Source organism: Streptomyces sp. NPDC001544, assembly GCF_042894285.1.
In the GTDB taxonomy this organism is placed as follows: Bacteria; Actinomycetota; Actinomycetes; order Streptomycetales; family Streptomycetaceae; genus Streptomyces.
Window position 1 is genome coordinate 1 of the sequence record NZ_JBIAVN010000014.1, and the last position, 56,584, is coordinate 56,584.

Genomic DNA, 56,584 nt, shown 5'->3' on the forward strand with positions numbered 1-56,584 from the left:
ACCCGCTGGAACAGCTCCCACAACTCGTCCGGCACCAGCCGCTCAATGATCCCCACCACAGCCGACAGCCTACTCAGCCAAATGAGATGACCTCTTAGTAGTACCCCTTCACCTCGTCGAGCAGCTCCCGCACGATGTCCGCGTGTCCCGCATGCCGCCCAGTCTCCTCGACGAGGTGGATGAGCATCCAACGGAGGTTGGCACTGCCAGCGCGGAAGTCAGGGTGGCGGCCAACGTCTTCCAGGGAGGCCGCGGCCACGATCGTTGCTGCGGGCACACTGGGCCTCGTACTGCACGAGCAGCTGCTTCAGCGGAACGCCATCGGTCCGCCAGTCGGCGCCCTCGTCCGTCTCGTCAAAGGACGGGTTCTGTGTCTTGTCGCCGCCGAGGAAAACCACCTCCAACCAGGTGTGCTCGACCCACCGCATGTGGCTGATCAGCCCGGCCATCGTCATCGCCGGCGAGGTCGGGATTACGGAACGGTGCGCGTCGGCCTCGCTCAGACCATCGCACTTCCATCGCAGGATCTGCCGCTGGAGGTCCAGCCAGCCGATGAGCGCGGTGCGCTCATCGGCCTGCAAGGGGGGACGCTCAAGTGAAGGTGCCATGCCTGCACGTTACGCGGTCACAAGATCCGCCGGACAGACCCTAGTCCCCCTCGCATCCAAGACTCCCCGCACCTTGGATACCCCGCCTCAGCAGCAGATACAAGAACGGTCCCAGGTTTGCACCCAGGCGACCGACCACAGTTATCCATGTGATCGCCAGCCCCAACCCGAGAGGAAGGGCGCCGACCGCACTCTCGTCCTTTTCACCTTCTTTCGCAGAGGCCTCGGGACTGCTCCCTAAGAGCCAAGCCCCGGGAATCCGGTGAAAAAGTCCGACGTCCGACTTCAGTCGCAAAAGTACACAGCCAAGGAGTCGGAACGTGATCACTCTAGTCAACGATTCAGAGAAGAGAACGGAAGGTACGAAATGAGCCTCTCCCTCCGATTTTCGACGGCTGCGGCTGTCGGAGTCCTGGTCATGGCGTGTCCGGCGGCAGTCTCAGCTTCCGCAGCTCCAGCGCCGGCGACGTCACACGCCGTCGCGGCAGGCGGCACCGCGCCTGCCTGCATCGAAAGGAACGCGTACAATATTCCGGATGGTGGAACTCAGGTATATCTGAGGAACCTCTGCGGCAAGACCATGCGCGTGAAGGTGATTGTCAAGTACGGAGACGACAGCGGTTGTAAGACGATGAGGAAGAACACGGGATGGTTCTACGAATCGTGGTTCGGTCGCTATCAGCGCACCGTCGTCTGCTGACGCGATGACTGCGAGGACCGCCTGTTACAGCAGACGAACGGTGCGAACATGACTGCGTGACCGGTAGAGGACGGCGGCCTACCTGAACGGCTGGTTCGATGCCCGTCGAGGTCGCCGACCCGGACACCGAGCACCGCATGCGCCCCCACCACGCCCGCGCCGCGAGGGGCGGCCCTCTTTGCGGCATCTCGTGGTGCGGCGCAGGAAGACCATCGGGGCCGGTGAACCAGCGCACGCTGATTCACCGGCCGACGCCGGGCGCCGGCCGAGGAGTCAGTGGCGGTGCTCGCCGCGGTGCTCAGTGCCGCCTGTCCGCAGTTGCGGCCCTCTGGCGCAGCGCCGCAAGGGCACGCGGTGCGGGCCAGTGCGCGAGGGCGACTGGCGCGCACCGCATGAACGCGTCCCTGTTCAGATGACTCCGAGGAGTCCGTTGCCCCCAGGAGAGTGTTGCCCTTCTGCGTGAAGCCGACCGACGGGGCGGTGATCATGCGGCCCTTGGCGGTGGGGCCGGTAGTGCCGCCCGGGAGGCCCCAGACGGCGCCGGTGGCGCTGTTCTTCTCCGCGGCGCTGATGAAGAGTTCGGTTTGCCGTCCTTGTTGATGTCGCCGACGGCGACGGTGGTGCCGAATGAGTCCTCGCCCTCGCCGACTCCGGGGATGCCGATGGCGTCCTCATTCCAATCAAGGCTCCGCCCGCTGAACTTGACGTTGTGCCGCCCTGCAGCGGCGCCGGTGCGGGGAGTGGCCGTTGCCTTCCGAGGGGAGGCGACGCCGCCCCCGCACTGACGAAATCGCCACCTGCGCCAACCGCGTCAGGTAGCACCCAGCTACTCCGAAAGGCAAACTCATGCGACCGAACGTAAGGACGACAGCACACGTCAGCCGACGTATGGCTCTGCTCGCAGGAACCACTGCGGTGGCCGTCGGCGGGCTCACTGTCACGGCGCCGGCCGCCCAGGCATCTGGCACCTACCTCGGCGACGCGTACGTGGCGCAGGTGTCCGGCTGCAAGGCCTGGATGAACGGCCTCGACTGGACCTCCGCTTCCGGCGGTTACTACCAGAAGACCCAGGCGATGCTGGAGTCGTGGGGGCCCGACTGCCGGATGGACTACGTGCGTACTGGCCCCACGGCAGCAGACGGATTCGACGATAAGCGCTACCAGGACGGTCCCGGCACTCTGTCCACCAACCCCTACTGGGACGGCCCTGGGTACCGCACCTGGGTCTGCGTGGTCAATCTTGACCGAGGCACTTCGAACTGCGGCGAGAAGTACTGAATCGTCCGCCTCTTCCGCGACATGTCCGCCCGGTATCAACATGCTGATTTGATCTAGATGAGGCTGTTCGCGAGGAACGCGGTGATGTCGGCGGGCGTCCGGAATCTGGCTGTGGAGGGTGGAATGGTGTAGCCACGCTCGGCCAGGAGGGGCTGGACTTGGTGAACGGCCCTGGTGAGGGTGCTGGCGTTGACTCCGAAGAGCTGGGCGAGCAGGTCTCCGGTGCCGAGTTTGCGCTGGTAGAGCACGGTGACCAGGACTCTGTCGGCGGTGGTCAGCTTGTCCTTGGCCCCGGCGCCACGAGCACGGATGCGCTCGCCTCCTCGCTGCCGGAGCCGTCCTTGCTCGCGTAACTCGTCCAGATCCTGGGTCAGTTGGTTGATGAGTTCGTCCAGCGCCGGTTCGGGCATGCCGGTCAGCTCCGGGTTGCGCAGAGACCCGATGCAGGGCTGCGGGGACGTGCGGCCGGCCGAACCACTTCCGCTGCCGGGGAGACTTAGGGCACGTCGTTTGGATCACCCCGGCGTCGCAGCCTGGCACGCGCATCCGCGGCGTTGTCGTCGGTTTCCCCACCCTCGGCTTCGCTCGAGCGGAGAGGGCCCCATCGCTCCGGGTCGCCACCCTCCTCCGCCTTGCATCTGCACGCACCAAGTCCCGCCCGGTCGGCGACATGGCGCCGTAGGCCGGGCCCGACTGATCCGAACGACAGGCCCCAGGCGGAGACCCGCACCCACCGCGGCTCAGGCGCGGGTGTATCCGCCGTCGGCGAAGAGCTCGGCGCCGGTGACGAACGACGAGGCGTCCGAGGCCAGGAAGAGGGCGGCCTCGGCGATCTCCCCTGCGTCGGCCAGCCGCCCCAGGGGCACCACGGCCTCGGCGAACCGGTCGGCGTCCGGCCCCGCGGCGCGCAGCAGCGCAGGGGTCCGCGTGGGCCCCGGGCTGAGGACGTTGACCCGGAAGCGGCGCTCCCGTGACTGCCGGGCCCAGTTGTGCACGAGGTTGCTCAACGCCGCCTTCGATGCGCTGTAGACCTCGAGCTGTTCGTTGGGCCGCACGCTGTTGCTCGAGCCGATGACCAGGACGGAGGCGTTCTCGGCCAGCAGCGGGAGCGCCTTTTGCACGGTGAACAACGGGCCCTTGACGTTCACGGCGAGTGTCAGGTCTACGTTCGCCTCCGTGTGGGCGCCGAGCGCGGCGTCCGCGACGATCCCCGCGTTGGCCACCAGCACGTCGATCCGTCCGGCCTCCTCCCGCACGCGTGCGTACAGCGCGTCGAGGTCGGCCACGACCGAGACATCCGAGCGCACGCCGGTGGCCGCGGGGCCCAGCTCCCCGACCGCCGCGTCCAGGCGGTCGGCGTCCCGGCCGGTCACGAAGACCCGTGCGCCCTCCCGGACGAAGCGGTGGGCAATGGCCAGCCCGATGCCGCTGGTCCCTCCCGTGATCACGGCCACCTTCTCCTGCAGCACGCCTGCCATGGGAACCCCTTCGGTTGTGGAATGGATCGTCCACAACGTAGGCAGTAATGGACGATCGAGTCAAGAATGGCTAGGCTGAGCCCATGGCGAGACCACGCGCGTTCGACGAGCGCCACGTTCTGGAGCGGGCCAGGGAACAGTTCTGGGCGACCGGCTACGCGGGAACCCGGATGGACGACGTCTCCAGAGTGACCGGCCTGGGCAAGGGCAGCTTGTACGGCGCGTTCGGCGACAAGGCCGAGCTGTTCCACCGGGTGTTCGACGACTGGTGCACCGCGGTCGTCGAGGTGGCCCGGGAGCGGCTGACGGGAGGTCCGGACGCGGAGGCCCTGGACCGGCTGTCGGGATACGTGCACCTCATGGCGGAGAACACCGCCTCCGACACCGAGCGCCGCGGGTGCCTGCTGGCCAAGGGCGCGGCGGAACTGGCCCACCAGGACCCGACGGTCGCCGAACGGTCGGCCGAGGCCATGCAGGCGCTACTGAACCTGCTGCGCACGGAGATCAGCGCCGCCCAGCGCCACGGCGACATCGACCGCGACGCGGATCCGCAGCGGCTGGCGACACTATTGCTGACGGTGGTCCGCGGTGTCGAGGCGGTGGGCAAGGCCGGCCTGGCCCCGGAGACACTGCGGACCGTCGCGGACACCGCACTGGAGCTCCTGCCCCTGACCGGGAGGCGGCAACACCGCGCAACCGGGCGCGGTCCGAGCGACGAGAACTAGTGACCTGAAGCAGACCTAGTAGTGCTTCGTTACGTTGGGTGATCTCGGCTGGTGGTGGGCATTGTCCTGGTATGAGGCTGGGGGAGGTGGAACGGCTCCGGGGTGAGTTATCGGAGTTCGTTGCTGATGTGTTCGCTTCGGTGCCGCGGCGGGATCAGCGGCGGTGGGGTGAGTGTTATCTGCGGGGTCTGATGCTGGACGGCCGGCGCAAGTCGATCCAGCCGATGGCCGACCGGCTGCCGGACGGGAACATGCAGGCCCTGCAGCAGTTCGTGAACCAGTCGCCGTGGGATCCGCTGCCGGTGCGGCGGCGGATCGCCCAGCGGTTGTGCCAGGTTGTCCGGCCCGAGGTGTGGGTGGTCGACGATGTGTCGTTCCCCAAGTGCGGCACCGCCTCGGTGGGGGTGGCCCGCCAGTACTGCGGAGCGTTGGGCAAGCGGGCCAACTGCCAGGTCGCGGTCAGCGTGCACGCGGCCACCGACACCGCATCGTGCCCATTGGAGTGGGAGCTGTTCCTGCCCGAGGAATGGGCGCACGACAACCGGCGGCGGCAGCGGGCCGGGATACCCCAGGAGGTCGGGCATGCCTCCAAGACGCATCTGGCTCTGGGACTGCTGGACCGGCTGGCCGCACAGGGACTCAAGGTGCCGGTGATCGTGGCCGATGCCGGCTACGGCCGCGGCGTCTCCTTCCGGCTCGCGCTGGAAGAGCGCGGCTGGACCTACGTCATGGCCGTCGATCCCAAGGAGATCGCACGGCCGGTCACCGCCGAGCCGTATCAGCCCGCCTATGGCGGGCTCGGACCGCCCACCCTGCCCCGTTATCGCGAGGCACCCCGTTCGCTGCCCGGCCTCGTTGCCGAGGCCGCCGTCTTCGAGAGGGGCACCTGGCGTCAGGGCAGCAAGTCCGCGATGACCTCGAACTTCGCCGTGCTCCAGGTCAGGCCGTCAGGCAAGGAAGCCACCCGCACCGCCCAGGAACAGGCCGGAGGACCCCGTCGCTGGGACGGCGTGCTGCCGCCTCGGACCCTGCTGGTCGAACGGCCCGAAGAAGCCGACGAGCCGACCGGCTACTGGATGACCAACCTGCCCGCCGGCACCCCGATCGCCGACCTGGTGCGGTGGGCGAAGATGCGCTGGCGGAACGAGCACGACTACCGCGAGCTCAAGCACGGCCTGGGCCTGGACCACTTCGAGGGCCGCACCTGGCGCGGCTGGCACCACCACGTCACCCTCGTCACCGCCGCACAGGCCTTCCTCACCCTCCGGCGGCTCGACCCAAAAGCCCAAGCGCCGGCCTGACCCTCTACCAGGTCCTCGACGCCCTTCAGGACCTGCTGAGGTGCTGGACCGGCACCTGCACCACCTGCGGCCGACCACTCACCACACGCAGAACCAGAGCCAGAACCTAACGAAGCACTACTAGGCAGTTTCGTTTGGATCATCGGGCGGACCAGAGGAAGATGCCCGCGATGTGGAGTCCGGCCAGGTAGATGGTGGCGGTCTTCTCGTAGCGGGTAGCGATGCCTCGCCACTGCTTGAGGCGGTTGATGCACCGCTCGACGGTGTTGCGCTGCTTGTAGGTCTCGCGGTTGAACGCTGGTGGCCTGCCGCCTCGGCTGCCCCGACGGAGCCGGTGGCTGCGCTGGTCTGCGGGGACGGGGATCACAGCCCGGATGCCGCGCTTGCGCAGGTGCTCGCGGATCGCGCGGGAGGAGTACGCCTTGTCGGCCAGGACCAAGTCCGGCCTGGTGCGAGGTCGGCCTCGCGGACGGGGAACGCGGAGGCGGGCCATGACCTCGGTGAAGGCAGGCGCATCACCGGCTTGTCCGGCGGTGAGAACGAACGCGAGGGGTCGGCAGCGGGCATCGGCGGCGAGGTGGATCTTGTGGTCAGTCCGCCGCGGGAGCGGCCGATGGCGTGGTCGCCGGGTTCGCCGGCCGGGGCCCTTATTTGCGGGCTCCGGCCGCGTGCTGGTGGGCCCGCACGATCGTGGAGTCGACCGAGACGGCCCAGTTGAGGTCCTCTTCCGCGACGGCCTGGGCCACCAGGGCGGTGAACACCCGCTCCCAGGTGCCGTCGACGGCCCACATCCGCAGCCGGTTGTAGCCCCCTCGCCAATTGCCGTACTTCTCCGGCAGGTGGACCCACTGCGTGCCGGTCTGGAACTTGTAGGCGATCGCATCGATCACTTCACGATGGTCACGCCAGCGGCCACCCCGCTTCGGTGTCCGGTTCGGGAGTAACGGCTCGATCCGCGCCCACTGCGCATCAGTCAACGGCACACCCGGACCAACGACCAACTGATCCAAACGAAACTGCCGAGTGCTGATCAGCTGCGCGCTGCCAGAGCCTAGGTGAAGGGTCCCGGAGCAGGGCGTTTTCTCGTGGTAGACGGCTCCTGGGATGCGGGCCGCGGAACGGGTCAGCAGCTCGACGACCTGATCGTGTTCAGTGTCGGAGCGGGCGTCCAAGATGAGCCGGTCCGGGCGCGTGGCGTGGCCAGTGGCCCAGGCAGGACTGAGGTCAAGGCGGTACCACAGGCCGGCGCCGCGACCCTCTGGACCGGCAGTGCCGTCCAGACGGCGCCCGGGGTGCCGTACTGCGGGGGGCGAGGTGGAGTTTGGAGTGCAGAGCAACCATGAGCTGGAAGCCGATCGAACGGATGGATGCTCCCGCTCAACAGGTGTGGCGGTAGGGGATGTTCGGGAGGTAAGTCTTCCAGTCGCGTTTCGAGAGGCCAGAGCCGGAGCGTTTGCAGACCTGGGCGGCTAGGTGCGCGGACGTTAGGTCGTACTTCTGTACGGGGACGTTCGTGCCGGAAGCGTACAGCGTGCCGTCATCGGCGCCGAACGACAGGGCGAGCACTGGGTCTCCCGGGGTCGGCAGAGCGGAGCCGAGGAGTCGTTGGGACGCAACGTCCCAGAGCTGCACGGAACCGGCAGCGCCCGCCACCGCCAGGGTACGGCCGTCGTGGGAGAAGGCCAGGGCGGACACTTGGCCGGTGGTGTCCTTCCCAGCGTCGGACAAGGAGCCGTCCAGCACGCCGAGGCGCGTTCGCGACGCCCCGTCCCAGAGGGTGACCCGTCCCGTGGTGTCGCCGACAGCCAGACGGGTGCTGTCGGGACTGAAGACCGCAACGCTGATCTGCTCGTCACCGAGTACTCGGGGTTCCATGCGTCCTCTGCTCAGGTCCCCGACGAAGCCGTCCTGCGTCACCAGACCGTCCCCGTCGGGGCGCAGGGACACCCGTATGTCGGCCCACACGTCGGCCGCACCGGCAGAGCGGCTGCTGCGTACCGTTTTCACGCGCTTGTTCTGGCGCAGGTCCCACACTTCCACCGTCGCCCGGAACGCCGACCGGTATACCAGCAGGGTACGGGCATGGGGCGTGAGGGTGAGCCCGTTGACGGCGAAGGAGCCGTCGTGGTCGGGCGGGATGTCCACCGTGGCCCGCACACGGCCGGTCCTGACGTCCCAGACCGTGATACGCGTCCCGTCCGGTGTCTCCTTCCCGTGGCCCATCCGTCTCTGGCTGCGCGCAAGGTATCTGCCGTCAGCGCTGAGTGCCACGAGGTCGGTGCACGCGTCCTCGGGCTCGGCACCCTCGCGCGTGCAAGGGTCTGCCGCGGGTTCGAAGACCACTCTGCCGTTGCGGGTGTCCACGACCGGTATCCGCTGCCTCTTGTCCGCCTCGACAACACGGGCCAGGACCTTGCCGTCCCCCGAGAGTTCCGCCTGGTACGCCGTCTGCTTCGCCCACCGGTTCGTTGTCACCCTGCCGAGGGCCAGCGAGCGGACGACGGTCCCGACGGCGTTGAGGTAGCGCGCGGCTCCTGCGGCGCTGTCGAGGGCGACATCACTCCAGTCCTCGACCGTCAGCCGCTGCCTCAGCACGGGCATGTCCGGGTATGCGACCCGCCACACGAGGAGTCGACCGGGTCCCGTGGCTACGAGGAACCTGCCGTCGGATCCGAGCCGCACCCGGGTCAACCCGTCCGCTTTGAGGAACGGTGTGCTGCGCCTGGCGCGTAGATCCAACCCGCGGATTCCGTGAGCGGTGACGACCCAGAGGGATCTGCTGTCGGGAGTGAAGGCAAGCGAATGGTCGGCGCAGCCACCGGTACGCACCTTTGCGGCCCAGGGCGCGTCGGTCTTTCGGTGGTGCGCGAGATCCCAGATCTCCACATGCGTCGTTCCGCACCAGGCGAGCCATCGGCCGTCGGGACTGACGTCCATCTCGGACTCGCTGTCCTTGGGCAGGGGGATGGGCGGAAGCCGGCGTCCGCTGCGCAGGTCTAGGACGTGGATGTCGCCGTCGATCACGTCCACGGCTGCCAGGGGTCGCTCGCCGAGGACAACGTCGGGGTCCATCGCCTCGACGTTAGCGAGTGTCCTCGTCACCCGCGCGGACCGCACGTCCCACAGCTTGATGCCGTCCTCCAGCGTCGGCAGGGCGAGGGTGCGGCCGTCCGGGCCGACCACTGGCGTAGTGCCGTCGGCCATCAGCTTCCCTGGGCCGGGTGCGGAGAGCGTGAGCCGTCGCGTGTGCAGATCCCAGATCCGGAGCCGGTTCGCCGTGACGGACACCACGGATCTGCCGTCCGCCGTCAGTCGGCGCGTCTCGTTGCTGGAGCCATCGAAGCCGGCGTCTGCCCCCGGCACCGGGAACACGTCCTGCTCCCTTTGTGCCATCGCCCCGATCAGCGCCGACCGTGTCTCCGTCGTATCGGCCAGCCGCCATGCGGCCACGCTGAGACGCATCGCGGTGACCGGGTCGGAGAACCGCATGCTGTCGGCGACCGCGGCGGTGCGGCGGGCCTCTGACTCCACGCGGCGGCGGTCGCTGGTGCGGTTCTGCTGCCAGGCCACGGCCGCGGCGACGAGGGCGAGCACCACCAGGACCGTGAGGGTGCCGACCAGTCCGCGCCTGCGGCGGCGCTCACCCTGACGCACGGCACTGCTCGCGTTGAGGAACGCCCGTTCCAACGGGGTGAGCGAGGCCCCGGACAGCTGCTCTTCGGCTGCGTCGAGCCGGGTGCCGCGGTACAGGGCTCCCGGGTCGCGGCCGAGTTCGTCCCAGGTGCGGGCCGCTTCGGTCAGCCGCCGGTGCACCCTCAGCTGTTCACGTTTTTCATCGATCCAGCCGGACAGTCGCGGCCAGGCGATGATCAGCGCCTCGTGGGAGAGGTCGACGGTGTCCTGGTCGAGGGTGATCAGCCGAGCGCGGGCCAGCCGGTCCAGGACCAGGGAGACGTCCGCCGCGTCAACAGGGGTGTGCACGGCGCTCGTCGGACCGGGTGCGAAGTCGAGTTCGGAGCGGTCGACGGGGCGGCGGGTGTCCTGTGATCCCTCGCCGGGGGTGATCAGCCGCAGCAGGACGAGGCGGGCGAGCTGGGCGTGCTCGGCGGAGAGCCCAGCGTAGATGTCCTCGGCGGTCTGGGCGATGGCACCGTGGACGCAGCCAGCGGCCTCGTACGCCTCCTCCGCCAGCACACGGCCACGGCGGCGCCGCCAGGTCTCGCGCAAGACGTGGGACATCAGCGGCAGGGCCCCGGCTTCCCCTTCGACCTCGTTGAGAATGCGCGTCGTCAGTCCGCGTTCCACGATCAGCCTGGCGGCCTGTGCGGGTTTGACGATGGCCTGGCGTAGTTCGTCCCTGCTCATAGGGCCGACGAGCACGGTGCCGTCCTGCAGAGCGGCGGTCAGGGCAAGGTGTTCAGCGCAGCGGCCGAGGAAGTCGGCTCGTACGGCGATGACGACACGCAGTCTGCTCCCAGGATCGGTGGCGGCCAGGAGGCGGTCGATGAACTGGTCGCGCTCGGCCGGGTCGTGGCACAGGGTGTAGAGCTCTTCGAACTGGTCCACGATCAGCCACGTGTCCCCGTCGCCGTCCTTCGGGGTCAGACGCTGCTCATGGGTGCGCAAGGGGTGCTCGCCAGGGGTGACGACCCGCAGGGCGGCCGGCTGGGGGGTGGCCTGATCGGGGTTGCGGAGGCGGGGGATGAGGCCGGCACGCAGTAGAGAGGACTTGCCGCTGCCCGACGGGCCGAACACGGCGGTGAACCGGCGGGCACGGGTCAGCTCGACCAGGCGGTCGGTGAGCTCGTCGCGGCCGAAGAACAGATCGGCGTCACCCGGCTCGAAACGGGCCAGACCACGGTACGGAGGCTCGACGTTCTCATCCTCGGTTCGGGGTTCCGCCGCTGCTTCAGCGGCCGCCTGCCGCCAACGCTCCTCCCACTCCTGCGGATCACCGCCGCACGCCCCCGCATAGGCCAGCACCGCGGGGAGGGTCGGCAACCGCTCACCCGCGGCCGCCTGCGACAGCGTGCTCGCTCCCTGGCCAGTGCGCTGCGCCATCGACCGGTACGTCGGACTCCCGGCCTCCGTCCGCAGCTTGCGTAACTCGGCAGCGAACCGCTGAACCGGCCCAGCGTTTGGATCCAACGGGCTTTCGGGACGTCCCGCCATGGACGACTCACCTCCCCCGTCGCGCTTCCCCCGTGGACGCGGCGCGATCGCCCGCACGCTACGCACGTTCGCGGCGGGAGTGCAACAGCAGGCGTCTTCTTTGGTCACCGTCGCAAGGTCGGGGGCGTGACCTGCAGCGGCGCCATTGATCAGGGCGGCAGAGATGGCTGCCCATTCAATTCCCGGCCCGCTGAACTCGATGACGTAAGGCCTCGCAGTGAGCGGCGCGGCACCGGGCCTGCTGGTCGTCGCGCCGCTCGCCGCGAGGCAGTCCGAATCACGACAAAGGAGCAGCACTGTGGCTTCTCGTATGATGCGCGGCAAGCTGATCGCATGTTCGATCGGCGCGTTGGCCGCGACGGCCTTGGCGCTGAGCGCTTCCCCGGCCTCCGCAAGCGGTACCTACAGCGGTCGGGCCTACGTCTACGGCGCCGGCGCCTTCTCGAACGACTGGAACGACGAGGGCATCCTGTCGACGGGCGTCAACACGGTTTCCAACGCCACCTGCCTGTGGCAGAAGATCCTTTGGGCGGACGGCAACCTCACCTCCGCCTCGGACATCGACGGTGTCTTCGGCTCCCAGACCAAGGCCGCCACCAAGGCGTGGCAGAGCGACTGGGAGGCCAGCCCCGACGGGGTGGTCGGAGAGGAGACCTTCGGCAAGGCAGGCGAGTGGCTGCAGGACACGGACGGCGACGGAGCCGTCGACACATACATCGGAGCCGTCCATTCGATCAGCGTCAGCCGGGACGACCAGGGCCGCTACCACTTCTACGACGGTGACGGCAACGGACGGATCGCCGGCTACGACTACCGCACCTGCAGCTGACCCCTGCACGCCCCTCGTGCGGCCCCGCGGCCGCACGAGGGTGACAGGCCGGCATGTGCCGCTCTGAGCCTCGTCCGCTGATGCGCAGGGCATCGCGAGCCGGGGCGGCGAGTTCCTGCCCGCCAGACCGCACGAGGCGCGGCCGATGTCTTACGGGGGTACGCATCGGCCGCGCCACGGTCCTCCTGCCGCTCACAGCCGTTCACGAAAGGCATCCAACCGTGCATGCGCATACCCCTGCCCCGGTGCTGGACTTCGAGGAGTACGTGCGTGCGCGGCATGATGCTCTGCTGCGCAGGGCCCGGCGCTTGGTCCATGATCCGCTGGACGCTCAGGATCTGCTGCAGACCGCGCTGCTGCGAACGTACGGTCGCTGGGATGACATAGAGGACAAGCAGCTCGCGGACGCCTACGTTCGCCGCATCATGATCAACACTCGCACAGAGTGGTGGCGGGCCCAGAAACTGCAAGAGCTCCCCATCGATCAGTTTCCCGACGCGCCCGTCGGGGACTGCGCCGAGCAGCACGCCCACCGCGCACTGCTGCTGGACATGATGCGCGTGCTGACATCCCAGCAACGCAGCGTCGTGGTGCTGCGGCACTGGGAGCAGATGACCACACAGGAGACAGCCACCGCCCTCGGCATGGCCCCCGGAACGGTCAAGAGCACACTGCACCGGGCCCTTATACGGCTCCGTCAGGAGTTGCAGCGCCGCGACCCCGACCGTGCTCCGGCATCAACGGCCGGCCGTGGGTGCCCACCAGTTGGCCGCCGGGCACGCTGATGTGCGGGCCGCACCGCATCCCCGGCGCCAACGGATGTGAGGCGTCCGGGGCGTTCAGTCGCTGTTGTTGGCACCATGGCCCCATGGAGAAAAGCGAGGACAGCGAAACGCCGTCCACACGGTGCATCTTGCGGGTGTCCGCCGAGCCGGGTGAGGCGACGGAGACGCATCTGGTGTCGCTGCGGGACTGGCTGGCTGAGGAGGAGGCGCTGCGGGGCCGGGTGGAGCTGCTGGTCCGGACTCCGCAGCCGGGGCAGATGGGGGCCGCGCTGGACGTGCTGGCGGTGACGCTGGGCTCCGGCGGAGCGGGAGCTGTGCTGGCCCGTTCCTTGTCGACCTGGCTGGTGCAACGCCGTGCGGACGTCACCGTGCACGTGAGCCGCGGCGATGGGCGGGAGGTCACCGTGGAGGTGCGCCGGACCAGCGATCCGCAGGCGGTGATCGGGGCGGTCGGGCAACTGCTGGAGGGCGGGCAGGAGTGAGGCAGAGCGCGCCGCGTTTCCCCGACGGTGCCGCTTCCCGGGTGGTCCTCATCGGGTGCGGCGATTTCGACGACATCGATCTGCCCGCGATTCCCGCCGTGAAGTCCAACCTCGCGGATCTTCGCTCCGCGCTCACGGATCAGACACACGGAATCCTGCCGCCGGAACACTGCCGGGTGCTGGCCGATCCGGGCGATCACCGCAGCGTCGGCATGGCACTTGCCCAAGCCGCACGCGAGGCAGAAGACCTGCTGCTCGTCTACTACACCGGACACGGACTGCTGGACGAGGACGGGCTGCTCCATCTCGCCCTGTCCTCCACCGACCCCGGACATGTCAGCTTCACCGGCGTCCCGGTCGACCTGGTCAAACGCTACCTCGGCCGGGCCCGGGCACGTCTGAGGATCCTGGTGCTGGACTGCTGCTTCTCAGGCCGCGCGGTGGCTGCCATGGCCGGATCGGCCAGCCTGCTGTCGGCCCAACTCGACCTGAGCGGCACCTACACCTTCACCTCCACCACGGCCACCGCACCCTCCCACGCACCACCCGGACAACGGCACACCGCCTTCACCGCAGCCCTGCTGGACGCCCTCAACCAGCCGGAACCACTGACTTTGGACGACATCCACCAGCACATCGACACTTTGCTGCAGGGGGCCGGGCTGCCGCGGCCGCAAAAGCGCTCCGTCAACGCCGCCGGGGACATCGCCCTCGTCCGCGGCCCCGCCCAGCCACCCGGAACGGATACGAAGGCGGCAACCGACGGCGCGGACGAAGTTCGTTTCCGCCGGACGCCGCCGGCCAGCCCGCCTGCGGACGACCACCGCGACACCATTACAGCCGTCGTCTTCCTCGTCGGCATAGTGACACTGACACTGGTTTTCGGTGGCTGGCGCGTCCTGCTGATCGGGGCCGCAGTCGTGCTGGGGCTTGTCGGTCTCATCGCCCTGGCGTTCGTCGCTGCGGAGAGAGTCCGCTACGAATTGATCATTGACGGGCAGGGACTGAGAGTCCACCACGGAAAGCGTTCGGCCTGCGTGTCCTGGGCCGATATCGAGTGCGTGGGCGTACTGCACAAAATCGCCAACCACTCCAACGTACTCATCGTGCGGTTGCGTCCCGGCACGCCCCGTCCTCCGGGATTCGGCAAAGGAGCCAACCACCACGTTCCGGACCAGCGTTACGTCATCGTGGGCACGCTCGCCACCTATGGAGTCGACCCCGTGCGCCTGCGCTCGGCAACCGAACACTTCGCCGGCGGCATCTACCGCACCGACCAACAACTACTGGAGATGGACCCCCGGCTGCGGAGGTGATGGCGCTCGTGGAAGTCGCACGGATGGATCCGCGGGCCAGGCCCGATGCGCGCGACCCGGCCTCCGTGAAGGAGATCCGGGAGGCGTTCGGTCGGCGGTGCTGGATCCAGTACATGCCGCACGCCGGAGCGATCGAGGTCCGTGACATCGGATGGGCGGGCTGATCACGTGCCCTTCCGGTCGGCCTTCGAGGGGTGCTTCGTGGGATGCCGAGCGGCTCGTGCCTCCTCAACGCTCTGCTCCAGCGCGGTCATGAGATCGACGGCAGGCTCGGGCTGAGGTGGTTCGGCCGGCTTGTCTCCCGCGACGACGGCGTCGACCAGCTGCTCCAGGGCGTGGGCGTACCGGTCGTGGTCCACGCTGTCGTCAACGCCGATCATTTCTTTCACCAGCACTTCCGCCAGCGGCGCTCGCGGTCGCTGAGCGGCACGGCGGGGACCAGGTGGGCGAGGTCCCCGGGGTCGCGGATCTCATCGCGCCAGCGCAAGGTCTGCAACAGCAGCATTCCGGCGTACGGCCGGACCACTGCCCTGCGTTCGCGGCTGCGGATCGCGATCTTGGCCATGGCCACGAGCCCGGTCCGTGAGAGGACCTCCACCAGTAGTGCGTACGGGCGCTCCGCCTCCGGCGCTGCGGGAGCGACGTAGTACGGCCGGTCGTAGCTGATCGGGACCACACCCGTCGGCTCGATGAAGCCCGCCACCGTGATCGTGTGCTTGGTCGGCAAGGGCAGGCGGGCGAGGTCGTCCTCGGACAGCGGCAGCATGCGGCCGTCGGGGAGGGCGACACCGCGCCCGACCTCGGAATAGGGGATCTCGCGGCCCTCCGCGGCACAGAAGCGGCGGTGCTGGACCGGGCTGCCGTCAGGGGTGTGGATCTCATGGAGCTGCGCGGTGTGCTCTTCGGTAGCCGCGTAGAGCTGGACGGGGATCGCGACCATTCCGAAAGCGATCGTGCCCGACCATGTGGCTGTGCCCCTCATGCCTCCAGCGTCAGCCGCCGAAGCTCCCCCCGCATCCGGGAACGAGCTGCGGCAACGAGCTCCGGACGGCCCTTGCCGTCAGCGCCGGCGGAGTTCCTCGGACCAGTCTCGGAGTCGGTCCTCGAGGTCCAGGTTGTCGCCGCGGGCCACAGTCTGGAGCAGCTGGGCGCACATGGTCGCTTCGGCGGCGAGGCCGGCCGGGCTGCCCAGGATCGGGAAGACGGCGCGGACGCAGGCGGCGGTGTCCGGCTGGAGCAGGGTGTAGGCGTAGAGCTTGGCGGCGTCGAACCCCTCTGGTGCTTGGCCCCAGCCCTCCCAGTCCAAGAGGCGCAGGGGATCGGTGAGGTTTGCCCAGTGCACGTCGGAGTGGGCGGTGGTCCAGCAGGTGACGGCGCGTGCCGGGATGCCGACGAACTGGGGGATGGCCCGGTCCATGTACTGCTGTCGCACGGCGACGCGGTCGGTGTCGACGGCCGACACCTTCTCCAGCGTCCCGGCGAGGTCGGCCCACCAGGAGTCCGGCAGCTGGAGGTCGTGCCGGAGGATCGGGTCGTCGCACAGGACCGGCTGGTCGACGCGCACCGACAGCTCCGCCCGGTAGGCGGTGCCGTCGTCGACGGCGTCGTGGACGGATACCAGCCGCAGCCAGCCGGTTGGCCGTCGGCGGTGCGGGAGTGGTGGGCGCGCATGCGGCTTTCGGTGTCCGGGTCAGGGGGAGGCGAGTACACGAGTGATTGCCCGCAACTTGGCGGCGGTCAGGGAGCGTCCGTCGATCAGCGGGCGCAGCACAGCCTCAGCGGCCGGGGCGAACTCGTACACGCTCCCGGCGGCGGACAGCGTCACCGCGTCCTCGCCGCGAGGGGCCCACCACGGCGGTCGGGGTAGTCTCGGCCCCAGGAGAGCCGTGCTCAACTCGGCGGTGTGCGCGGCGCGGATCTCGGAGGCAGGAACGCTCCAGCAGCAGAAGCAGCCAGCGCCGCCTCAAAACTGATCCGTGCGTTGCAATCGGCGTCGGAGAGGTACACCACAGCCTCGTCGTTCAAGTCACGCCGGGCGGCAAGCGCATGACGGCCATGGCCAGGTCGAGGACACGTCCAGCGCGCGGCTGGCGGTGACGGAGTCGAAGTCGAGCGCCGGGTCATCGCAGATCGCGCACGGCGGCGTCTGGCCGTTCGTCAGCGTCTCGCCGCTGTCCTCGTAGGTGTGTCCGACGAGCGCGACGACGTAGCCGTGACTGGCCAGGTCGGTCGCGAGCGAGGTGAGCGTCATGCGCGGGTCCTCGTACGCGGGTGAGAGGACCACCAGCGGATACTTGCCCCTCTGCGGCCGCGCGCCCTCGAAGGCGTGCGTTGTGACGCTGGAAAGGTTCTTTGCGGTGACACCGGAGTTCGCCGGCAACCTCTGGCGCTGGATGGATCTGGCTGCCTCGGCGAGGGTCATAGCTTCTGGTCGCGCATCCAGGTTCCGGGCCCCGCCCCCTTATGGGCGTCATGCTGTCCCTACTCTCGGCCGTCGGCTACAGAGCCGGACAGCCGGGCTCGCGACCACCCTTTCAATCGAACGACGCTGTCCCCCTCTGCGACCGGTCTCCAAGATCTGTGCAGGAACCGAAAATTGATGTCACTCAGACGCCGTTGCGGGCCGCGCCGGCGAAGGGATGGGGGGCGTTGGTGATCGCCGTCTCGGACCGTGGGAGCATCCCCGAGAAACCGAGGAGGAGTAGGTGCAGCTGCGCAACGTCTCACCGGACGACGTCGATGCCTATATTCGGATGCGGTGCGACCCCGTGATGATGGCTGACCTGGGTGGGCCTCTCCCGCGTGAGGGGATGGCGGACAAGGTCCGTCGGGATGCCCGTCAGGCAGCAGACGACCTTGCCTGGTTCAAGATGATCGTTCCCGATGGGATCAGCCCGGAGGTAGTGGCGGGGACGGTGACTGTCTGGTCCCACGACACCAGCGACGGGCCGATCTCCGAGATCGGTTGGATGGTTCTTCCTGAATTTCAAGGCCAGGGCCTCGGTAAACGCGCCGTCCGCGCCCTTCTGGAGCAGGCCAGGGACCAGGACCGTTGGGGCCTGGTGCATGCCTTTCCGGCGACGAACAATGCGGCTTCGAACGGCATCTGCCGTTCCGTCGGGTTCCGCTTCCTCTCCCAGGTCGAGACGTCCTTCGCAGGGCGAGTCTTCGCGACCAACCACTGGGTTATCGACCCGGGGGAGGACTTGCGTTGACGTCAGCGGTCTCCAGGTATGTCCGGTGCTCGAACAGGATCAGCTGACTGCGGTCTGCTCGGCCAGGGCTTTGGTGTGGGCGAGGCGGTAGGACTCGGTGCCTGTCTGGATGATCGCGCCGTTGAAGGTGAGGCGGTCGACCATGGCCGCGCAGGGCCTGGGGTCGGTGGAGGTCTTCGTCCAGCCGCTGAAGGATTCGTTGGAGACGATGGCGACGCTTCTTCTCTTCGCGTTCGGTCAGGACCTGGAGCAGCAGTTCAGCGCCTCGCTGGTCGAGTTCCATGTGGCCGAGTTCGTCGATGCAGAGCAGGTCGACGCGGCCGTAGCGCCAAGACCCCGTACCGCGCGGGCCTCTACCAGGCATCAAAAGAACTGGGCGGCGGCGGGGCGCAGGTGTAGAAGACCGTCAGCAAGGCCCAGCAGGTCAAACTGTCCACTACCCGGCCCCGGCAGGTCGTGGTGATCGGCAGTCTGCGCGAGTTCACTCACACGTGCCGTCAACCCGGAGAAGATCAACTCCTTCGAGCTCTACCGGACATCGATCCAGGACGTCGAGATCATCACGTTCGACGAGCTCTACCAACGAGCGTGCTTCATCGTCGAAGATCGCTAGACCGCCCATCCCTCGGTCTGGGCGGTCTGCGTGAGACGACGGCCTACGGCCTCACGTGACCCGGGCTCTCAGTGGCGGCTGCCAGGCTGAACGGACGGACCGTGATGACGAGCAGATGCTGCGCGGCCGGGTCACGGCACCGACCACGACTACCCGGGCCCGCTCCCGCACCGCGACTACGCCGAACTGGTCGGCGGTCCGCTCGACGGGCTGCTGCTCGACATCACCGGCTGGACAGCGGACGAGGTCCAGACCGGCGTCGCACTGATGACCGAGCTGACAGTTCGGCGCCAGCGGCCGCGCCCTGTACGGCCCGCGTCCCGGCGAACCCCGCATGCCCGGCCCGGGTGTGAGCTGCCGCTTCTACCGCTTTGCCGACACACCCTGACCACAGGCCCGACCACGGCACCGGCTGCCCCGACCACAGACCCGACCACGGCAGGTCAGGAGTCGGTGATGTGGTCGAACCCGCTCAGTATCGGCGTCGCTCCGGAGCGCGTCCGTACCGCGTGCACAGCCGCGTCCCCGGGTTCTCCGCGACGTTCAACGCGTGCCCCACATCGAGGGGCGGTGCGCCCTGCGGGGCCTCTTCGCAGTCCGGCGCGTGCAGCACGCCGTGGGCCGGGCCCGGCCCCTCACACACCTTAGCCAGCACCCGCCCGAAGGCCGGCGCTCCCCGAGTGCCTCGCGGACCGCCGACTTCGGTGACGGCTCCAGCCGCTCGGTGGCGACCTGGTCGTAGTCGACACCGTTGACCGGCCGCACATGGTCGGGCGTGCGGACCCGCACCCGGTACTCCGTCGCCTTCACGCCGCCGTCCAACTGGTGGAGGGGCAGTATTGCGAGGGTGTGCTATTCACGGATGCCTACGGCCTTGATCGCAGGCCGACGGCTTGCACTCCAGGTCGCGGCCGACGCGGTGGCCAGGGCGACGAGGGCGCAGATCGCGACAGTCCCCCCTATCTGGTTCCATGGGATCACCGTCGGAGCGGCCGTCACGAGCCTGCTCAGCGAGGCATGCTGGGTCACCGCGGCCAGTACGGTCGCCACGGCGGCGAGGGCTGTGCCGACGACCACCGCCACGGCGGTCTCAGCCGCGGCGACCTTCATGATCTGTCCGCGCCCGGTGCCGACGAGTGCGAGCAGGGCGAACTCGCGCCGCCGTCCGGCCATCGCCATGATCAGCGTGTTGGCGACCGCGATCAGCGCGTACGCCAGCGCAATCCCCAGGATCACCACCGCGGCGTTGTTCGTCTGCCGCGCGGCGTGCGAACGCTGGGCCTTGAGGTAGGCGTCGTATGTCATGACGTGGGCGCCTGAGTCCGCCAGTGCCTGGTTCACCGCGGCCGTCTGCTGCGCGTCGAGTTTCCTGCCGGTGCCGACCGCCGAGTCGAGGTAGACCTGACTTATCGTCAATGTGCCGGCCAGTGCGGAAGAGATGTAGGTGTCGTCCCCGTGCAGGCCGCGCGCGACGACGGCGGCGATGACGGTCGGGACCCGTCGGCCGGTCGGCAGCAGGGCGACCACGTGCTGCCCCACCGACAGGTCGTCGGATTCGGCCGCGTGCTCGTCGATGACCAGGAAGTTCTCGGGCAGCGAGGCGAGAGAGCCGGAGAGCACGAGCGGCCGGACGGTGTCGCCCATCGCCTTCCTGGGAACCGCGTTCGTCGTCAGCGAGTCGATCTGCTCGCCGTGGGCCGTACCGATCCGGACGTTCACGGCGGCCACCGGGGTGACCCGGACGCCGGGCACGGCCCGGAGCCGGTCCAGGGTCCTCGCGTCGAGCCCCAGATCGCCGCCGGGCACCACGACGGCCGACGCGTGGATCTCCTGCCGCTGCCGGGCGAGTACTGCAGCGTCGCTGGACTTCTGCATGGTCAGCAGCGTGCCCACCAGACCGACGGCCACCACGATCGGCGCCACGGTGGCGGCTGTGCGGCGCCGGGAGGTGAGGAGGTTCTCGCGCACCAGCAGCGGGCCGGCCTTGGCCGAGCGGCTCAGCGGACCGATCAGCAGCCGGGTGACCGGACGCAGCAGGACCGGCGAGAGCAGGGTGACCGCACCCACGTAGAGAACCGGGACCGCCTCGTACCTGCGTACGGTGGCCGCCAGATACGGCGAGATCCTGGCGATCTCGATGCCCGCGACGACCGCACCCGCCAGCATGCCAATCCCCAGCAGCCAGCGGATCGGCGTCATCCCGCGGCGTTCCACGGCGCTCTCGCGCAGCACCTCGATCGGCCGGATCATCGAGACGCGCAGCAGGGTCGCGGCCGAACCGGCCAGCGCCGCGGCCACGCCGACGACGAAGGAAAACAACAACGGCACGACGTTGAAGGGGATGGTGAACCAAAACGGGGCCACAGCGTGGTCCAGCATCCAGGAGCGCAGCGGTACGGTCCCGAGCGGCGCGAGTACGCATCCGGTGATCGCCGCGGCCAGGCCGATCAGCAGGGCCTCACCGAGCACCATGCGCCTCACCTGCCGGGGCGCTGCGCCCACCAGCCGCAGCAGCGCCAGTTCACGGCGGCGCTGCTCGGTGGCGAAGGCGAAGGTCGCGACGACGACGAACACGGCGACGCACACGGCGAGTCCGGTCGTGCTGCCCGCCATCGCCTGGGCGTTGGCCAGTGCCGCGGACCCGCCGGTGTCATCAGGGTCGATCCGCGTCAGGTCGTCGCCGGTGAGGACCACGGCCCGGCCGCCCACGAGCGAAGAGAGCCGGCCCGCGTCCTGGTCGATGACGAGCGCGTTGACGCCCCGGGAGAGCCGCGCCGCCTCCGCGTCGTCGAAGAAGACCGCGTTCTCGAACCAGAGCGCGCCGGTGACGCCCACCACCCGGTAGCGGCGCACGCCGTCACGCGTCACCACCTCGGTCTGATGCCCGATCAGCGCCTTGCTGCCACCGCCCACGGCGATCTCGCCCGTGCCGCTGGGCGCCCGCCCGGCCACCAAGCCGTAGCCCGCATAACGGGCCGAGGACCAGGGGTGGCCGGTGGTGTCCGAGGGGCCGGTGGCGAGCCGCGCGGGGAAGCTGCGGTCGGGCGTGGCGTGCCCCGCCGCGGTCACCTTGGCGACGAGGTCCGCCGGAAGAATCGCGGGCGCCTTCATGGGGTTCCCGTCGAAGCCCCGTGGCGCCACCACGGCCAAGGCGTCCTTGAACCGCTGCGGCCCCGGGTGCGGCGTCCCGAAGGTCGCCGCCAGAGTCAGCGTCATCATGCCGATCACCGTGGTACCAAGCGCGAGGGCGACGAAGGCGCCCACGAAGTCCACCAGACGGTGGCGCAGGGTGGCTGCGGCGATCTTCAGCACGGCTTCGTCCCGCTCTCGCCCGGCTCCAGCTGGGCCATCCGCAAGGCGACGGACTCGGCCGTCGGCTCGGTCAGTTCACCGCTCACCTGACCGTCGGCGAGGAAGACCACACGCTGCGCGTACGAGGCGGCCACCGGGTCGTGTGTCACCATGACCACCGTCTGCCCGTGCTGCTCCACCACGCCTCGCAGCAGCGCCAGGACGTCGCGCGCGGTGCGTGAGTCCAGCGCGCCGGTCGGCTCGTCCGCAAAGATCACCTTGGGTCTGGTGACCAGGGCGCGGGCGATGGCGACCCGCTGCTGCTGGCCGCCGGAGAGCTCGGCGGGCCGGTGTCCGCCACGCTCGGCGAGGCCCACATCGGCAAGGCCCCGGTCGATGGCCGCCGAGTCGATCTCCCGCCCGGCCAGCCGCAGCGGCAGTTCCACGTTCTGCCGGGCGGTTAGCGCCGGAATCAGGTTGAAGGACTGGAAGATGAATCCCATCTGCTCGCGGCGCAGCTCGGTCAGCGCGCGCTCGGAAAGCCTGTGCAGCGGCGCCCCGTCGAGCAGGACCTGGCCCGTGTCGACCCGGTCGAGACCTGCCGCGCATTGCAGCAGCGTCGACTTACCCGAGCCCGACGGCCCCATGATCGCGGTGAACGTGCCGGTGAGGAAGGACAGACTGACCCCGGCCAGGGCAGTGATGCGGTGATCGGTGCTGCCGTATGTCTTGTGCAGAGTGGTCAGGGTGACGACCTCGCGAACGCTCGCGGCACTGGCCCCGGATAAGTCCGGGGCCAGTGCAGGGCTGGGTGATCGCGATGCTTTGAAAGCCTTGTTCCGGAACACTCGCTCGCCTTCTCCGTGGGGCATTGCTCATCCGCCATACGCACGTTAGGGCTGCATGCGGCATCCTCACCTCCGGACCACCCCTGAGATCGACCCTGAGGAACCCCTGACTGCAGAAGGCAGCAAGCCGTCCCCTATTTGGTGGCCATATGGGCTGCGAGGTAGGCGCTCCAGTCACTTTTGGCATAGTTCGCCCATCTCTGGGTCGTGCTGGGGTGCATTCCGAAGAGGTCGGCGACCACGATGGGAGGGGGGCTGGTCACCGCTTCGATCATGGCGGTGGTGCGGGCGGAGAGGGCGGGTAGCCCGTACTGGTTCAGGAGGTCGTGGGTGCCGACCACGTTCCGTGGCCTGCCCGGTGCCTTGCCCGGGAAGAGGTAGCTGACGTCGTTGCCGAACTGCTGGCGCATCCGTGAGTCGGTCACAGGCTGGGCGATCTGTTCCTCGAAAAGGAGGGCCAGCTTCGGCGGCAGGAGCACGGGGTGGCAGCCGAGGGCGAGGCAGGCGCCGTTGTGGTCACGACGGAAACGGTCGGTGGTCAGTTGGACGATGCGGGAGACGAGGACGGCATAGAGCCTGGCCAGGGCACCGATGATGCGTGCTTCCCGGGGAATGGTGTCGTCTACGCGGGGGTCTCGCGGTGTCGGCTCTGGCCGTGACGTTGAAGGCCGCTTCACCCTGATCCCTACCCCTCCCTTCCCCTACAGCAGCCAGTGGCGGGGACTGGTCGCAACCATGGAAGACACTCGCAGCCTGCGGCGGTACAAGCCCAATACCCTTGCAAAGCTGGACCGTTACTTCCACGACCGCACCGGCGGCATGATCGGCGCGCTCTCCCACCAGGTGCGGGGCGCCGCGATGGACGCGATTGTCGACGGCTCTGAGAAGATCACAAAGGCAGGACTCGAAGCCGTCCCCCTGGACGTGGCCGCTGAGGCACCCGAGTTCCGCAGCCCCGGGAGCACCCGGTGACAGTGGTTGCGGTGGATGACACTATCGGCCGAATGGCAAACACCGAAGGAAAGTCTCCGTCGATCTGGCATCATCGCGAGTTCCTGTTGTTATGGAGTGGCCAGACGGTCAGTGAGATGGGGTCGCAGGTTACCGTTCTCGCCCTGCCGTTGGTGGCCGTCGTCGTGCTGGGCGCCTCCGCCTTCCAAGTCGGTCTGTTGTCGGCGGCCGAGACGAGTGCGTATTTGCTGGTGGCGCTGCCGGCCGGCGCCATCGTGGACCGGGTCGCCAAGCGCTCCCTGATGATCACGTGCAACTTAGCCCTGCTGCTGGTGATCGGCTCGGTGCCGCTGGCCCACGTCCTCGGGGTGCTGACGCTCGCCCAGCTCTACGCCGTCGCGCTGATCTCAAGCGTCTTCTCCGTGTTCTTCGCGGTGGCCTACCAGAGTTATCTGCCGCTCCTTCTCGACCGCGACCAACTGATGGACGGAAACGGCAAGCTGGCCTCCTCCCAGTCGGTCGCACAGATCGCCGGGCCCAGTCTCGGCGCCGGGCTGGTCACGCTGGTCGGCGCGGCGGGGGCGATGACCGCCGACGCGCTCTCCTTCGCGGCGTCGGCGGGCGCGCTGAGCGCGATCCGTACCCGCGAGCCGCGCCGGGCCCGGGGCGAAGCCGGTCCGCGGCCCCCTCTCTGGTCGGAGATCCGGGTGGGGCTCGGCTACGTCACCCGCGACCCCATTCTGCGGAACTCGGTGGCCTTCAACGGCACCGCCAACTTCTTCGTCATCATGGTGGAGACCCTTGGCCCGGTGTTCCTGATCCGCACCCTGCACCTGCGGCCCGGCCTGGTCGGGCTGCTGCTGGCGCTGGGTGCCGTCGGCGGGGTGGCCGGCGGGGTGGCCGCGCGGTACCTCGCCCGCAGTGTCGGCTCGGCGCGGATCAGCTGGATCGCGATGACCGTGCTGTCGCTGCCGGGGCTGCTGATCCCGGCGGCCGGGCACGGCTGGTGGGTGCTGCTGTTCGGCGTCGGCTGGATCTCCTGGACGTTCTCCTCCACCGTCACCGGGATCTCGCTGACCAGCTACCGCCAGGCCGCCTGCCCGCCGGAGGTACTCGGCCGGGTCAGCGCCGCCGCACGCTGGATCAACTGGGGCACGCTTCCGCTGGGTGGCCTGGTCGGCGGCGCGCTCGCCAGCGCCCTCGGCGTCCATACCACCCTGTGGATCGCCGTCTGCGGGGGCTGCTGCGCTGGGCTCTGGCTGTTCTTCTCACCGCTGCGCGGCATGCGCGACATCCCGCTCGGTGAGCCGGAGAAGATCACCGAGGCAAGGCTTTAACTGATCGTTTCAGAATGAGATCTTGGTCTGACCTTTCGACTGAGATGGTGCTCAGTGGGCGATGGAACGGGTTGCCCTGGCGGCGCGTTGGGTCGACAGGACTCTGGGAGGAGAACCTTGTCGAGTTTGAGCTTCCCGCCGACGCGGGCAGTCGGACGCGGGGCGGCCTGGTACCGCGGGGACTGTCATGTCCACTCCGTCCGCTCGGACGGGGAACTCACCCCCGAAGAGTTGGCCATTCGGGCGCGTGCGGCCAGGCTCGACTTCATCGCGACGACGGAGCACAACTCAGCCGCGGCCCCGGGTGCCTGGGGACATCTGGCCGCCGACGACTTCTTGATCCTCCTCGGTGAAGAGGTGACCACGAAGACCGGGCACTGGCTCGCGCTCGGCCTCAATCCCGGTGAGGTCGTCGACTGGAACCACCAGGTCGGGGACGGACTGGTGAACAAGTGCCTGGACCAGGTCCACCGAGCAGGGGGCCTGTGCGTTGCCGCGCACCCGCATGCGCCCTACCCCTCGGGCGACTTCATGTTCCCCTTCCTCGGCTTCGACGTGGTGGAGGTGTGGAACGGACTGTGGACTTCGGACCGGCCCTGGAACGCTGACAACGAGGCAGCTCTGGCCGAATGGGGGTGGAGCCTCGCGGCGGACATCCGCACGGGCTCGTGGCGGCCGGCGATGGGCAACAGCGACACCCACCTGGAAGGGCAGATCGGCATCCCTCACACCGTGGTCTTCGCCGAGGAGCTGAGCACCGAGGCGGTCCTGGCCGGGATCCGCGCCGGCCGCAGCTGGATCGCCGAGTCGGCGGACGTGGACGTTTCGTTCACCGCCAATGCCGATGGTCGCGTTGCCGGGGTGGGAGAGCGGCTTGTGACTCATGGTGGGCAGGTGGAAGTCCGGGCAGCAGTACGAGGTGTGCCGGCGGGGACCGTCAGCTTCCACACCGACCGAGGGAAGGTCCACCGGGCATCTCTTCCCGGTGACGGGGCGGGAGCGGCGCAATGGGACACCACAGCGGAGCAGTCGGCGTTCGTCCGCATCGAGGTCCGCCACCCCAACGGGCACGTCGCCGCACTCACCAATCCGATCATCCTCAACTGACCGCTCGCTTCGTCGTGAGGTGCACAGGCGACGGAGGCAGATGAGGCTGCAGGCCAGCTCAAGCAGGCCCTGATGGAGGTCGGCGCGTCGTTCGTAGCGGATCCGGAGTCGTTTGAACTGGTGCAGCCAGGCGAAGGCCCGTTCCACCACCCAACGGATTTTACCCAGTCCCGAGCCGTGGGCGACACCGCGTCGGGCGATCAGCGGCTTGATGCCGCGCTTCCACAGCAGGCGACGGTACTTGTCGAAGTCGTAGCCACGGCCGGCATACAGGTGCCGCGGCTTGTGGCGAGGCCGTCCTCGCAGCCCCCGGATCGACGGGACCGCGTCGAGCAGCGGCAGTAACTGGGTGACGTCGTGGCGGTTTCCGCCGGTGAGCGTGACGGCGAGCGGGGTTCCGTGCCGGTCGACTATCAGGTGGTGCTTGGAGCCGGGACGAGCGCGGTCGACTGGTGAGGGGCCGACGTGATCCCCCCCCTTTGAGGGCCCGGATATGCGAGCCGTCAACAGCGCAGTGTTCAAGATCCAACAGATCGAGCTCATCACTGCTTCTTCTTCTCCTCTCGCGGCGCCGCCGGGTCCGCGGCCCCCGTTGGCTGGTGTCTGCCCGCGGCCGCCCGGTCCCACCAGGCTGGGACGAGGGCGGTCAGCATCAGGGCGCCCGTCAGGACGAAGGCGCCGGGGTAGCCGGTCAGGCCCGCCACCGAGCCGAAGCCGATTGCGCCGAAGCCCATGCCCGCGTCGTAGGCGACATTCCACAGGGCACTCACGGTCCCGTACCCGGAGGCCGGGACCCGGGAGCACATCAGCGTGGCGACGACCGAGTAAGGCCAGCCCGGGATCATCTGGTGCTTTGCCCCTCCGCGGCCGAAGGTGTGGCAAAAGGCCCGGTCAGGGCAGGTGTCGGCGTTCGGCCGCAGCCACGGCGAGACGTCCGCGGCCAGCACGATCCGGCCGTCCGCGGCCCGCGGCAGCGGCCCGGACACCAGTGCGCGGCGCAACCGGGCCACGTCGATCCGCCCCTGGTTGAGACCGCCGTAGAGAGCCCCGTGCCCGCGGCGGTGTTCCGGCGCGAGCGCCAGGTCGACCAGTGTCCTCACCGGCCCGTCCGTGCACAGCAACGCGTCGCACAACTCGAACAACGCGTCGCCCCGCCCGGTCAGACACGCGTACAACTCCGTCCGGAAGCGTGACACTTCCGAGAACGCATCTTGCAGGACACCCTGATGCACCAGACTCACGACCACGGCCTTCGCGCTGATCCACTTTGTGACGGAGCAAAGGATCAGAGGAAGGCCGCCTTCATGTCCGCTGAACTGCGAAAATGCTGATCAAGTTCGAGTCGCGTTCGATGCCGGACCATAAACGTCAAACTCAGGCCCGTCTACACCGCGCCGGCTGAGGAGGCCGCGCTGGAACGGTTCGTGGAGTTCAGCGATGCCTGGGGCGGGAAGTATCCGGCGATCGTCCGGCTCTGGGAGGCGGCCTGGGCGGAGTTCGTACGCTTCCTCCGGTTCGAAGGCTCACCGTCGGACGCCGCTGAACAAAACCGACCGAGTTCCACCGTTCGCTACACAGACCCCAGCAAACCCGCCTCCGAGCGTTAACCGGATCGGCAAAACCGCGGCGCGCGGTTGCTGACGCGGGTCGGGCCAGCGGCGCCGGCTGGACCAGAGCGCCAGTCAGGAGCAAGGGTTGCGGTAGGGGGCCTCTGCCACGTGGCGACGCCACTGGTCACGGGCGAGGGCGCTTCCTGTGGCCGTGCAGATGCGGTGGATGGCCTGCTCGGCGTTCAGCGGCCACAATCGGGTGGTGCCGTCCAGGCCCCCGGTGGCAAGAACCTGACCGTCGGATGTGAAGACCAGGGTGTCGATCTCCTCGGTGTGTCCCACCACGGGGTCCCCCACCGTGGTGGGATGCGCGGGATGGGTGACGTCGTAGAGCCTGATCATGCCGTCGCCCGTGCCGATGGCCAGCCGGTGCCCGTCGGGACGGAACGCTGCGCCGGTGACCGATCCGCCCGCGTCCAGCGCGGCGCCCAGCGGGGTGACATGGGAAGGGTCGGAGGTGTTCCACAGGCGGATCGTGCCGTCGGAGCTGCCGATGGCCAGCGTGTGGCCGTGGGGGGCGAACGTCACCACGTCGCCGACGAAGGACCTGCCGCGGCGGATCGGGTGCGCGGGGTCGGTGATGTCCCACAGGAGAATGCGCCGGTCCTGGTCGACAACCGCGAGTAGATGACCGTCCGGGCTGCGCGCCAGCGGTCCGGCCCCGGCGTTCCTCTCCAGCACGGCGGCACGCCCCTCCTCCCTGGGGTGCCGGGGGTCGTCGATGTTCCAAGTGCGGATGCGGACGCCGTCATCCAGGGGCTCGAACCCCAGTTTGCCGTCACCGTCCCCGATGTCCGCCCCGATGGCGCTCACTTGGTCACTGGTCTCCTCGTGGGTGACCAGTCTGTGTCCGTCCGAGGTAAAGGCCAGGAGGACAACTGTGTCGTCGTGGCCCGGGGCGAGATGACCGAGCGCTCGCGGCCGTGCGGGGCGGGACACGTCGTAGAGGCGTACGCCGCCGTCGGGCGAGATGACGGCTAGCAGGTGCCCGCGCGGGGTGAACTCCGCTGCGGTGCCCGGCAGAGAGCTGGCCAGAGGGCGCGGATCACCCGGATCGCTGGTGTCCCACAGCCGCACCGGCCCGTTCTCCGTGCAAGCCGTCGCCATGGTCCGCCCGTCCGGGGCGAACCCGGCGGCGCTCCAGGTGCCGCAACCGAGCAGCACTCCCGGCGGCAGACTCCAGATCCTCATCACGCTGTCCTCGGCGATCAGGCTGCGCCCGTCGGGGGAGAACTCCATCGTGATCCCGGCGGACGAGCGCTGTCCCAGCGCTTGTCCCAGCCGCTCGGGCAGTTCCATGGTGTCGTCGTTCCAGAGCTGAATGCCGTTGCCCCCGGCGACGGCCACGATGCGGCCGTCGGGGCTGTAGGCCACGTCCTGGGCGTCGGTGCCGTCAGACGTGCCGATCGTGAGACTGCGGTAGGTGAGGCGGTCCGGCTCATGCACGTCCCACAGCCGGACCTGGCCGATACCGGGACCGTTCGTGGCCAGGTACCGCCCGTCGGGGCTAAAGACAAGCACGCTCTCGTGGTCCGCCCGGGTGTGCAACGTCCCGACGGCGTGCGGCCGGCCCCGTAGGGAGGTGTCCCACAGCCGTACCGTGCCGTCGTCGGTGTCGGCCGTGGCCATGAGCTTCCGGTTCCTTTCGAATGCGGGCACGGCCCCGGTCAGAGAGTCGGCGAGCCGTATGGGGTGCCGGGGCTCGCCGACGTCCCACAGGGCGGTGCTGTCGGTGCCCACCGCGAGCCGGTGACCGTCGGGCCCGAACGCCAGAGAAGTGACATCGTCATCGCCAGGCGCAGGGACCGTACCCAGCCGGACGGGCCGCGCGGGATCGGAGACGTCCCACAATCGGACGCCACTGCTGACCCCGCTGGTGGCCAGCACCCTGCCGTCCGGGGCCAAGGCCACCACGCTGCCCTGCAGGGACCGACCGACGCGCCTGGGGTGCGTGAAGCGGGTCGTGTCCCACAGCCGCACGACATCGCCAGCCCCCGCGACGGCGAGGATGTGTCGGTCCTTGTCGTGGGCGAGTCGTGCGCCGTTGCGGGCGGATACGATCTCTCCCCCGGCCGTCCGGTCCGGCTCCGGGACATCGGTGAACAGGCCGGAGTTCGCCGCACTCACCAGGCTGGTGTAGGTCTGCGTGTTCCGGCGCATCCGATAAGAGGCTACATCCAGCAGGGCTGCCAGGGCCACGTTCTGTGTCTGGGCCGGGACGTCTGCTCCGCGTAACCGGTCCGCCTCCGCCGTGATCTGCCGGGACACCGCCGTGGTCCGCTCGGCCCGGGCGGCGGCACGCTGCTGAAAGGCGACCGTCGCCGCGGCACATGCCACGAGCACCAGGGCGGTCAGACCGGCCACGAGTGCCCGCAGCCGGCGGGTCGTGCGCTCGGCTGCCCGCTGTTCTCGGTCGCGTGCGCCCAGACTTTCGGTGAAGAACTCCTCCTCCAACGCGGTCAGTTCGCGTCTGTGCCCGGCAGTGGTGAACGCGTCCTCCGTCGTATCCAGCCGTGCGCCACGGTACAGCGCGCCCGGGTCACGATCGAGGTCGTTCCAGGTCTGGGCGGCTTCGGTGAGTTGGCGGTGAAGGCGCAGGCGTTCGCGGGCATCGTCGATCCACTGCCGCAGGCGCGGCCAGGCGGTGATCAGGGCTTCGTGGGCGAGGTCGACGGTGTCGTGGTCGAGTGTGAGCAGGCGGGCACGGGCGAGGCGGTCGAGGACGATGGCCGTGTCGGTGGGGCTGTCGAAGGCGAGCTCCGTGCGGGGCACAGGCCGTCGGGTGTCGGGGGTTCCCTCGCCGGGGGTGATCAGCCGCAGCATGATCCGGCGGGCTAGGTCGGCCTGGGCCGGGGTGAGGCGGGCATGGGCGTCTTCTGCTGTGCGGGCGATCGCACCGTGCAAGCCGCCCGCCGCCTCATAGGCTTCGAGCGTGAGGGCGCGGCCTTTGCGGCGACGCCACGTCTCCAGCAGAGCGTGCGACATCAGCGGAAGCGCGCCAGGTTCGTCGTCGACCTCCTCGAGGATGCGGGCCGACAGTGCACGCTCGACGATGAGACCGGCGCTCTGAGCGGGTTTGACGATGGCCTCGCGCAGTTCGTCCCGGCTCATCGGGCCCGCCAGCACGGTGGCATCCTGCAGCGCGGCAGTCAGTTGCGGGTGTTCAGCGCAGCGGCCGAGGAAGTCGGCGCGTACCGCGATGACCACACGCAACCGACTGGCTGGGTCAGTGGCGGCCAGGAGGTGGTCGAGGAACTGTTCGCGTTCACCGGAGTCCGTGCACAGGGTGTAGAGCTCTTCGAACTGGTCCACGATCAGCCACGTGTCCCCGTCCCCGCCGGTCGGCGCAAGGCGCTCGGCGTGGGTGCGCATCGGGTGCTCGCCCGGGGTGAGCACGCGCAGGGCGGCCGGCCGCGGCCCGGCCTGGTCAAGGGTGCGCAGACGGGGGATGAGGCCGGCCCGGAGCAGGGAGGACTTTCCGCTGCCTGAGGGGCCGAAGACGGCGGTGAATCGGCGGGAGCAGGCCTGTTGGAACAGGCGCTCGGTGAGTTCGTCGCGGCCGAAGAACAGATCTGCATCTGTGGGCTCGAAGCGGGCCAGGCCCCGATAAGGAGGCTCTGCGTCCTCATCCTCGGTTCGAGGTTCGGCCGCCGCGTCCGTAGATGCCTGGCGCCAGCGCTCTTCCCACTCCCCCGGGTCGCCGCCGCAGGCATGGACATAAGCGAGGACGACCGGCAGGGTCGGCAGCCGTTCTCCCGCGGCCGCCTGCGACAGCGTGCTCGCTCCCTGCCCCGCGCGCTGCGCCATCAGCCGGTACGTCGGGCTCCCGGCCTCCACCCGGAGTTTGCGTAACTCAGCAGCGAACCGCTGAACCGGCCCGGCATTTGGATCGAGCGGACTCTCCGGACGTCCCGCCATCGACATCACCCCCTGCGCCGCTTTCCCCGTGGAGGCAGCGCTGTGGTCCGTGAAGCTACGCGCACCGATGTGGCAACGGCAAGCACAGGCGGGCTTCTTTGGTCAGCCCTGCACGCCACGCCCATGAGCTGCGGCGCAGTCATTGATCAGGGTGGCAAGACCGGCTGCCCATTCAATTCACGGGCCGGAAAAGTCGAGGTCGTACGGCGCGGACCGCATATCGGGTCCGGCTGTTCACCGATGAGACCTGGGACGCGAGCACCACCAGCCATTCCAGAAAGCCCTCAGCGGCAGCAATCAGCACCCGACCACTGCTCACATCCACCCAGAAGGGGAACTACATGCGTCCTGTCAGGCACGCCGCCATCGCTGTTGCAGCACTCACGCTCAGCGGCAGTGGCATCATCGCCGCCACCCCTGCCTCTGCTGGCGACGTATCCCCAAGTGCGGTAGCCAAGTTCGCCGTGGCCGGGACGCCGGACTTTGTGCACAACATCATCTACTGTGTCTCCACCACCGGAGCGCGCGCATGCTTTCAGCCCTACGGTGACAAGCTGTGGGTGAAGGGGCGGGCGGCCTCCGCTGACTGGGAGAACCACCTGCGGGACCGCACCGGAGCGTGGAAGGAATACCGCACGGGCGCCTGCCTGAACCACCTCCGCGGTGGTCGTTGGGGTTACTGCCAGATGGATTTCTACGAGGACACCTCCAAGAACGCCTTCGGCGGCAAGGGCAGTGGCATCAGGCTGCAGGCCGTAGGCACCGATCCTCGTCACCCGTCCTCGCAAATCTGGGTCCGAAACAACAGGTAACCCATCAAGCAAGGTGGCACCCCGCCCGGTGGCGCATCCGTTTCGACCGTGAAGCTCCGCTCAGCTCCGTAGCTGACAACGTCGATTGGCTAGCCCCTTGCTAGCCACGCCACTTGCAGGCACCGGCACCTGCCGGGAGCACCGCAATCCGGCGCGGAGGCCGCCAACCCCTACCAGCCGTACTGACCACCAGGAGACAGACATGCCCATGCCGTCCTTCCGTACCCGAGCCGCCAGCGCCCTGGTCCTGGCCGCCGGACTGCTCGTCACCGTACCCGTAACGGCTCATGCGTCCGCCGTCGCCCAGGCGGCCAGGCCGACGGCTCAAGCTGCGGCCGTGCACTCCTGCGCCTACCGCTCCACCGTCGGGTATACGTGCGACTACTACTACGGCGCCGCGACGATCAGCGAGGGAAGCTCCAACGCCGCTGCCGTCAGGGAGATCCAGGACATCATCGACGAGCACACGGACTACCCCTACCCCATCTTGCTGGACGTCGACGGAAGCTTCGGCCCTCAGACCGTCGCGGCGGTCAAGTGGCTCCAGAGCCACCACCACATTGCCGGCGGCGCGGACGGCATCGTCGGCAGCCACACCTGGGACTACCTGCGCCGCTGACCGCCGGCCACCCGGCGGGCCGGGCGGCCGTACGCCGCGCCGCCCAGCCCGCTCCCTCCTCAGAGGCGCGGACACACGCGTCACGACACACGGACACAACGGGAGACAGCGTCATGCTTACAAGGAAGACGACCGCGGCGGCCGTCGCCGCCACCCTGCTGATCGGCACTCCGGCCGTGGCAGCAGCAGCCACACCCCGCACGACGCCGGACAGCCGGACGGTGGCAAGCACCTGTGGCCGTAGCGTCAACCCCAACACCTACTTCCGCCCCGGGATGCGGCACGCCGGCCCCTCGGCCTGGATCGGCAGCACTCGGATCCAACTGCGCTACGGCAACCGACCCGGAGGACCGCGCTACTACTGGGCCACGATCACGCACGCCAGCCGGGGCAACAAGGTCACCCTCTACTGGGACATCGACCACGGCGGGTCCTGGCGCGACAGCGGCGCCTGTTCGGCGACCGTGCACTCTGGAGGCGCGCAGAACACCCGAGCCGTCAAGGCCGTTTACGGCAACGGCTTCCATCTGGAAGCGGAGGCATGCGGCCACCACGCAGGCCGCACCAGATGCACCGCGTCGCTCCCCTAGCGGTGAGCGCCCCTGGCGGTGAGCAACGGACGGCGCCGGGCCGGGCCCACCAGCCCGCCCGGCGCCGCCGCCCACGCACGAAAGGAACCGCACGCATGAACCCCCGCCAACCCCGCACCATGGTCCTGGACTTCGAGGAGTACGTCCGTACCCGGCATGCCGCTCTGCTGCGTAGCGCCCGGCGTCTGGTTGCCGACCCGTTTGACGCCCAGGACCTGCTCCAGATTGCGCTGGTACGAACGTACCTCCGCTGGGATGGCATAGCGGACAAACAGCTCGCGGATGCCTACCTGCGCCGTGTCATGATCAACACTCGCACCGAGTGGTGGCGGGCCCGGAGACTGGAAGAACTTCCCACCGAGCAGCTACCGGACACGAGCATTGAGGACCCCGCCGAGCAGCAGACCGACCGCCAGTTACTGATGGACCTCCTGAAGACACTGACACCCCAGCAGCGCAGCGTCGTCGTCCTGCGGCACTGGGAGCAGATGACGATCCAAGAGACGGCCGCCGCCCTCCGCATGGCGCCCGGAACAGTCAAAAGCACCCTGCACAGGGCGCTCGCCCGGCTCCGCCAGGAGCTGCACCGCCAGGACCTCGAGTCTGTCCGGCCGCTCCAAGGCGCGCAGCCGGCCGAATCCAGCGCCGCATGAGCCGACCAAGGCAAGCAGATTACTGAAGCAGGCTCTCGCGCCCGCCGAGCCGCTCCAGCAGACATCCGAACGGCGGCCACCCATGGAGCACACCCTGGTTGCTGCTACGTCGGCATGCAGGGCGGTCCACAGAGCGAAGAGACGCACCTTGAAGTGCGTCGGCCACGGCCGTAGCGCAGTTGCAGTCCCGTGGATGTCCTTAGCCCCCTCAGGTGCAGCAGCCCGATTACGTCAGTGCCACGGCCGGCCCGCCCTGTCGCGGACCGGACTCAGCGATCCCGCCTGCCAGCCCCTGGCCTGCGCTGCTGGCAGTCGCACAGGACCTTGTTGAGCCAGCCCGGCCGGGCGTGATCGGAGGAGGCGGCGCTCTGGCCCGCTATCGGTACGCAGGGCGCGCCCACGGGGACAGCAACTACCGCTACGCGCATGGCCCGTCCCTGAGCAGGCTGTCTACCGCTCTGATCAATGGCCGCGTTGCACATCCTGGACATGGCGGCGGTGTTGACCAAAGAGGACGCCTTCGTGTTGCCCTCTCGCTGCGCGCGTGCGTACCTTGTCGGGCCTGGTGCCGCGTCCACGGGGGAGGCTGGCGGACAAGAGGGGTGAGCTGCCCATGGCAGGACGTCCTGAGAGCCCACTCGATCCCAGTACGGGACCGGCGGCGCGGCTCGCTGCCGAATTACGCAAACTCCGGGCTGAGGCCGGCAGCCCGACCTACAGGGTGATGGCGCAGCGCACCGGGCAGGGAGCAAGCACCCTGTCGCAGGCAGCTGCAGGGGAACGGCTGCCGACCCTGCCGGTGGTGCTGGCATACGTGCGAGCCTGCAAGGGTGACCTGAGGGAATGGGAGGACCGGTGGCATGAGGCAGCCGCGGAAGAGGCTGCTGAGCCTCACACCTCAGACGAAGAAGCAGAACCTCCCTACCGGGGGCTGGCCCGCTTCGAGCCCGGCGACGCCGAGCTGTTCTTCGGCCGTGATGAGCTCACCGAACGCCTGCTTCAGCAGTCCCGTTCCCGCCGGTTCACTGCTGTGTTCGGGCCGTCGGGCAGCGGCAAGTCCTCCCTGCTGCGCGCCGGCCTCATCCCGCGCCTGCGCAGCGCGGAGGCGACCGGTCCGCAGCCGGCTGCGGTGCGCGTCCTCACTCCCGGGGAGCATCCCCTGCGCGTCCACGAGCAACGGCTGATAGCGAAGGACGCCGACGGTGAGACGTGGCTGATTGTCGACCAGTTCGAGGAGGTCTACACCCTCTGCACCGACCCGGCCGAACGCGACCAGTTCATCGACCGCCTCCTGGCCGCCACCGATCCTGCGAGCCGTCTGCGGGTCGTCATCGCCGTGCGGGCCGATTTCCTCGGCCGCTGCGCCGAACACCCAGCGCTGACCGCCGCCTTACAGGACGGCACCGTGCTGGCCGGCCCTATGAGCCGCGACGAATTACGCGAGACCATCACCAAGCCCGCCCAGGCCGCGGGAATGATCGTGGAACGCGCCCTGACCGCGCGCATCCTCAACGAGGTCGAAGACGAACCCGGCGCCCTGCCCCTGATGTCCCACGCCCTGCTGGAGACCTGGCGCCGCCGCAAAGGCCGCGCACTGACCACCCAGGCCTACGAAGCGGCCGGTGGCCTCCACGGTGCCATCGCCCGCACCGCCGAAAACGTTCACACCCAGCTGACGCCCTCGCAGGCTGATCTCGCACGCCGCATCCTGCTGCGCCTGATCACCCCGGGCGAGGGAACCCCCGACACCCGGCGGCCCGCTCCCCGCACCGAACTCGACTTCGGCGACCCCGACGACACCGCCCAGATCCTCGAACACCTCGCCCGCGCCCGCCTGCTCACCCTCGAGCACAACACCGTCGACCTGGCCCACGAAGCCTTGATTATTGCCTGGCCGAGGCTGCGGGCATGGATCAACGAAGCACGCGACCGCCTGCGCCTTCACCGTCAGCTCACCGAAGCCGCACGGGCCTGGGACGACCTCAACCGTGACCCGGGCGCGCTGTATCGCGGCACCCGGCTCACCGCCGCAGAGGACGCCTTCGCCACCCTCGACTCCGCGAACGACCTCACCACTCTCGAACGGGAGTTCCTCAACGCCAGCACCGCTGCTCACGACCGCGAAACCTTCGCGGCCGCCCGCGCGGCCCGTCGACTGCGTCAGTTCGCTGCCACCCTGTCCGTCCTTCTCGTTCTCGCTGTGCTCGCGGGTCTGGCCGCCTGGAACCAATACCAAATCAGTGAGCAGCGGCAACGCCAGGAACTCACCGCACACTCATCTGCGCGCTCAAGCCAGCTGGCCGCAGAGTCAACCGGCCTCCTCAAGACCAGTCCCGACCTGGCCTCGCTGCTGGCAGTCCAGGCCTACCGGACTAGCCCCACCAGCGAAGCCGTCAGCAGTCTCTTCACGGCTGCGGCCCTCCCGCTTGAACACCGGCTCACCAACGCCGGCACTGCGGTAACGCTGTCCTTCAGCGGGGATGGGCGCACGCTCGCCATCGGCGGTGACGACGGGAAAGTGAGGCTGTGGAGCACCACAAGGGGGAAACTCCAGACCTTCGTCCACCAAGCCGGCGGCATGGTCACTTCGGTGAAGTTCAGCCCTGACGGAAAGACGCTGGCCAGCGGCGGTGACGACGGGAGAGTGCGGCTGTGGAACATGGCCACAGGCGAGTCCCGGCTCCTTCCGGGGCACCTCGGAGCCGTGGACACGATCGCCTTCAGCCCGGATGGACAGACGTTGACCAGCGACGGCGATCGCACAGTGCGGCTGTGGAACCTGACCACCGGCAAGTCCAGGTCCGTAGCCACACCTCCGGGCACTGACATCCAGTCCGTGGCCTCCAGCCAGGATGGGCGGAGTCTGGCCAGCGGTGACCTCGCCGGGAGGGTGCGGCTGTGGCACGTCACCACCGGCAAGTCCCGTCTTCTCGATGGCCACATTGGATCCGTGGATTCGGTCGCCTTCAGCCCGGATGGACGGACGCTGGCCAGCGGCGGCGACACCGGGAGAGTGCGGCTGTGGAACCTGACCACCGGCAAGTCGACAACCTTTGGCACCGGTGCTCATGGCGTCGTGGCCGCCGAATTCAGTCATGACGGGCAGACCCTGGCCACCGGCGGCGGCGACGGCACGGTGCAGCTGTGGGACACGGCGAATAGTCAAGTTCGCGCGGAACTCGTTGGACATACCGACACCGTCACAGCACTGGCGTTCAGTCGGGATGGGCGGACACTGGCCACCGGCAGCAACGACGGCTCAGTACGACTGTGGGAGACGGCAGCAGGGAAACATCTCGCCTTCCGGCACGAAGTCGCCGGCGCGGTGCATCCGGTGGCGTTCAGCCGCGATGGGCGGACGCTGGCCAGCGGCGACGACAATGCCGTACGACTGTGGGACGTGGCCACCGGCGGGTCCCGCCTCCTGGGCCGGCACACCGCAGGTGTGTCGGCAGTCGCATTCAGTCCCGATCGCCACACGCTGGCGAGCGGCTACGATGACGGATCAGTGAGGCTGTGGGACGTCTTCACCAAGAGATTCAGAACCCTCACGATCCGCCATCCCAGCACGATGGACACGGTTGCATTCAGCCCCGACGGGCGGATGCTGGCCACCGGCGGGGAAGACAGGATGATACGGCTGTGGGACCTGACAACTGGCAGATACAGAATCCTCGCCGGGAACCTCGGCCCCGTGCCGTCGCTTGTCTTCAGTCCGGATGGGCGGATGATAGCCAGCGGCGACATCGACGGGGCGATACAGCTGTGGGATGTGGCCACCGGTACATCCCGGTCCGTGAGCGTCGGTGACCTCAACAGCGGCATTCAGTCCGTCGACTTCAGCCCGGACGGGCGGACGATAGCCAGCGGCGGCGATGACGGGAGGGTACGACTGTGGAACATGACCACCCGCAAGTCCCGCCTCCTTCCAGGACATGCAAGCTCCGTAGGGACGGTCGCATTCAGTCCTGACGGGCGCACGCTGGCCAGCGGCGGCGACGATGCTCAGGTCGTGCTCTGGAATACGGCCACAGGGAATGCACGCACCACCTTCACCAGGAACAGTGACGCCATCCAGTCATTGGCTTGGAGCCCCGACGGCCGCTCCCTCGCTTGGGGAGCTGCCGATCAGACAGTGCAGTTGTGGAATGTGTCTCTGCCGGACCCGACTCGCTCGATCAGAAAGATCTGCCAAGCTCTCCACAGAGACCTCACCTATGGTGAACGCGCACTCTATCTGCCCAATGGACCTGCCAGCCCGCCTTGCTCCCAGTGATCGGGAGTCGGACTTCGGTACCAACCGGTCCCTCAACTTCGGGCATGCCGGGCCCCGACCGCCGTGGCGGTGAGCCAGTCGGCGGCTTCGGCGTCGGTCATCAGCAGCACCTGAGCGGGGTGGGCGTCGCCGTCCTGGACGACGTGGACGCGGCCCGGGAACGGGCTGCTCTAGGGAGCGGGGTCGACTATCGGGGCCAGCCCCTGCCACATGCCGGCGCTGACCCGGGCGAGGATGACGGTGGAGAACTGCTCGCGGGCACCGGGGATGAGGCGACCGCCGACGGTGGCGGGTCCGTCGTAGATAACGTGGATGCGGGCCGCGCGCCCCTCGTACAGAACGGCCTCGAGGGCGGCGATGGCCGGGGACCGCTTCGGGTCGTCCTGCTGCCGGAACCGCCACGGAGCAGCTGCTGAACGCTTTGGGCGACAAGGAGAACACCGCGCACCGGGAGGTCGCCGTGGAGGCGTCCGGCCGGGCCATTAACGCGGCCACCGCGCCACGGGTGTCCTGGCGGGCGCGTGGCGGGCCGTTGGAGCGGGCTGAGTTGTCCCTTCACAACCGGCGGGCCCGACGAGGGTCCCGCAAGCGGCTGCGGGCCCTCGATGCGTCAGTGGCGGGTCTCCCACCACAGGACGATCAGGGTCATGGCGCCGCTGCCGAGCTCGTGCGCCGCTCCCTGCATGAACTCGCCCGTGAGATTCTGCCCTCGTCGGCCGAGCCAGGACTGGACTGGCATACACGCCATCCTGGACATGGTCATCCACGCCTTCGACTGAGCCAGGCGGTCAGGGAGTGCCGCCGGTCCAGTCGAAACGGGCCGGGTCGCCGGGGCGCGGTGCGTACATCGGACGGCAGCCAGCGCCGAACTGGCCCAGCTCGGTGGAGAGCGCGCGCTGTGGACTTTCACGAACGGACCCGGGATCAGCGCCTCTGGGATCTATACCACATGGCGAATAGAATTTAGATCAACGCAATGATACCTACGCCTATCCAGGCCCTGGTGAAGCCGGTAGCAGCAGCAGTGACCCCTATGATCAGGCCGATCACCAGCAGCATCGTTGCGAATTGGAAGTAGCGGCGGATCGCCGCTTTCTGCCTTATGTTCGGTTCAAGTCCTGGCATGTGCGCCCTCGCCGGTGATCAGCCGGGGCGCTGGGCTTACTCCCTACGCCCCGGCCATGGTCATCCCGAGATTGCGTTACTAGTGATTGTTCCTGCTGCCCATCCGGCGGCGAAACACTCGAGGGATGCGCCTTCGGATGCGCCCGGCCGAACCGGTGAACCCGACACCTCGCAAACCCGCCCTGACCAGCTAGTCAGCACCTCCCGCACAGCAGGGGAAGCTCAACGCAGCATCCCGCTGAATAGTCCGCTGTCGCCCGCCGCGGTCGGGTGACCGGATGCGTGGTGCATTCGGACCGCGGGGGTCGCCCCCATCGCTATGGGCGCGCGTCGCCAGTAATCAATCCAGCAATGCTTCTCGCCTGCTGGGGCAGCACGGGCGGACCGTGCTGCCCCAGCGGCATTGGGTAAGGAAAGGTCACCGGCGACGGGCTCGTGTTACGCCGATACCTGCTCCTACTACGAGCAAAGCAGGCAGTGGGGCCAGCCATGCTTCCTTGGGTGCAGATCCACTTATGGTCATGACGACGCCGATCAGCACATAGACGGCCAGGAATGCGGCAACCAGATTGCCCCACGGATGACCGCGCGTACTGTTTTCGGCGGCCTCGATCTTGCGGCCGATTCCCACGGTGACCTCCTGTTCGTGGTCTTGCTTACGTTGAGCTTCGGTGTGCGGACGTCAGGAAAGCCATGCCTCCACGCCCTTACTTGTGTTATAGCCCGCGGCAAAACACCCGACAGTCGAGAGGAAGCCGCTCTCCGGCCCAGTCGCCGCCTCGCAGACGGCACCTACCACGTAACCCGCAGCGAGACTCGCAGCGGCGCGTGCAGCCCCCGTGACATTGCCAGAGAACAGATCCTGCCCGATGCTCCAGAATTCTTTGGCGTTCTCGGCCCAGCCGACGAACTTGTCGAGATCCGGAAGGGAGAAGGCCCCTGTGGGATCTGTTCGGTTGACAGGGTCCCCTTGGGCATAGAGGTACGCATTTCCTTCTTTGCCGCTGGGGTCGGGTTGGGTGAAGCGGCCGAGGGCGGGGTCGTAGTAGCGGGCGCCCATCTTGTACAGCCCGGACGGGTCGAGGTAGGCGCTGGTGTAGCGAAAGGGTTGCTGGGTCCCGGTGTTGGTGCGCTGTTCGCCGTAGGGACCGTAGGTGTAGGTGGCGGTGCGCTTGCCCGTGGTGTCGACCATGCCTATGACCGAGTTCTGGGCGTCTGTGAGGTAGTACTGGCTGCTGCCCCCGCTCCTCATGGCCACCAGGGTGCCCGACGGTTCGCGGACGAAACCGGTGGCGGCGCCGGAGGCGCTCTGGCCGGTGAGGCCGACCGCGGCGTTGGTGAAGGTGGTGCTGTCGCGGGTCAGGCGCTGGGTGTTGTCCACGCCGGCGTAGGTCTGGTTGGTGGTGGCGCCAGACTGGGTGTAGGCGGCGAGCTGGGTGAACGGGGTCCAGTTCTCGCTGGTGCGGGTGCCGGTGGGGCCGGCGGCGGAGGTCTCGTTTCCGGCGCCGTCGTAGCCGAAGCCGGAGTCGGAGTCGTAGGCGGTCAGTTCACCGGCGTCGTTGTAGGTGTAAGTGTGCTGGGCCTTGTCACAGGCCGGGAGTGACGTGCCGGTGGAGCTTCCCGTGCGGTTGCCCGCCTTGTCGTAGCAGTAGGCCCAACCTGCTGTCGTAGAGCCGCTCTTGGTCTCCACCGCCTTGGTGAGCCGGCCGACGGTGTCGTAGGTGTATGTGGTCGCGGCGCCGTCGGCGGTTCGCTTGTGGATCTTGTCCGTGTCCTTGCCGGACAGCGAGTAGTCGTAGGAGATCGACGACAGCGTTGTCGTACCGGACTTCACCTCGACCTTGGTGGGTCGGCTGGAGTCGTCCGGGGTGACGGTCTGGGTCGTGCCGCCGGGGAAGGTGGTCTTGGTGCGCTTGCCGTCGTTGTTGTAGTCGAACGTCGTCTTCGCGCCGCCCGGTTCGGTCACCGAGGTCAGTTCGTTGGCGTCGTCGTAGCCGTAGGTGACGGTGCCGGCGGAGTCGGTGGCGGTGGCGACGTTGCCGGATGGGTCGTAGGTGATCGACGTCGTGCCGGTGCCGGGCAGGGTGCGGATGCGTTCGCGGTTCTGCTCGTCGTAGGTGAACGTCGACGTGCCCGCCGGGGTGGTGCGGGTCTTGAGGTTGCCGTCCGCGTCGTAGGTGAAGGCGGCTGTGGTGCTGCCGGCGGTCTGGGTCTTGACGCGGTCGCGGTTGTCGTAGGTGTAGGTGGTGGTGATGCCGCGGCCGTCGGTGACGGTCTTCTGCCGGCCCAGGTCGTCGTAGGTGTAGGTGACGGGCTTGAGCGGGCCGGGCGGGGTGACCTTGGTCAGGTTGCCCTCGGAGTCGTAGGTGTAGCTGGTCTTCTTCTCACGGGGGTCGGTGGCGGTGCAGCGCTGGCCGGGCAGGCCGCCGCAGTCCATCGTCCCGGTCTTCGGGTTGTAGGTGTAGGTCCACTTCGCGGCGGTGCCGCCGGTGGTGGTGTCGGTGGAGGTGAGCAGGTTGCCGGAGTCGTCATAGCCGTTGGTGGTCTTGTCCGCCGAGGCCGAGGTGAGCGTGTCGGGGAAGTAGCCGCTGCCCTTCTTCACCCACGACGCCGTGGCCTGCGCGCCGGTGGGGATGGTCACGCTCTTGGGATTGAGGGCGTCGTCGTAGGTGAACTTGGTGACGTTGCCGTCCTCCGGGCTGGCGCCCATGGCGTCGGTGGCGGTGGCGATGTCGTTGTCCGGGCCCCAGGACTTGGAGCGGGTGTGGCCCAGGGGGTCTTCGGTCTTCTTGGTGCGCCAGTAGCCGTCGACGGTCTTGAGGGTGTTCTTGCCGCGCGGGTCGGTGATCCGCACGACGCCTTCCTGGTCGGTGTTCTCCTGGCCGAGAATCCACCGGAAGGCGGTGGTGTTCCCGGCGCCGGTCGCGTTGTCGACCACGCGGGTGAGGGAGGCGACGCGCAGGCTGTCCCAGGTGAAGGTGGTCTGCCGGCCCTCGGGCGTGGTGATCTTCGTCAGGCGGTTGGAAGTGTCGTAGTCGAAGACGGTGGTCTTGCCGTCGGTGTCGGTGAACGTCTTGATCAGGTCACCGGTGTAGGTGTAGCCAACGGAGCGGCCGGTGTTGTCGGTGGCCTTGGTGATGTGGCTGCCGTCGTTGGTGAGCGTCAGCGTCCGGCCCGATGCCGCGGTGATCTTGGATGTGAAGGCGCCGGAGTAGGTGATCGTGGTGGCGTTGCCGTTCTTGTCCTCCACCTTCGACACCCGCGCGTCCCCGGTCGTCCCGGAGCGGGTGAAGGTCGTCTTCTCGCCCGTGCGGCGGCTGGTGAGGGTGAAGGACTTCTTGTCGGCCGCCTCGGTGAGGTCCTGCTTGTAGCCCTTGGCCGGGGTGAAGCCGTCCCCGTCCCGGGCGAAGACGGCGGCCGTTCCGGTGGGGCCCTCGACGATGACCGCGTTCGGGGTCGCCTCGTAGATGCGGTAGTCGGCGCCGGTGGTGGCGTTCCAGCCCACCTGGTTGAGGCTGTTGAAGGTGTTGCCCCACGCCAGGCCGGGCCCGGCGTCGGCGATGTCGAACCCGTCGACGGTGACCAGCAGGTTGCCGTTGCCGTAGTTGACTTGCGCACTCACGGCGTCGGACAGCTGGGCGGTGTAGAACTCCGACCACGGCACCTGCCCCACACCCAGCGCGGTGACGCCCGGGTCGGCCGCGACGGTCTTCACCGGCTCACCCGGCTTGCCGGTGGTCCTGACCGGTGTGCTGGCCGGCGGTTCGGTGACGCCCAGCGGTGTCGGGCCGGTCTTCGCCGCAGTGGCCGCCGCCAAGGTACGTGCTTGTGCACCCGGCTGTGCGATCGCCGGGAGGGCGGCCGTGATCATGGCGGTCGAGGTGGCCACGACCACGACCGACAACGGCAGCCATCGTCTACGCCGGGGTAACGCGGGCATGCGAACATTCACGAGGATCTCTCCAATGCTCGAGACAGCGGATGTGAGCAGGTCCGAACAGGGGTGGCACCCGGGCAAGGGGTGCCACCCCGCCCTGCGTGTGGAGCAGTCGGCCGGCGACCGGTGGCAAGTACGGCCGGGCCGATCCGGAACAGCGTTTGATGCCGCGTCAGCAGCGTTGCGAGGAACGGGCCGTGTACGGTCCCGCCTCGTTCGGGAGGGTCAGCGTCCCCTCACCCGACGTGCACTCACCAGTAGTGTCGGCGGCATTTCCCCAGAACTCCTGCGCGTGCGTGCCGAACTCGAGCCTCTGGCCCACTAGGAAGTTGCGCTTGTACGACCAGACGCCGACCTTCACATCGAAGTTGATGTTCTTGTCCAGGAACGACTTCCACACCCACAGGTAGCCGTAGTTCTTGTTGCAGTTGGGCGAGTAGAACTGCTTGACCGAGGCGATCGTGTCCGGGCCCCGGTATATGTAGGACGTTGTGCCGATCTGATAGGCGTCGGAGCACACACCGGCCGCCTGCGCCGCCGAACTCGCGGGATTGCCCGCCTCCGTGCCGGCCGTACCAGTCTGGGTGTTCGGGGTGCTCGGCGCCGGCCCCGTGCCTGCCGACGCCACCCCTGTACCCAGCAGCGATAACGCAGCCCCGGTCACCATCGCCACGACCGTCATACGCGCACGTCTCACGTGCGTCCCCCTCTGCGAAGAAAGCGCAGCCCCCATGGATCCGACACGAGCAACCCAGGAGGCTCACGCGGAACAAAGACGCACCCAGTGGTGCGCCTTCACATCCTCACCACGCCCTGACGGGGAGCGGCACGTTCCATGAATCAAACACGGACCGCTACGACCGACACAGCGAGTAATGAAACATATTTTCGAGACTTCCGCCTTCGTTGTCGAGGCTAAGCAGCCGAAGTCAAGAACCGATCAAAGGGCAGCTGGCGGACGACCCCCCACGTTCGATAGCCGCCTCTGGTCATGTGACATCCCAGACAGGCATGCACGCCACAAACTCGGGCACCCGAAAGGGCTTACCTCAAGGCACGGAGCGTGGCCGCCCTGTTGCCACTGCCCCGGCGCCGAGACTCACCTGCTTCCCGCCTGCCCCTGACGGGCACTCGAACGGGCGCATCGAACCGAACCCTGATGGCGCTCTTTGAAATCTGGCTCTGTCCGCAGTTCCGTGAATCCCCATGTCAGCGGTGTGAGCGAGGGATCGTTCGGCAGAGTATGTCCTGGCATGGCGAACAAGACGGTCGAGGCTGTGCTGTTTCCCGGGATCGATGTGCGAGTGGAGCGCGTCAGCGACTCCTCCGACGTCCTCGTGGTGGAGGCCGTGTCCACCGCTCGCCCGGGCCGGTGCCCGGACTGCCGGAAACAGGCGAGACGCATACACAGTTAATACCAGCGCGCCCTGGACGAAAGGCCATTGGCATCTCGCCGGGTCATAGTCCGGCTGCGGGTCCGCCGGTACTTCTGTGACCGGAAAAGCTGTTCCCGCAAGACGTTCGTCGAGCAGGTGCCAGGGCTTTCTGAGCGGCACCGCCGCTCCAGCACCGGGCTGACAGGCTGGCTGCGGTCGATCGCGCTCGAGCTCGGCGGCCGTCCGGCCGCACGATTGTGCCGCCGCCCGCGGATGGCTGCGGGCCGTACCCGGCTGCTCAGGCTGCTGGTAGCGCCGACGGTGCCGGACCGTGCGCCGCGGGTACTGGGGGTGGACGAGTTCGCCTTCCGCAAGGGCTGCACCTACGGCACCGTGCTGGTCGACGTCGAGGCCGGCCGGGCCGTGGACGTGCTGCCCGACCGCACCTCGGAGACGTTCGCAGCCTGGCTCACCGAACATCCCGGCGCCGAGATCATCCGCCGGGACCGGGCCACCGCCTACACCAAGGCAGTCAAGGAGGCCGCTCCTCATGCCCTGGAAGTCGCCGACCGCTGGCACCTGCTGCAGAACCTGTCCTCCGCAGTGGAGAAGACTTGCCACCAGCACCGCGACTGCCTGCGCAAACGTGCCGAGGAGGAGACGATGACCGAGGTGCCGGAGCTGCCCCAGATGCAGTTACCGCCCGCGGAACTGCCCCGCACCCAGACCATCGAACGCACCCGCCACCGCTACGAGGACATCCACCGCCTGCTGGAGAAACGCTGGACGATCAGCGCCATCGCCCGCCGCCTCGGCCTCGACCGCAAGACCGTGCGCCGCTTCCGCGACACCGACCTCGACGAACTACTGGCCTCCGCCCGCGAGCGCCGCCCAACGGCGTCCTGGAGCCGTTCAAGGCATACCTCAACACCCGCTTCACCGAAGCCAAGGGCCAGGTCAGCGGCACCCGACTGTTCCTGGAGATCCAGGCCCGCGGCTAACGAGGCAGCCGCCAGGTCGTTCGCAAACACCTCGCCGCCCTCCGCGCGGGCACCGCCGAACCGGTCCCAGCCGGCATCCCGAGCCCCGCAAGATCACCTCGTGGATCATGCAGCCCAGAGAAACACTCACCGAAAGCCAGGACAAGCGACTCCTTCAAGTCCGGCTCGCCTGCCCGGACATCACCCGGGCCTGCGATCTCGCTCGGGCGTTCGCCGACCTGGTCCGTCACCAGCGCGGATACCTGTTGCTGGAGTGGATCCGGCAGGCCGAGCAGGACGCACCGAAGCCCATGAAGGGCTTCGCCGGCTTCCTCCGCCAGGACCTCGACGCCGTCACCGCCGGACTCACCCTCCGGTGGAGTTCCGGTGTGGTCGAAGGACACGTGAACCGCGTGAAAACACTCAAACGAGCCATGTACGGCCGGGCCTCGTTCGAACTCCTCCGCACTCGCATCCTCACTCAGCCATCGATGCCCCTTCAGTAGGCCTCTGGTGGTGAGGAAGGTTGAGCTGTTCATGCAGGAGAGCCGCAGCCTGGAGGTCATTGGTGACCATCACCTGAGCCAACCTGCCCGCGACTGCGATCACGTTGCCCTAGGCTGGAGCGTCTAGGTAGACCTCGTCCGGGGCACCGCGCCCCACTTCTTCCTGCACGGTCGAGTAGACCTCGCCCAGCTCCTTCATGAGCGCGACTTCCTCCTCGGTCCGCAGGCTCTTGCCCAGCCACGGCGCGGGATCGTCTGCGTTGCAGAAGTCGTCGAACAGTACGGTGACCACGTAGTCCAGGCCCTCGAACTCCTCTGGCCGCAGCCAGACATCGCGCTGCCACGACGGACTCGCAAGGGCGAGAACCGCTGGCACAACATGAAGTCGGAAGACCGGGACCTCAATGCCGTGATCCGTCACGAGGCGAGCCTACTGACAGGGCGGGGGACACAACCCACTGACCAGTGCGCTGTTCACGGAACTGCGGACAGAGCCCTGGAATCGGCCATGGCTGCTCGTCGCTCCACTCGCTTCGCCCCTCAACCGAGTGGGGAGCGAAGACGAGCGCCTTGCAGGTGAAGGCCGGGCTCGCACGCTCGTTGGGTGTGCGGGCCGCACCGAACCGTCGTGGTCTGCTCAGGCTCCCCGGTCCGGGGCGACGGCGCGGCTTACGCAGTCTCGGAGCAGGGTGCGCCGGTGGTCGTGCACGCTCGTGGGCTCCTGGGCGGAGGCAGCGTAGACGTTGCTCACCGGGGACCAAGCCATGGACATGGCGATGACCATGGCCATTACGTCGAAGGGGTCTCCCTGCCTGATGCGTCCGGCGGCCTGGGCCTCTGCGATGGCGCGGAGTTTGTGGTCGTCGTAGCGGTCGTGGTCCGCCACGAGATAGCCGGTCGGGCGGCGCTCCAAGCGTGCCCAGGTCGCGAGCCGGATCAGATCGGGGCGGCTGAGGTACTCGTCGTAGAGGCGCACCGCCCAGTCGGCGAGGTCTTCGGCGTCGATGGGGACGACGTTGGTGATCCGCTCCAGTGAGGCGAAGAAGATCGCGTCGAAGAGCTGTTCCTTGTTGCCGAAGTAGCCATAAAGCTGCGCCTTGTTGGTGCGTGCGGCGGCGATGATTCGCTCAATGCGTGCGCCTGCGATGCCGTACCGGGCGAACTCCTCGGTGGCGGCGTCGACGATGCGCTGGTACGTCGCGGCTCCGCGGCTGCTGGATGGCTGGTCAGGCATACTCCGCACCCTAACAGACAGACTCGTCTGTTTGCTTATCGGCTGGCATGCACCTACTCTCAAATAGACCGAACAGTCTGTCTTAGGAGTCAGAGATGCGTCCCACGACCGGATGGCAGGCGGACAGCGCGACACGGACTTTGCGCCGCGCGACGCTGGAGCGCCGGGACCTGCGCCCGGACGACATCGCAGTACGTGTCGAGTACTGCGGCGTCTGCCACACAGACCTCCACGCACTGCAGGCGCACGAGAGCGACGCCAACGGCGTGCTCGTACCCGGACATGAGTTCACAGGCGTGGTAACCGAGGTCGGCAGCGCGGCTCCCAACTTCTCCCCGGGCGACCCCGTGGCCGTCGGCAACATCGTCGACTCGTGCGGCATGTGCCGCATGTGCCTGGCCGGCCAGGAGAACTTCTGCCGTGAGTTCCCGACGCTGACCTACGGTGGAGCCGACCGGCAGGACGGGTCGACGACGCTGGGCGGGTACTCCCGCGAGTACGTCGTGAGCAATCGGTTCGCCTACCGTCTCCCCGCGGCCCTCGACGCGGCCGCTGCAGCCCCCCTGCTCTGCGCCGGCGTCACCGTCTGGGAACCGCTGCAAGCGCTCGGAGTGGGGCCAGGCAGTACGGTCGCCGTGGCCGGGCTGGGCGGCCTGGGACACCTCGCGGTCAAGATGGCGACCGGACTCGGCGCCACGACCTCCGTCATCAGCCGGACCCCGGACAAGGCTGACGAAGCGCGCAGCCTGGGTGCGCAGGGATTCGTCGTGTCCACCGACCCCGAACAGATGGAAGCGGTCCGCGACCAGTTCGACGTGGTCATCGACACCATCTCCGCCCCCCACGACCTGGCTCCGTACCTGCGTGTGGTCGCCATGGACGGCACCCTCAGCCACCTCGGCCACCTCGAACCGGTCACCGTGGAAACCGTGGACCTGCTCATCGGCCGCAAGAAGCTCAGCTCCGCCGGCAGCGGCGGCCGCCCGTCCACAGCCGCCATGCTGCGCTTCTGCGCCGAACACGGCATCACCGCCGACATCGAACTGCTGCCGTCGTCCCAGGTGAACACCGCTCTCGAACGCCTGGAGCGCAACGACGTCCGCTACCGCTTCGTGCTGGACATGTCCGACCTGGACTGACCGGCACCGGGGCTTGTCCCACAGCAGGCCCGGCGACGACCACGAGGGCCGCCCGGACGCAGGTCAGGTGCCGCATGGGTGGGGAGATCCATCGAGCAGGTCCGGGGCATCCCCGAGCAGGGAGTGGTCGTTTTCAACGAGCGCCATCAGTATCGGTGAGAAGTGCCACTCCTGCTGGTACGTGGCGTAGAGCGGGGTGGGCGCGCTGGCCCCCGCGAGGAAGAAGACCACCACCGAGGCCTGAAGGCTGAACGCCGACCAGGGATCCAACCGCCGGTGCGGCGGAACCGCCCGGCCCTCCACTGTCGTCATCAGGACTCCTGCTCTACGGAACACGTGAACGCGATCGTCGAATGAATGGGGTCGGAGGAGAGCCGACGACCCAGTACCGTGCCGCCTGCCGCGCTTGGTCCGGAAGCGTCGGTGCCGCGACGGCCGACGCTGAGATAGCCGCGGCCGGGACCGCGCGCCAACCGTCCGGCCCTCTTCCGTCGTCACGGGACCGCTGTGCGCGGGACGCGTGGATGCGGTCCTCCATGTACGTGGAAGAGCGGGAGCGGGCGGTGGCCCGCGGACTCGGGGCGTGCGTTCTCAGTCCAGGAGCGTGCGGGCCGCGATGGCCGAGGCGCTGATGGCTGCCGGGAAGCCGGCGTAGAACGCGATGTGGGTGATGATCGCCGCGAGTTCGGCCTGGGTCACTCCGTTGTCCACGGCCCGCCGCAGTTGCGCGGGCAGTTCCTCGGCGCGGTAAAGCGCCACGACCGCGGCGACGGTGGCGATGCTGCGGTCCCGGGGACTGAGCGCGGGATCCGCCCACACCTGGCTGTACAGGGGGTCCTCCACCAGCTCAGTCAGGGCCGGGGTGAAGGCGCGGGCCATTTCACGCGGCGACGCAGGAGTGGAATGCACGGCGGGCTGCGTGGTCACTGTGCGCTCCCTGCGTGGGCGTGGCGGGCGATGCTTGCGGCGAACAGCGGGGTTTCCCGCCGGTTGTGGTCACCGGAGGCGGCCTGCCGTGCGGCGGCTGCTTCCTCGAAGGTGCCGCCGGTCTTCTCGAGGAAGCCCATGAACTCCTGGGTGGGGTGGCTGGTGACCTGGTTGGTGTAGGTGACGGTGCCGTCGCCGTTGTCCTTGGCCGACAGGTCCCAGATCACCTGGACCGTCGTCCAGCCGTGCGGGGTGAGCACATCGGAGGTGGACACCATGTGGCAGTGGTGCTTCTCGGCGATCTCGGCGACGTAGTGCTGGATCACCAGTCCGGTGCCGATCATCTCCACGTTGATCGACATCGGCCTGCCGTCGTCGGTCGTGGTGTAACCCGCCGCCTTGTGGTCGGGCGGCGCGCAGCGCTGGTACTCCTTGTCGGGCAGGTTCAGCAACCAGTCGGCGATGTCGATCGCGTCCCAGGGCGCGTCGAGCGGCGCGTGCTCCGTCGAGTTGGACAGCACCAGATCGGACAGGACCTTCTTCGGATCACTCATTGATCGCTCCTTCAGTGAGGGCCATGGCGGGAACCGAGCCGACTTCCGTAGGGGTAGGCCGACCGGACACTGCCGGTTCGAACAGCACCGAGATCACCGACGCGCGGCGTCGGTTCGGTTTCCTCGGATGCCGCAACCCTAGAACCGGTGCACCGGTGGCGCTTGTCCGTCAGCGCACCGCCTATGTCACCGCGACGCACTGCGTACGGTGCCTCCGAAGATGTGGGTCATGAGCCTGCCGGTCAGGGCGGATGCGGGACGGATGTGCCGACGGTTGCACCCGGCCTTGAGAAGACTGTCGAACGCTTCGCTACGCTCTGGCTGCGAGCGTGGCGCCGAGCGCGGCCAGAGCTGCGGCGGCCAGGGTGGTCGGGGTCCAGCCGATGTGTGCGAACAGCAGCGCTCCTGCCGCGGAACCGACGGACCCGGCTGCGAAGTAGGTCGTCATGTAGAGGGTGTTGAGACGGGCGCGCGCTTCGGGACGCTGCTGGAGGGCGTGCGTTTGATTGGCGACGTTGCTCACATGCACCGGAGTCCAGCAGCAGTGCCCCCGCACGCGGCCATCAGCGCCTTCAGTACCTGACGCTGTCGGGGATCTTGGCTTCCGCTCTGTACGTGCATCGCGCGTAGTGGGAAGTTGGAGAGTCGGCGCCGGTTGGGCTGGTCCTCAGCCTGAGGTGTTTTCACTCGCCCTAGGGAGGGTCGACCGTGGCCTCCGATCACGACATGCTGTGGCGTCGCTGCGTGCACCTGGGACGCCGATGGCACGACCGAGGTCGCTGTCGCCCGGCAGGGGTCGGTGGGCGTGCATGTCGGTGCGCAGGATGTTCGCCAGGACAAGGGCGTCGCCGGGGTCGGACTTCTTGCGCGAGACGGAGTGGCGGTCGCGGTAGCGGGCGGCCGACATCGGGTTGATCGCGAACACCTTCCGCGTCCCGGTCCGCAGCACGGCAACGAGCAGGCCGCGGGATGTCTCGATCGCCACGGGGATCGGGTTCTCCTCGGTGTTGCCGTACTCGGCAAGCAGCTCCAACAGGACCTTGTAGCCGGCCGCGTCGTCGGTGATGTGCCGCTTGGCCACTAACGTGCCGGTGTCGTCGACCAAGGCGACATCGTGGGTGCGTTCCGCCCAGTCGATTCCGCAGTAGATCAAAGTGTTCCCTCCCCTATGTGCCGGGTGTTTGCGCTGGTCACGAGCGCATGCGGGCCACGCGAGCGACCTAATCCCAGGCCTCGACCGCAGCAGGGTCGGGCCGACACCTCACTAGCCGTTCGTGGCACCAGCGCACCCCGCGGGCCCCGGTCTGCGCGGGAGCTCGAACGGCTCGGGCGGTACCAAGGGGTCACCGTGTGGCGGGCTCGCACCACCAACACCAACGAGTGATCAAGGGGCGGGTGTTGACGTTCGGCGGCGCCGGGCGGCATCAGGTCTCAGCCCGGGTCTCTCAGACCGTGCAGGCTTCAGATGTCCGTCCGGCGCCAGCGGGCGCCAACACCCCTACCGTGTGGTGGCGGCCACAAAGACGCCGAACAGCGCTCGCTCTGGGTCGAGGCATCGTGGCCGGGGACCTCAGTAGGCGTCCGCCCGGCGTCCACGCAACCGCCACCACACCGCGCACTGGGACCGCGCGCCGCTCTATGCGGAGGTCTCAGCAGACCCGGTTCGCCGGAGGCGTCGCAGCCCAGTAGTCGAACATCCCGAGGAACCCCTGCTCCATCGGGACGCCCTTAACTACGGATTAGGTTCGCCGGGTTGTTCAGTGCCCTCATCCGAAGCGAGAAGGGCATGGAAATCGTTCACCGCACTCCCGGCAGGCAGCCCAGTCCATGCCCGCACAACGACGGTCGGCTCCGGGCGTTCGGCAACGCCCGGAGCCGACCGTGCAGGTCTCTCTGTGGTCAGCCGCGGGTGGCGGCCCGGGCAACCGCTTCGGCGAGGACCGCGGCCACCTCGTCCGGGTGGGACAGGTGGGGCGAGTGCCCGGAGGGGACACGAGCTCTGTGGTCGCAGTGTGCGGCCCACTGCTCCTGGACTGCGGGCGGCAACGCCGGGTCCTCGGTGGCGACGACGTACGTCAGGGGTACCTCCGTCGGCGCGGCGGCCAGCTTCTCCGTGAAGGCGCGCGTGCCCTGCCAGTTGAGACGCCGGACCGCCTCGGCGGTCAGGGCGGGGTCGACACCGCTGAAGATCGACTGCTCGGCGTCCCCTGCCTTGACGGCGCGTCCGTCGGGCGAGTGGATCCAGGTGGGCGGGTAGTCTCCGCCCATCCACTCCATCATCGAGGTGCCGGGTTCGAGTGCGAACGCGGCCAGGTAGACCAGTTCGGCGACCCGTTCCGCCTCGGCGGCGGCCCAGGTGGCGGGCACCCCGCCGTAGGAGTGGGCGGCCAGCACCACGGGGCCACCCACCGCGTCGATCGCGTCCCGGACGGCCGCGACGTCCTCGGTCAGTCCTTCGGTGGCGGCACTGTCGGGGTTGCTGCTCGGCAGTTGCACGGCTCGGGATTCGATGCCACGGGCGGTGAGCCGCTCGCGCAGCGGCTCGAAGATCCACGGGGTGTGCATCGCCCCGTGCACCAGCACAACGGTGGGGTTCATGTGGAGCATCCTGGGGTGCGGGTCAGGCAGTCATGGCGTCGCGGACCAGGGCGGTGTCGACGAACTGTTCGAAGCGGACGATGAGTCCGCCGCGGACGACGAAGTGGTGGGCGACGCGGACGTCGATCGGCTTGCCGGTGGCCTTGTTCGTCGCGGTGTAGCGGGCCAGGACGACGACGTTCTCGCCGTCGACGACGTAGGTGTCGTCGTGGGCGGTCCAGCCGTCCCAGTCCTTGCCGAGCTGTTCCATCACGTTCGACGTCACGCCATCGGGGGTGCGGTAGGTGCCGGCGAGCGGGAAGCCCGCCATCTCCGTCCACTCCACGTCCGGGGCGAGGGTGGCCCGCAGCGCCTCCAGGTCGCCGGCCGCGGAGGCCAAGTACTGACGGCGTACGACGTCGGCGGGAGCGGTGGAGGTCGCGAAGTCGTCGCTTCGGTGCGGCATCGGGCTCAGCCCCACTTCATCTCGCCCTTGGCGACCTTCGCACCGATCTGGGCGGCGATCAGCATGCCGTGGTCGGGGTAGCGGGCGACGAGCGCCTCGGTCAGCGCAGCGCCGTCGGCCGCCTTGCCCAGCTCCTCCTCGAAGGCGAGCAAATAGTCGCGGGTGGCGGTGATGGCGGAGGCGTCGGCGGGCGCGCCGGGCAGGCGGTGGCCGGGCACGACCAGCTCCGGGTTCAGGGCGGCCATCTCGTCCAGCAGGTTGATCCAGGCGGCTCGGTCGCCGGGGGTGGGAGTGTCGGCGACCCAGACGTGCTCCCGCTGGAAGAGCAGGACACCGCCGAGGAGGGCGCGGTGCTCGGCCTGCCACAGGTAATGGCGGTCGGGCGGTCCGGCGGGGCCGCCCTTGAGCTCGAAGCGGTGGCCTTCGAGGGTGAGGTCGCCGGTCAGGGGCTCAAGGTCGACCAGTCGGGTGGGGAGGTTCGGGCCCAAGGCCTCCCACGCCTTGAGCTTGCCCGCGTAGGAGTGCTGGATGTGCTCGATGACGATCGGGGTGGCGACGAACTTCGCCTCCGGGAAGGCGTCGGCGATGACCTCGGCGCCGAAGTAGAAGTCGGGGTCGCCGTGGCTGACGAAGACCGTGGTCAGCTTCTTGCCGGAGTCGAGGATCTCGGCGGCCAGGCGGTGGCCGTCGGCCCGGGTGAACGCGGCGTCCACCAGCAGGGCGTCCGTCTCACCGGTGACCAGGGTGGCGGTCTTGTTCTTGCTGCCGGCGGGAAAGTCCAGGTCGAGGATCGTGAAGGACAACGTGCTCAACTTTGGCTCCTTGCAAGGGGTGACGGGACGGGCCGCACCGAGAATTCGGCGCCGGTCAGCTCGGTGATTCACGCGTTCGCATCAGGCGCTTCTCCGTGCACATCTCCAAAACCCTTGCCATGCGGATTGAGAGTTCTGCACTCGGAGCCGTGTCATCAGGTAAGCATCGTGATCGCGTTCAACCCTTTCCCCGACGGAACGCGTCGGCAAGGTAGAAGGGAGACGCGCCATGGTCAAACGACGACAGCGACGATCAGCGGCCCACCGTGGAGTGAGAGCTGTCGGACTGGTAGGGCTCACGGAAGGCACCTGGGGTGGTGCCCGTGTGCCGGGTGAAGAACTTGCCGAAGTTGGTGGATTCCGGGAAACCGAGGTGCCGTGCGATCGTCGCCACCGGCTCGTCCGTGTGGGCGAGCAGCCGCTGTGCCTCCAAGGCGACGCGCTCGTCGATGACCCGTTTGACGGATTGCCCGGTGGCGGCCATGCAGGCACGGCTGAGAGTCCTGACGGTGTAACCCAGACGGTCGGCGTAGTCGGCGGCACGGCGGGTGGTGGCGTAGGAACGCTCCAGCTCGGCGCGGAAGCGGGTGTACACCTCCCCGCCCGCCTGCGCGTCGGTCCCCTCGTCGGTGTACGAGAGCCGGTCGATGTGCAGCAGTACGGCGACGAGCAGATGCCGGAGCATTTCGGGTGACACCGGCTGGTCGCAGCGGTCGTACTCCGCGCGGATCTGGCTCACCAGCGTCGCCAGGACGGCGTAGTCGGAGCTCGTGCCGAGCTGCCTGCACACGGGGCCGCGCCACTCGTTGAGCAGACGGTCAGCGGTGTTGCAGAGCGGCAGGAAGGACGGGGTGAACAGCAGGTGCAGGCCGTTGGTGCTGCCGGGACGGACATACCGCTGCACCTGGCCGGGCCGCACCCACAGCAGCGTGCTCGGACGGCAGGGGTAGGTCACGAAGTCGACCGCGTGCTCCCCGTCGCCCTCCGTGATCAGGGAGAGGGTGTGAAAATCGATGCGGTGCACTCCGCCCGGGTCCCGACGGGCCCGACGTCGGTGAAGTGTGGCCAGCTCGATGATCTCGAAGCCCGGCACCCGCTCCTGCGGCGGACGGAAAGCGAGCCGGGGGATCGGTTCCCGCTGCGGGGCGTACATGGGCTGCGATTCTTCGACCCGCATGACGATCTCCACGCGACCTGGTTCCACCGTGGCTGATCAGCAGCCTATCCCTGCTGCGCGAAGGCGGTGCGCCGCCATCGAATGCGAGCGTTTCGACTCAACCGAAACCCGGCAGAAAAAAGAACTCCGCGTAACCGTCTCATTGTCTTTTCGTGAGTTGTCAGGCGGTTATGCGCCCTGATGGGCCTGGCGGAATGCACCAGGGGTCACGCCGGTGTGGCGGGTGAAGAACTTGCCGAAGTTGGTGGGTTCGACGAAGCCCAGCCGTCGTGCGATCGTCGCCACCGGCTCGTCGGTGTGGGCGAGCAGCCGTTGAGCCTCCAATGCCACTCGGGCGTCGATGACGTGCTTCACGGGCTGTCCGGTGGCCGCCACGCAGGCACGCGTCAGTGTCTTGACGGTGTACCCCAGGCGCTGGGCGTAGTCGGCGGCGCGGCGGGTGGTGGCGTACGAGCGTTCCAGCTCGCCGCGGAAGCGGCGGTACACCTCGCCGCCCGCGTGCGGGTCGCCACCGCCCTCGGGGTGGGGCAGCCGGTCGATCTGCAACAGCACGGTCGCCAGCAGGAGCTGGAGGATCTCCGCCGACACGGTCTCCTCCGGGCGGTCGTACTCAGCCCGCATCTGACCGAACAATGTCGACAGAACGGCGTACTCGGGGCTCGCGCCCAGCTGCCGGCACGCCGGCCCGTACCACTCCCTCACCAGCCGGTCGGCGCTGCTGGTATGCGGCGGGAAGGCCGGCGTGAAGAGGAGGTGGGCGCCGTTCGCCGTGCCGGGCCGGACGAAACGCTGGACCTGACCCGGCCGGACCCACAACAGGGTGCCGGGGCGGCACGGGTAGGTCACGAAGTCGATCGCGTGCTCCCCACTGCCCTCCGTGATCAGCGTAAGGGTGTGGAAGTCCACCCGGTGCACCAGGTCGGGCCGCCGCCCCCGCCGCAGGCGCCGCTCGTGCAGGGTGGCGAGATCGATGATCTCGAACCCGGGAACCCGCTCCTCGGGGGGACGGAAGCCGAGCCGGAGGATGGCGCCTCCGGGGGCGGGATCGCCGTCTCCGAGGTCTGCGGGAAGCATCACGATCTCCAGATGTCCTCGATTTACCATGCCGCGTCTTCAGCGTACCTCGCCTGCCTGGGGCAACACGACAAGAGTGGAGGACATCAATGCGGCATGCGGCCGCACCCACCACAAGGAGCCTCCCCATGAACGGCACGGTCACGGTCCTCGACAAGGGCACGGTCCGCATCCACAGCTACATGT

General features: G+C 68.4%; 47 protein-coding genes and 10 pseudogenes (1 of these 57 cut by a window edge). 23 read left to right on the plus strand and 34 right to left on the minus strand.

From position 1 onward, the window contains the following. Nucleotides 1-94: 94 nt before the first annotated feature. Nucleotides 95-608: pseudogene (locus ACFY0F_RS28815) on the minus strand (DinB family protein). Between the two features lie 1,588 nt (nt 609-2,196). Here ACFY0F_RS28815 and ACFY0F_RS28820 point away from each other — a divergent pair. Next, a complete protein-coding gene (locus ACFY0F_RS28820) occupies nt 2,197-2,586 on the plus strand; it encodes a hypothetical protein (RefSeq protein WP_388800414.1) in 390 nt (129 codons plus the stop codon). Nucleotides 2,587-2,639: 53 nt separating this feature from the next. Here the strand turns inward: ACFY0F_RS28820 and ACFY0F_RS28825 are convergent. Continuing rightward, nucleotides 2,640-3,023, minus strand: a pseudogene (locus tag ACFY0F_RS28825) (transposase family protein); the annotation flags it as partial. 303 nt (nt 3,024-3,326) lie between these two features. Continuing rightward, nucleotides 3,327-4,064 (minus strand): SDR family NAD(P)-dependent oxidoreductase, encoded by a 738-nt coding sequence (locus tag ACFY0F_RS28830; protein ID WP_388800417.1) that lies wholly within the window; start codon nt 4,062-4,064, stop codon nt 3,327-3,329. Nucleotides 4,065-4,147: 83 nt separating this feature from the next. On the opposite strand from ACFY0F_RS28830, the gene ACFY0F_RS28835 reads away from it, so the two are divergent. Together ACFY0F_RS28835 and ACFY0F_RS28840 are read left to right on the plus strand one after the other, a co-directional pair. After that, a complete protein-coding gene (locus ACFY0F_RS28835; RefSeq protein ID WP_388800420.1) occupies nt 4,148-4,789 on the plus strand; it encodes a TetR/AcrR family transcriptional regulator in 642 nt (213 codons plus the stop codon). Between the two features lie 71 nt (nt 4,790-4,860). Beyond that, nucleotides 4,861-6,090, plus strand: coding sequence for an IS701 family transposase (locus tag ACFY0F_RS28840; protein WP_388800423.1), 1,230 nt, complete (start codon nt 4,861-4,863; stop codon nt 6,088-6,090). Between the two features lie 139 nt (nt 6,091-6,229). Here the strand turns inward: ACFY0F_RS28840 and ACFY0F_RS28845 are convergent. Beyond that, a pseudogene (locus tag ACFY0F_RS28845) lies at nt 6,230-7,091 on the minus strand (IS5 family transposase). Between the two features lie 376 nt (nt 7,092-7,467). Beyond that, the gene (locus ACFY0F_RS28850; RefSeq protein ID WP_388800426.1) at nt 7,468-11,151 is read right to left on the minus strand and encodes a DNA-binding protein; all 3,684 of its coding nucleotides are present in this window, start codon (nt 11,149-11,151) and stop codon (nt 7,468-7,470) included. Between the two features lie 409 nt (nt 11,152-11,560). On the opposite strand from ACFY0F_RS28850, the gene ACFY0F_RS28855 reads away from it, so the two are divergent. The 5 genes from ACFY0F_RS28855 to ACFY0F_RS28875 all read left to right on the plus strand — a co-directional run bounded on the left by ACFY0F_RS28855 (nt 11,561) and on the right by ACFY0F_RS28875 (nt 14,838). Continuing rightward, the gene (locus ACFY0F_RS28855; protein WP_388800431.1) at nt 11,561-12,091 is read left to right on the plus strand and encodes a peptidoglycan-binding protein; all 531 of its coding nucleotides are present in this window, start codon (nt 11,561-11,563) and stop codon (nt 12,089-12,091) included. 245 nt (nt 12,092-12,336) lie between these two features. Continuing rightward, nucleotides 12,337-12,876, plus strand: a complete 540-nt coding sequence (locus ACFY0F_RS28860; protein ID WP_388800434.1) for a SigE family RNA polymerase sigma factor — start codon at nt 12,337-12,339, stop codon at nt 12,874-12,876. Between the two features lie 83 nt (nt 12,877-12,959). Then, nucleotides 12,960-13,358, plus strand: a complete 399-nt coding sequence (locus ACFY0F_RS28865) for a hypothetical protein (RefSeq protein ID WP_388800438.1) — start codon at nt 12,960-12,962, stop codon at nt 13,356-13,358. Nucleotides 13,359-13,570: 212 nt separating this feature from the next. Beyond that, on the plus strand, nt 13,571-14,674 hold the full coding sequence (locus tag ACFY0F_RS28870) for a caspase family protein (protein WP_388800875.1): 1,104 nt from the start codon (nt 13,571-13,573) through the stop codon (nt 14,672-14,674). An 8-nt stretch (nt 14,675-14,682) separates the two neighbouring features. Continuing rightward, on the plus strand, nt 14,683-14,838 hold the full coding sequence (locus ACFY0F_RS28875) for a hypothetical protein (protein ID WP_388800891.1): 156 nt from the start codon (nt 14,683-14,685) through the stop codon (nt 14,836-14,838). Here the strand turns inward: ACFY0F_RS28875 and ACFY0F_RS28880 are convergent, their stop codons facing one another. From ACFY0F_RS28880 to ACFY0F_RS28900, 5 genes are all read right to left on the minus strand, one after another. Next, nucleotides 14,839-15,054, minus strand: coding sequence for a hypothetical protein (locus ACFY0F_RS28880; protein WP_388800441.1), 216 nt, complete (start codon nt 15,052-15,054; stop codon nt 14,839-14,841). A 5-nt stretch (nt 15,055-15,059) separates the two neighbouring features. After that, a complete protein-coding gene (locus tag ACFY0F_RS28885; RefSeq protein WP_388800444.1) occupies nt 15,060-15,656 on the minus strand; it encodes a Ku protein in 597 nt (198 codons plus the stop codon). 78 nt (nt 15,657-15,734) lie between these two features. After that, the gene (locus tag ACFY0F_RS28890; protein WP_388800447.1) at nt 15,735-16,238 is read right to left on the minus strand and encodes a hypothetical protein; all 504 of its coding nucleotides are present in this window, start codon (nt 16,236-16,238) and stop codon (nt 15,735-15,737) included. Nucleotides 16,239-16,364: 126 nt separating this feature from the next. Next, nucleotides 16,365-16,499 (minus strand): hypothetical protein, encoded by a 135-nt coding sequence (locus ACFY0F_RS28895; protein WP_388800450.1) that lies wholly within the window; start codon nt 16,497-16,499, stop codon nt 16,365-16,367. Nucleotides 16,500-16,700: 201 nt separating this feature from the next. After that, complete coding sequence (locus ACFY0F_RS28900) at nt 16,701-17,096, minus strand: hypothetical protein (RefSeq protein WP_388800453.1); 396 nt, start codon at nt 17,094-17,096, stop codon at nt 16,701-16,703. A 283-nt stretch (nt 17,097-17,379) separates the two neighbouring features. Here ACFY0F_RS28900 and ACFY0F_RS28905 point away from each other — a divergent pair, with 283 nt between their 5' ends. Next, the gene (locus tag ACFY0F_RS28905; RefSeq protein WP_388800456.1) at nt 17,380-17,889 is read left to right on the plus strand and encodes a GNAT family N-acetyltransferase; all 510 of its coding nucleotides are present in this window, start codon (nt 17,380-17,382) and stop codon (nt 17,887-17,889) included. 39 nt (nt 17,890-17,928) lie between these two features. Here ACFY0F_RS28905 and ACFY0F_RS28910 read toward each other — a convergent pair. Continuing rightward, nucleotides 17,929-18,217 (minus strand): annotated as a pseudogene (locus tag ACFY0F_RS28910) (ATP-binding protein); the annotation flags it as partial. Between the two features lie 400 nt (nt 18,218-18,617). On the opposite strand from ACFY0F_RS28910, the pseudogene ACFY0F_RS28915 reads away from it, so the two are divergent. Next, nucleotides 18,618-18,890, plus strand: a pseudogene (locus tag ACFY0F_RS28915) (hypothetical protein). An 84-nt stretch (nt 18,891-18,974) separates the two neighbouring features. On the opposite strand, the gene ACFY0F_RS28920 reads toward ACFY0F_RS28915, so the two are convergent. The 4 genes from ACFY0F_RS28920 to ACFY0F_RS28935 all read right to left on the minus strand — a co-directional run bounded on the left by ACFY0F_RS28920 (nt 18,975) and on the right by ACFY0F_RS28935 (nt 23,318). Then, complete coding sequence (locus tag ACFY0F_RS28920) at nt 18,975-19,157, minus strand: DUF6233 domain-containing protein (protein WP_388800459.1); 183 nt, start codon at nt 19,155-19,157, stop codon at nt 18,975-18,977. A 197-nt stretch (nt 19,158-19,354) separates the two neighbouring features. Then, nucleotides 19,355-21,814, minus strand: a complete 2,460-nt coding sequence (locus tag ACFY0F_RS28925) for an FtsX-like permease family protein (RefSeq protein ID WP_388800462.1) — start codon at nt 21,812-21,814, stop codon at nt 19,355-19,357. Then, nucleotides 21,808-22,641 (minus strand): ABC transporter ATP-binding protein, encoded by an 834-nt coding sequence (locus ACFY0F_RS28930; RefSeq protein WP_388800465.1) that lies wholly within the window; start codon nt 22,639-22,641, stop codon nt 21,808-21,810. The genes ACFY0F_RS28925 and ACFY0F_RS28930 overlap by 7 nt, the downstream gene beginning before the upstream one ends. 134 nt (nt 22,642-22,775) lie before the next feature. Continuing rightward, the gene (locus ACFY0F_RS28935; protein WP_388800468.1) at nt 22,776-23,318 is read right to left on the minus strand and encodes a hypothetical protein; all 543 of its coding nucleotides are present in this window, start codon (nt 23,316-23,318) and stop codon (nt 22,776-22,778) included. Nucleotides 23,319-23,376: 58 nt separating this feature from the next. On the opposite strand from ACFY0F_RS28935, the gene ACFY0F_RS28940 reads away from it, so the two are divergent. The 3 genes from ACFY0F_RS28940 to ACFY0F_RS28950 all read left to right on the plus strand — a co-directional run bounded on the left by ACFY0F_RS28940 (nt 23,377) and on the right by ACFY0F_RS28950 (nt 26,036). After that, nucleotides 23,377-23,613, plus strand: coding sequence for a hypothetical protein (locus ACFY0F_RS28940; protein WP_388800471.1), 237 nt, complete (start codon nt 23,377-23,379; stop codon nt 23,611-23,613). Between the two features lie 32 nt (nt 23,614-23,645). Then, nucleotides 23,646-24,929, plus strand: a complete 1,284-nt coding sequence (locus tag ACFY0F_RS28945) for an MFS transporter (RefSeq protein ID WP_388800474.1) — start codon at nt 23,646-23,648, stop codon at nt 24,927-24,929. A 126-nt stretch (nt 24,930-25,055) separates the two neighbouring features. Beyond that, on the plus strand, nt 25,056-26,036 hold the full coding sequence (locus tag ACFY0F_RS28950) for a CehA/McbA family metallohydrolase (protein ID WP_388800877.1): 981 nt from the start codon (nt 25,056-25,058) through the stop codon (nt 26,034-26,036). A 24-nt stretch (nt 26,037-26,060) separates the two neighbouring features. Here the strand turns inward: ACFY0F_RS28950 and ACFY0F_RS28955 are convergent. Then, nucleotides 26,061-26,565 (minus strand): annotated as a pseudogene (locus ACFY0F_RS28955) (IS5 family transposase); the annotation flags it as partial. Between the two features lie 277 nt (nt 26,566-26,842). Continuing rightward, nucleotides 26,843-27,277: pseudogene (locus tag ACFY0F_RS28960) on the minus strand (transposase); the annotation flags it as partial. 111 nt (nt 27,278-27,388) lie between these two features. On the opposite strand from ACFY0F_RS28960, the pseudogene ACFY0F_RS28965 reads away from it, so the two are divergent. After that, nucleotides 27,389-27,556: pseudogene (locus ACFY0F_RS28965) on the plus strand (transposase); the annotation flags it as partial. Between the two features lie 162 nt (nt 27,557-27,718). On the opposite strand, the gene ACFY0F_RS28970 reads toward ACFY0F_RS28965, so the two are convergent. After that, nucleotides 27,719-31,483: a hypothetical protein gene (locus tag ACFY0F_RS28970; RefSeq protein WP_388800477.1), complete on the minus strand. Its 3,765-nt coding sequence runs from the start codon at nt 31,481-31,483 to the stop codon at nt 27,719-27,721. A gap of 422 nt (nt 31,484-31,905) precedes the next feature. Here ACFY0F_RS28970 and ACFY0F_RS28975 point away from each other — a divergent pair, with 422 nt between their 5' ends. From ACFY0F_RS28975 to ACFY0F_RS28995, 5 genes are all read left to right on the plus strand, one after another. Continuing rightward, a complete protein-coding gene (locus ACFY0F_RS28975; protein ID WP_388800480.1) occupies nt 31,906-32,376 on the plus strand; it encodes a hypothetical protein in 471 nt (156 codons plus the stop codon). Between the two features lie 202 nt (nt 32,377-32,578). Next, nucleotides 32,579-32,995 (plus strand): peptidoglycan-binding protein, encoded by a 417-nt coding sequence (locus tag ACFY0F_RS28980; RefSeq protein WP_388800484.1) that lies wholly within the window; start codon nt 32,579-32,581, stop codon nt 32,993-32,995. Nucleotides 32,996-33,108: 113 nt separating this feature from the next. After that, on the plus strand, nt 33,109-33,585 hold the full coding sequence (locus ACFY0F_RS28985; protein ID WP_388800487.1) for a hypothetical protein: 477 nt from the start codon (nt 33,109-33,111) through the stop codon (nt 33,583-33,585). Between the two features lie 95 nt (nt 33,586-33,680). Continuing rightward, nucleotides 33,681-34,238 carry a SigE family RNA polymerase sigma factor gene (locus ACFY0F_RS28990; protein ID WP_388800490.1) on the plus strand — a complete coding sequence of 186 codons (558 nt, stop codon included), beginning with the start codon at nt 33,681-33,683 and terminating at the stop codon, nt 34,236-34,238. A gap of 724 nt (nt 34,239-34,962) precedes the next feature. Then, nucleotides 34,963-38,514, plus strand: coding sequence for a hypothetical protein (locus tag ACFY0F_RS28995; RefSeq protein WP_388800493.1), 3,552 nt, complete (start codon nt 34,963-34,965; stop codon nt 38,512-38,514). Between the two features lie 610 nt (nt 38,515-39,124). Here the strand turns inward: ACFY0F_RS28995 and ACFY0F_RS29000 are convergent. From ACFY0F_RS29000 to ACFY0F_RS29015, 4 genes are all read right to left on the minus strand, one after another. Beyond that, nucleotides 39,125-39,253: a hypothetical protein gene (locus tag ACFY0F_RS29000; protein WP_388800496.1), complete on the minus strand. Its 129-nt coding sequence runs from the start codon at nt 39,251-39,253 to the stop codon at nt 39,125-39,127. 804 nt (nt 39,254-40,057) lie between these two features. After that, a complete protein-coding gene (locus ACFY0F_RS29005) occupies nt 40,058-40,270 on the minus strand; it encodes a hypothetical protein (protein WP_388800499.1) in 213 nt (70 codons plus the stop codon). A 51-nt stretch (nt 40,271-40,321) separates the two neighbouring features. Next, entirely contained in the window at nt 40,322-43,579 is a 3,258-nt protein-coding gene (locus ACFY0F_RS29010; protein ID WP_388800502.1) for an RHS repeat-associated core domain-containing protein, read from the minus strand. A 169-nt stretch (nt 43,580-43,748) separates the two neighbouring features. Beyond that, a complete protein-coding gene (locus tag ACFY0F_RS29015; protein WP_388800506.1) occupies nt 43,749-44,273 on the minus strand; it encodes a hypothetical protein in 525 nt (174 codons plus the stop codon). 730 nt (nt 44,274-45,003) lie between these two features. On the opposite strand from ACFY0F_RS29015, the pseudogene ACFY0F_RS29020 reads away from it, so the two are divergent. Next, nucleotides 45,004-45,597, plus strand: a pseudogene (locus ACFY0F_RS29020) (ISL3 family transposase); the annotation flags it as partial. A 463-nt stretch (nt 45,598-46,060) separates the two neighbouring features. Further along, a complete protein-coding gene (locus ACFY0F_RS29025; protein WP_388800509.1) occupies nt 46,061-46,438 on the plus strand; it encodes a transposase in 378 nt (125 codons plus the stop codon). A gap of 109 nt (nt 46,439-46,547) precedes the next feature. Here the strand turns inward: ACFY0F_RS29025 and ACFY0F_RS29030 are convergent, their stop codons facing one another. Together ACFY0F_RS29030 and ACFY0F_RS29035 are read right to left on the minus strand one after the other, a co-directional pair. Then, nucleotides 46,548-46,859, minus strand: coding sequence for a hypothetical protein (locus ACFY0F_RS29030; protein WP_388800512.1), 312 nt, complete (start codon nt 46,857-46,859; stop codon nt 46,548-46,550). A gap of 216 nt (nt 46,860-47,075) precedes the next feature. Continuing rightward, a complete protein-coding gene (locus ACFY0F_RS29035) occupies nt 47,076-47,672 on the minus strand; it encodes a TetR family transcriptional regulator (protein ID WP_388800515.1) in 597 nt (198 codons plus the stop codon). Nucleotides 47,673-47,767: 95 nt separating this feature from the next. Here ACFY0F_RS29035 and ACFY0F_RS29040 point away from each other — a divergent pair, with 95 nt between their 5' ends. Beyond that, nucleotides 47,768-48,811 carry an NAD(P)-dependent alcohol dehydrogenase gene (locus ACFY0F_RS29040; RefSeq protein WP_388800518.1) on the plus strand — a complete coding sequence of 348 codons (1,044 nt, stop codon included), beginning with the start codon at nt 47,768-47,770 and terminating at the stop codon, nt 48,809-48,811. A 63-nt stretch (nt 48,812-48,874) separates the two neighbouring features. On the opposite strand, the gene ACFY0F_RS29045 is transcribed toward ACFY0F_RS29040, so the two are convergent. From ACFY0F_RS29045 to ACFY0F_RS29090, 10 genes and pseudogenes are all read right to left on the minus strand, one after another. Further along, nucleotides 48,875-49,123 (minus strand): hypothetical protein, encoded by a 249-nt coding sequence (locus ACFY0F_RS29045; RefSeq protein ID WP_388800521.1) that lies wholly within the window; start codon nt 49,121-49,123, stop codon nt 48,875-48,877. A 279-nt stretch (nt 49,124-49,402) separates the two neighbouring features. Then, entirely contained in the window at nt 49,403-49,738 is a 336-nt protein-coding gene (locus ACFY0F_RS29050; RefSeq protein ID WP_388800524.1) for a carboxymuconolactone decarboxylase family protein, read from the minus strand. Beyond that, nucleotides 49,735-50,292, minus strand: a complete 558-nt coding sequence (locus ACFY0F_RS29055) for a hypothetical protein (RefSeq protein WP_388800527.1) — start codon at nt 50,290-50,292, stop codon at nt 49,735-49,737. Before ACFY0F_RS29055 ends, ACFY0F_RS29050 begins: the two co-directional genes overlap by 4 nt. Nucleotides 50,293-50,602: 310 nt before the next feature. Beyond that, the gene (locus ACFY0F_RS29060; RefSeq protein WP_388800530.1) at nt 50,603-50,740 is read right to left on the minus strand and encodes a hypothetical protein; all 138 of its coding nucleotides are present in this window, start codon (nt 50,738-50,740) and stop codon (nt 50,603-50,605) included. 306 nt (nt 50,741-51,046) lie between these two features. Beyond that, nucleotides 51,047-51,445: pseudogene (locus tag ACFY0F_RS29065) on the minus strand (transposase); the annotation flags it as partial. Nucleotides 51,446-52,191: 746 nt separating this feature from the next. Further along, nucleotides 52,192-52,890 carry an alpha/beta fold hydrolase gene (locus ACFY0F_RS29070; protein WP_388800533.1) on the minus strand — a complete coding sequence of 233 codons (699 nt, stop codon included), beginning with the start codon at nt 52,888-52,890 and terminating at the stop codon, nt 52,192-52,194. Nucleotides 52,891-52,912: 22 nt separating this feature from the next. Next, nucleotides 52,913-53,335, minus strand: coding sequence for a nuclear transport factor 2 family protein (locus tag ACFY0F_RS29075; RefSeq protein WP_388800536.1), 423 nt, complete (start codon nt 53,333-53,335; stop codon nt 52,913-52,915). A gap of 5 nt (nt 53,336-53,340) precedes the next feature. Further along, nucleotides 53,341-54,147, minus strand: a complete 807-nt coding sequence (locus ACFY0F_RS29080) for an MBL fold metallo-hydrolase (protein WP_388800539.1) — start codon at nt 54,145-54,147, stop codon at nt 53,341-53,343. A gap of 253 nt (nt 54,148-54,400) precedes the next feature. Continuing rightward, on the minus strand, nt 54,401-55,324 hold the full coding sequence (locus ACFY0F_RS29085) for a helix-turn-helix domain-containing protein (protein WP_388800542.1): 924 nt from the start codon (nt 55,322-55,324) through the stop codon (nt 54,401-54,403). Between the two features lie 168 nt (nt 55,325-55,492). Continuing rightward, nucleotides 55,493-56,398 (minus strand): AraC family transcriptional regulator, encoded by a 906-nt coding sequence (locus tag ACFY0F_RS29090; RefSeq protein WP_388800545.1) that lies wholly within the window; start codon nt 56,396-56,398, stop codon nt 55,493-55,495. 128 nt (nt 56,399-56,526) lie between these two features. On the opposite strand from ACFY0F_RS29090, the gene ACFY0F_RS29095 reads away from it, so the two are divergent. Next, on the plus strand, nt 56,527-56,584 hold the 5' portion of the coding sequence (locus ACFY0F_RS29095) for an MBL fold metallo-hydrolase (protein WP_388800548.1). It continues 722 nt past the right edge of the window; only the first 58 of its 780 coding nucleotides appear in the window; it begins with the start codon at nt 56,527-56,529; its stop codon lies beyond the right edge, outside the window.

What these genes read in the sequence shown, in the direction of transcription:
- ACFY0F_RS28820 (WP_388800414.1), top strand. Translation starts at nt 2,197, where the DNA reads ATGGCTCTGCTCGCAGGAACCACTGCGGTGGCCGTCGGCGGGCTCACT.
- ACFY0F_RS28830 (WP_388800417.1), bottom strand. Translation starts at nt 4,064, where the DNA reads ATGGCAGGCGTGCTGCAGGAGAAGGTGGCCGTGATCACGGGAGGGACC.
- ACFY0F_RS28835 (WP_388800420.1), top strand. Translation starts at nt 4,148, where the DNA reads ATGGCGAGACCACGCGCGTTCGACGAGCGCCACGTTCTGGAGCGGGCC.
- ACFY0F_RS28840 (WP_388800423.1), top strand. Translation starts at nt 4,861, where the DNA reads ATGAGGCTGGGGGAGGTGGAACGGCTCCGGGGTGAGTTATCGGAGTTC.
- ACFY0F_RS28850 (WP_388800426.1), bottom strand. Translation starts at nt 11,151, where the DNA reads ATGGCGCAGCGCACTGGCCAGGGAGCGAGCACGCTGTCGCAGGCGGCC.
- ACFY0F_RS28865 (WP_388800438.1), top strand. Translation starts at nt 12,960, where the DNA reads ATGGAGAAAAGCGAGGACAGCGAAACGCCGTCCACACGGTGCATCTTG.
- ACFY0F_RS28870 (WP_388800875.1), top strand. Translation starts at nt 13,571, where the DNA reads ATGGCACTTGCCCAAGCCGCACGCGAGGCAGAAGACCTGCTGCTCGTC.
- ACFY0F_RS28880 (WP_388800441.1), bottom strand. Translation starts at nt 15,054, where the DNA reads ATGATCGGCGTTGACGACAGCGTGGACCACGACCGGTACGCCCACGCC.
- ACFY0F_RS28885 (WP_388800444.1), bottom strand. Translation starts at nt 15,656, where the DNA reads ATGAGGGGCACAGCCACATGGTCGGGCACGATCGCTTTCGGAATGGTC.
- ACFY0F_RS28900 (WP_388800453.1), bottom strand. Translation starts at nt 17,096, where the DNA reads ATGACCCTCGCCGAGGCAGCCAGATCCATCCAGCGCCAGAGGTTGCCG.
- ACFY0F_RS28940 (WP_388800471.1), top strand. Translation starts at nt 23,377, where the DNA reads ATGGAAGACACTCGCAGCCTGCGGCGGTACAAGCCCAATACCCTTGCA.
- ACFY0F_RS28945 (WP_388800474.1), top strand. Translation starts at nt 23,646, where the DNA reads ATGGCAAACACCGAAGGAAAGTCTCCGTCGATCTGGCATCATCGCGAG.
- ACFY0F_RS28975 (WP_388800480.1), top strand. Translation starts at nt 31,906, where the DNA reads ATGCGTCCTGTCAGGCACGCCGCCATCGCTGTTGCAGCACTCACGCTC.
- ACFY0F_RS28980 (WP_388800484.1), top strand. Translation starts at nt 32,579, where the DNA reads ATGCCCATGCCGTCCTTCCGTACCCGAGCCGCCAGCGCCCTGGTCCTG.
- ACFY0F_RS28985 (WP_388800487.1), top strand. Translation starts at nt 33,109, where the DNA reads ATGCTTACAAGGAAGACGACCGCGGCGGCCGTCGCCGCCACCCTGCTG.
- ACFY0F_RS28990 (WP_388800490.1), top strand. Translation starts at nt 33,681, where the DNA reads ATGAACCCCCGCCAACCCCGCACCATGGTCCTGGACTTCGAGGAGTAC.
- ACFY0F_RS28995 (WP_388800493.1), top strand. Translation starts at nt 34,963, where the DNA reads ATGGCGCAGCGCACCGGGCAGGGAGCAAGCACCCTGTCGCAGGCAGCT.
- ACFY0F_RS29000 (WP_388800496.1), bottom strand. Translation starts at nt 39,253, where the DNA reads ATGCCAGTCCAGTCCTGGCTCGGCCGACGAGGGCAGAATCTCACGGGC.
- ACFY0F_RS29010 (WP_388800502.1), bottom strand. Translation starts at nt 43,579, where the DNA reads ATGCCCGCGTTACCCCGGCGTAGACGATGGCTGCCGTTGTCGGTCGTG.
- ACFY0F_RS29025 (WP_388800509.1), top strand. Translation starts at nt 46,061, where the DNA reads ATGCAGCCCAGAGAAACACTCACCGAAAGCCAGGACAAGCGACTCCTT.
- ACFY0F_RS29035 (WP_388800515.1), bottom strand. Translation starts at nt 47,672, where the DNA reads ATGCCTGACCAGCCATCCAGCAGCCGCGGAGCCGCGACGTACCAGCGC.
- ACFY0F_RS29040 (WP_388800518.1), top strand. Translation starts at nt 47,768, where the DNA reads ATGCGTCCCACGACCGGATGGCAGGCGGACAGCGCGACACGGACTTTG.
- ACFY0F_RS29045 (WP_388800521.1), bottom strand. Translation starts at nt 49,123, where the DNA reads ATGACGACAGTGGAGGGCCGGGCGGTTCCGCCGCACCGGCGGTTGGAT.
- ACFY0F_RS29055 (WP_388800527.1), bottom strand. Translation starts at nt 50,292, where the DNA reads ATGAGTGATCCGAAGAAGGTCCTGTCCGATCTGGTGCTGTCCAACTCG.
- ACFY0F_RS29060 (WP_388800530.1), bottom strand. Translation starts at nt 50,740, where the DNA reads ATGACGACCTACTTCGCAGCCGGGTCCGTCGGTTCCGCGGCAGGAGCG.
- ACFY0F_RS29070 (WP_388800533.1), bottom strand. Translation starts at nt 52,890, where the DNA reads ATGAACCCCACCGTTGTGCTGGTGCACGGGGCGATGCACACCCCGTGG.
- ACFY0F_RS29075 (WP_388800536.1), bottom strand. Translation starts at nt 53,335, where the DNA reads ATGCCGCACCGAAGCGACGACTTCGCGACCTCCACCGCTCCCGCCGAC.
- ACFY0F_RS29085 (WP_388800542.1), bottom strand. Translation starts at nt 55,324, where the DNA reads ATGCGGGTCGAAGAATCGCAGCCCATGTACGCCCCGCAGCGGGAACCG.
- ACFY0F_RS29090 (WP_388800545.1), bottom strand. Translation starts at nt 56,398, where the DNA reads ATGCTTCCCGCAGACCTCGGAGACGGCGATCCCGCCCCCGGAGGCGCC.